Origin of the sequence: Clostridium sp. Marseille-P7770, assembly GCF_902143525.1 — a bacterium.
Taxonomy (GTDB): Bacteria; Bacillota; Clostridia; order Lachnospirales; family Lachnospiraceae; genus Pilosibacter.
In genome coordinates, this window is the sequence record NZ_CABFVC010000005.1 from 228916 (window position 1) to 286586 (window position 57671).

The window sequence follows — 57671 nt, forward strand, 5'->3', positions numbered from 1 at the left end:
TTCGCCTCAGCGTCATCGATCATCGCCTTCGCGATCCTGTCCTTTACCGATCCGGCCGGATTGAAATATTCCAGCTTCGCAAGGATCTTCGCGTTAAGTCCCTCGGATTTTTCAATCTGTGTAAGCTCTAAGAGCGGAGTCTTTCCGATCAGCTGATCTGCGGATGTATATATGTTTGCCATAAATTATTACCTATCTTTCATATATGTTATATAGGATTATATTGTAAATATACGGGTTTGTCAATACTAAAAAGACTCCGCGCGTCATAAGTTTTATGACTCACGAAGTCTTTCAATACTTAATGCACTGCCGGCATACCGTTCCATCGTCCATCAGAGGTCACTGTATAGCCATCCGGAGTCACTGTATTCTTCAAAAGTTTTCCCATATCCGGACCAAACTCTGTCTTAAAGTAATACCAGTTTTCTCCGATTTTCTGCCAGCCAGTTATCATCATGCCCTCTAAGGAATTTTGTTCTGTATTCAGATAAAATGTATTTCCTGACGCATCTGTCATCCAGCCTGTTGCCATTCTTCCATTTCCATCAAACCAGAACCATCCATACGGCATTGTCTGACCATTTGCAGATGCCGCAGACAGATATACAAGTCTCCAGCCTCCAACACACTGATTACCGAACTGATCCAATAAGTTCCAGTATGGTGTTCCTCTTTCTTTTCGCCACGTTCCTTCCATCACACCTGCAGGAAGAATGTATCCGTGTATCGTCTGCACTGCTCCGGTATATCCAGCTGGAACTGCCGATTTTGCACTTTGTCTGGAATAGCTGTTTCCTCTGCTGCTGGAATGTCTGCCGCCTCCAGTATTGCCTCCATTTCCGGTATCTGGCTTATCTGTGCTCGGATCATCTGTTCCTGGTTTATCTGTTCCCGGATCATCTGTTCCTGGTTTGTCTGACCCCGGTTTGTCTGTTCCTGGTTTGTCTGACCCCGGTTTGTCTGTTCCTGGTTTGTCTGTTTCTGGATCCAATGTCAGCCTTGTTCCATCGCTTCTCAAAACATCATATGTCTTTGTCGGCTGAATGCTTTCAACATCTGTCCTGAGTGTTACTTTTCCTCCCTCATTATCTGCAAAAGCACTCTCTTCTACTCCTGACACAAGTTCTGGAAGAGTAATTTCACTCAGACGATTTCCAGCAAAGCTGTATTCCGGAAGTTCAAATGTCTCTTCCGCTCCTGCTACTCTCGCCGCAAATTCCAGAGTTTCCAGCTGATTGTTCATAAATGCTTCTTTTCCGATCTCTTCTGTCTTGCCTGTCAGAATAAGATTCTTCAGCTGGTTGTTCTTGAATGCGCGGTCACCGATATGTCCAGTGTATTTTCCAAGTTCCAGAGTTTTGATCTGATTATTTTCAAACGCACCAGTTCTCACCGCATGCATTAATTCAGGGAACTTCACAGAAGAAAGTTCGTTATCTTTAAATGCATACTCCTCAATGATCCTTAAACCTGCCTTGTTGATATCATTTAAATTCCAACCAAATTCCTGAAGTCCTGTTCCCATAAATGCACCGGCACCAACAGTCTCAACCTGATCCGGCAGAGTTACTTTATTAATTTTTTTACCGAAAAAGGCAAAATCGCCAATCTTTGTGATTGCTCCGCTGTTTCCAATTGAGTTCGGGATCTCTACATTCTCATCCGCGCCGACATACCGAAGAAGAACATGATCTTTTACAACGAAGCGACCATTTCCGGCCTTCTCTGCGGCTGTACTTCCTGCTTCCTGTCCATTGACTGTGAAGGAGAGCGTATCGCCCTCTTTTATTGCCGGAAGTTCCAGATAAAAGTATCCTGCTTCATCTGCCACTGTTTTTCCGGTGTAGCCTCCTGCTGTTACCTGCACCTCAGCACCCGGAAGTACAAATCCAACAGTTTCCTTATCTCCTTCCAGAACCGGCATTCTGATCTGTGCTTCAAGAAGATAATAGTAAAAGTCAAGCGTATTTTTCTCTTTCAGAGTTAACGTCTGCGGTTTGTCTTTACTTACATATACTTTTCCGTTATCTCTGAACGAAGGTGCATTTACTGTGACCGTCTGCCCGATCCTGTAGAAATCAGATGCCTGATAATTTCTTGTCATTCCATACGGATTTTCTGCTCCATACTTTAATCCGATTTTAATGACATCCTCCTTATCCTTAGCATTGATCATATTCAGTTCCACGACTGCCGGATTGATCAGATACTGTCCATCTTTTGATTCAAGCACGGAGTTTTCTCCTGTATACACCTTTGCATATTCAAACTGTACACTGGAGGTATTTCCGAATGCTCCATCTTCAATCTCTTCCAGAACATCCGCCTGTACTTCCACTGACTTATTTCCTGCAAACGCTCCTGTCCTGATTGTTAGAACTCCGGGCATTTCTACTTTAAGCGGGCTTCCTGCACTTTCAAATACGGATTTCTCTACAATATGAATGTTCTCCGGCAGACGTACTGTCAAAGAATCGTCGTCCATACCTGTCTTCCACTGATATTTAAATGCCCCCTCTTCCAGAATATTCAGGCTATCCGGAAGATAGATTTTCTGAAGATTATTGTTTTTAAAGGCACCCTTACCGATTTCTTCGATTCCCTCAGAAATTCGAACAGTACGGAGCCGCTTATCAGCATCCTTTCCGTCTCCTTTAAATGCCTCATTTCCGATTCTCTTCACCGGAACACCCTTAATCTTGGCTGGTACAACAACGGAAGTTTTCTCCCCCTTGTACTCTGTGATCGTCTGGGTTTCCGGATCAAATACAAACTCTTCTTCATCCGTCGGTTTAACATTTCCTGTATCCCCACCAGAGTTTCCTCCATCTACACTGGATTCTGGATTCTTCTCCGCATTTTTCGGATAATACCAGGATGCTTTCATCGCATAAGCTCCCGGAACAGAAAGTGCCGTTGTCTTTGTGAACGCCCCATCATAGACAAACGATCTTTCTTTCGCCTTATCTGAAGCTTTCACGTCGTAAAATACACCCATGCAGGAAGCCAGTTCCTTTTCATACTGAACTGCAATATAAACCGGTTCATCCCTCTGGATCCAATATTCTGTCAGATCAATCTTATTCCATTCATTCGGAACAAGATTTTCATATTCTCTGAACGGTGCAAGTTCTCTTAAACGTCCCTGCTTATCATATCCAAGAACCCCAATCTCCACATGATCCCCACCATAATAATTATTATTAACGAGGAAAATATCAGCACTCTTTAGAATTCCTCCTTTATGCGGTGACTGGAACCATACAGCTGCGCCTTTCATTCCACTTGTAAAGTGTACAGTTTGATAGCTTCCTTCGGTTTCTTCCACTACAAAACCGTAATCCGCTTCTTCTTCGGCAAAGTCTCCGATTTCTTTTAAGCGTACTGGATCCACCTGATTTTCACCTTCAGTCAAGGTTACCTTCACTTCCTGCGGAATATAGCCTGTTTTAAACACACGAAGTGTACAGTTTCCGGCATATACACCATTTCCGGTATAGGATCCATTTTTATCCGTCTCAAAGAGCGGAATACTGTCATTTTCCAGGACGCGGACTTTTGCGTTTTCCAACGGATTTCCTGCTTCATCCTCAACAATACCATTAATGACTGCCTTTGGTGCTTCTTTGAGAACAAAGTCAATATTTGGATGCGGATCCTGATTCAGATCTACAGAGATCCTCTGAGTTTCAAACCCATATGCAGAAACTTCCAGTGTATATGGTTTCTCCACATTTACCGCATGATCCAGATGATAAGCTCCATCGATCTCACTGGCATATGTGTACTTTCCTGTCTCCAGTACTGTCACTTTTGCCTTCAGCGGAATTTCTGTCACTTCTCCCTGCACAGAGATATTTTCCTGTCCACCGAAAACAGCAGTTTTTTTTCTGACTGCATTTGATCTGGTTGCCGTATTATATTTTCTTACAGCATTTCCACCTGTTGCAATCAACTTTGACGCTTTGCTTCCTGAAAATTCTGAACGCGCTTTGCTCACAAAAATGTTGTCAATAAACCAGCCAAGATCGTAAGAAGAAACAAGATCTGTGCCTGTTGACACGCGGAATCTTACCTGTACAGTTTTGCCTGCATACTTTGACAGATTCTTTGAAAGTGTCTGCCATTCATGCTGCTGCTCTCTTTTCTGCACCTCTTCTCTTGTAAACAAAGTAAACCACTCATCCGTATCAGCTTCCCTGATTTCCACTGTCATGCGGTTGGAACCCACAATACTTTCCGTGGTAAGAGAATCAAAATAGAAATAATCCCCTTCAGAAACCTCAAATTCCGGCATAAGCAGGCAGGAATCCTGCTTTTTGGAAAGGAGTCCATTCGCTGTGGTTCCCCACATTCCAGAGCCGTTCTTTTCCAGGTTTTCCCATACCTGTTTGAGAATGAAATCCATGTATTCATCGTCCGGTCTTTCCGGATGGCTCCATTCCCAGTCATCTGCTTCCCCAGAAAGGATCTCGGAGGTAAATCCCCCGTCATTCTCATCAAACTCATATGATACAGATGTTTCATATGATGATACCTTCACTTTTATCTCATCTGACCATGGCCCTTCCTGCCCACCAAGGTCGACAGCCTGGACACGATACCAATATGTTTCTCCTGCCTCTGCGGTATCATCATACCAGAGGATCCGGTAGTGAGTTTTATCTACTCCGTTATTGATGAATTCTTCTTTTGCATCTTTGTCCAGCATTGCGACTTCTTCAAATTCGCTGTCTGCGCTTCTTCGCTCGATCCGGTAATTCTCTACATCCGGTTCTTCTACTTTTACAAAGCTTATGCAAAGTCCCTTCTGATCTACCACAGCTTTCAGTCCGGTAACTTTCTCCGGAATCTCACTTCCAGCGGTGTCAAGTTCCAGATTATCCAGATACCAGCCCACACCACTGTCCGCATCATGTCCAAAGAAATAAAATCTCAACAATAACGGTTTGGAATTTCCAGCATATTTAGAAAGAGAATATGTATTGTGCTCCCATTTCCGTTCCGTAATATCCGGTCGTTTTGTCAGATTATAGACAACTTCCCAGTCATCCTCATCTCCTGTATAAGATGCCTGGATCTCAGAAAGGCTGATTCCTGTAAATCCCACATACATATCTGCTGAGAGGAATACCGAATCCCCCTCGTTCATATCAGAAAGGTCAACCGGCGGAAGATATAAATAGCTGTCCACACGCTTTTCAAACGTACTCTGTCCGCCGTCAATTCCAATATATGTATTTCCATCATCCGGCATTTCCGGTTCAGCTGCTGACTCGCGATGGGATAACTTCCAGTTTCCTTCGATCAGAAATCCCTGCATATCTTCCTCAAAATCCTGTTTCCACGGAACTTTAATGCCGGGAAGAATCTGCATCGTCTTTTCGATTTTTGTGATATTATCCGCATAATCCGTAATCTCAGCTCTGAGATTCAATTCTCCTTCTTCCAGGATATCTGCGTCCAGAACTGCTCCATAGATTCCATCATTCTGTTCTCCGTCTGTCAGTTTCAGGGAAATTTCTATCTCATCACCATCTTGTCCAATCTGATAATACAGGGCTGCCTTCTTAATAGAAACATCCTCTTTTACCTTTACAGACACTTCGACATCTCTTCCCAGATATCCAGAATCATCGCCAATGAACTCTGCACTGCTGGCTCCTGTATCCGTACCCAGCTTCTTTACTGTTCCAGAAATAGAACCGATCGTCTTTCCCTTCAAACGTGCAACTGCATCATATGCATTGATCAGACCATATCCATACCCCATATTGGGTGTTTCCTGATATTTCCGATCTGTCAGCGGCTCTGCAGTCTCCGTGATCACATTTTTGATTTCCCGGACAGAAAGTCCCGGAGCAGCCTGTTTCAGAAGTGCAACTACACCAGTCACATGCGGTGTTGCCATACTTGTACCATTCCAGCTTACATAATTTCCTGTTGCATCCACACTTCTGACCTGTACGCCAGGTGCTACAATCTCCGGTTTAATAATTTTTCCTGTCTCATCAAACGCCGACGGTCCCACCAGGGAAAACTTTCCAAGATTCTTATTTCTGTCCACAGCACCTACAGAAAGTACCTCCAGAAGATTTCCCGGGTTTGCGATCGATCCGGGTGCCGGATCTCCAGAAGACTGGTTTCCGGCAGCAAAGACCGGAACGATTCCTTCTTCGATCCATGCTTCTGTGATCTCAGAAAACCAGTCATCGTCATCATTGTCTCCCCCCCAGGAGTTATTGATAACGTCCGGCTTTTGCTCCAGCATCCACTCTGCTGCTTCCAGAAGATTCGCGACTTCTCCGCCTTCATCATTCAGAGCCCTCGCACTGATATATTTTGCCCCGGGCGCTACACCGATCTGGTTCAGGTTGTCGCCTTCACGTCCGCAGATCGTTCCGGCTACATGCGTTCCATGATCGTTGACAGAAGATGCCTCCGGTTCCGGGAGATCGTCTATAAAATCCTTATAGTAGCGGTTATCGATCTTTCCCGTCGATTCATCATAACCTTTAAACGCCTTTTGAATTGCCGGAAGATTGTAATTAACACCGGTATCGATGATTCCTACGGTAACGCCTTCTCCATTGATATGGAAATCGTCCCACACTTTATCCGCGTGGACCATGGATACTCCCCATTCAATGTTCTTTTCATCCGGTTCAAAAATTGAATTCCGAACTGAATATGATGCCGTTTCAGGTTCCTCGTCATCTTCGACCGGCTCGACCAATTCAATTTTATTGTTCGGTGTGATCTTTTCCACATTCGGAAGTTCTGCGATCTGCTTTATCAATTCCTTCGATGTGATGACCGCATGAACCGCATTTACAATGTAATAGGATTGATACTCCGTCACAGACTGATCCTTTGTTTTCTGTTCCAGTAGTTCCAGTAGCTCCCTCTGTGCTTTGTTTGCCTTTTCCTTTCTGGAAAGCCCCGTACCATCATCGGAATATGTACACTTGATCAGTATATCGTACGGTGCACTACCCTTCAGCAGGCTTTCAATTTCTGACAATACATACTCTGTTTTCTCGGAATCAGCTGCAGCTTTTTCCCCATATGCACCGTAAGCACTTCCGGAGAATCCCGGAAGTACTGTAGATGCAAGCATAGAAAGTACAAGTGCTTTGCACGTCAGCTCTTTTATCTTTTTTATCATAATAGCCCTCTTTTTTGTTATTGTTCCCCTACTTACGGCATCAGTACAACATGCAGTTCTGTCTCTGTATACCCTGGAAGTTTCAGATAGATCGTTGTCACATACCGGTCATAATCTGTTCCCGGCTTGATCTGCCATTTTAACGTTCCCTCTGACTGATCTGTCGGGAGAAGGACTCTAAAACCATCTGCTGTTTTCTGTACACTCCAATATCCATACTTAGAAGAATCTGTCTCCTTGTCGATCGGTGACGGCACTGTAAAACGCTCTTCCCCTTCGCTCTGCATATCGATCTGAAGTTCTTTTTTAATCTTGTCAAGGGTCAGCTCACTGTCATTGATATTGATCTTTATGCTGCTGTACTCACCGTACGGATAAATCGGATAACCATACTTCGTGCCGTCTTCTGTTTCCGAAATTTCAGCATTTAATGTTTTTGCTTCTGTTTCGTGCCTGTAGGATAAAGTAAGTGTAAATGCCTTTGCTCCAGGAACCTTTCCTGTCAGGACAACAGAACCATTTTCTTCCAGATGGTCTTTGACAGCAGCATACGGAATATTGATATATGTGCACATTTCACCATCCACACGTTCTTCTGTTACTTCAATTCCTGTAAGTTTCTGATCACCTGCATACAGCTTCAGAGCATCATAATCTGCTTTTTCAAGACCGATCACTTCTGCTTTTACTGTTGCACCAGTCTCGATATCTTCATATTTAGTCGGATAAGCATATACGGATTTGCTCGCTTTATAACTTACTGTAATATACTTTGAATGATCTCCTGCATTTACTTTCAGATATACCCACTCAGCTGAAGATAAGCTTCCGCTGTCTCTCTTTAAGATCTGCTGTGTAAACAGAGTAATCGTTCCATTCTCCTTATCATAACGGTACTCCACTCCATCTGTATATTCTTTTTCAGAATAATCACTGAGATATGTCACTGTCACTTTTTCCGGGAAATTCATATTTTTTAAAGTAATGACCGGATTTTCGTCATAGTAGTAATCCTGCTGATCCAGTGCCATGTCCGGAGTTTTCTTTTCCTCTACAATGACCTCAGCCTTTACTTCCGGCTTATCTCCTGTAACATTTTCCGGAAGTTCGTACTGTGCTTCAGCGTAATATGTACCTGCTGCCCATGTATTCACTTTCGAGGTCATCCAATCCTCAACATTCACATCAATGCTTTCCTCGTTGCTCAGCAGCAATGTGATCGTATTTGGAAGCGCCTCTAAAATACCATTTTTGCTTTCTCCATATTTTACAGTTACAGCGTCGATTACTTCGTAACCAACTGCCGTGATGATCTCCGGCACCTCCGGCTTTTCTGCTACGATAATCGTGAGTGAAACTTCCGGTTTATCTCCCCTTACATCTTCCGGCAGGTCATATCTTCCATATATTTTTACTTCTCCCGGACGATATGTGTTCAGGTTTGACGGCCATGTTACATCCACGTCTCTCGTTTCCCCGTTACTTAATTTTAGCGTGATCTGCTGCGGAAGGCGTTCTAAGACCTGGTTCCAATCTTCACCATATTCCGCATTGACTTCCTTCAGATTTTCGTATCCCACTACTGTTATTTCTTCTGGGGTACCCGGCTGATCTGGGGTGTCTGGTTTGTCTGGAGTATCCGGTTTATCCGGGGTGTCTGGTTTGTCTGGGGTATCCGGTTTATCCGGGGTGTCTGGTTTATCCGGAGTATCTGGCTGCTCTGGAGTGTCTGGTTTGTCTGGGGTATCCGGCTTACTTGGAGTATCTGGCTGATCCGGGGTATCCGGTTTATTGGGAATCTCCGGCTTGTCCGGGGTCGCATTGCTTCCCGTTTGTACTGGCCTAGTATCTCTGTCATCACTGTCATCGTCATCGCTGTCAGACCATCCGCTGTTGGAACGTCCAGAACTGCCGCTATATCTCGTTTTCACGGTGCTTGTCTTTACTGACTCCTCTTTTGTCTTAAATCCTTTATTTACAGAAACATGAATCTCTCCATTCTTATCGATCCACTGGCCATCCGCATTGACCAGGTATCCATCCGGTGTCTTTCCGCCCGTATAAAGACTGCCCTGGCCGTTGGTGCCTGGTTCAAAATAGTAGCATCGTCCATCGATCCATTGCCAGCCAGTTACCATGCGGCCCTTAAACCCATCACTTAGATTATTCAAAAAATACCAATGTCCATCCGCCGTATGGAGCCATCCTGTTACCATCTCTCCAGTTGACGGATCAATATAATACCAGTCATTTCCGTTTTTGACCCATCCGGTCAGCAAGATCCCGGATGCATCATAATATTTCCACTTCTCATTCTCCTGTCGCCATCCGCCGACACCTGCTCCAGCACCCATTGCACTAAAGCTCGTTGTAAACAGGCTAGCTGCTGCAGCCACTGCACAAACAGATACTCGATTGATTTTCTTTTTCATATTGCCTCCTGATTATTTTAGTTAGTTATGGCTAAGTTAGTTATGACTAATCAAATTCTACACATATCTATGAAGTATGTCAATCTTTAAACTATTTATGGCACTTTTTCTCATTTTCTCTGCATATTGCACAACGGCGTTGGATTTATTCCCTTTATTTCCCTTAAACCTTGTATTATAATAGGAATAATGTTAAACTTACATTACGATCAAAAATATTCAGCAACATGGGAGGATACAGATTATGATGGTTTCAACAAAAGGCCGCTACGCTCTCCGCGTCCTGATCGATCTTGCGGAGCACCAGACCGACGGCTATATTCCATTAAAAGATACAGCGGCGAGACAGGAAATTTCTGAAAAATACCTCGAGGGCATCATCAAGGTCCTCGTAAAAGCAAAACTCTTAGAGGGGGTCCGCGGTAAAGGCGGTGGATATCGCCTCACAAAAGCACCGGAACAGTACACAGTCGGCAGCATTCTTCGCCTCACTGAAAACTCCATGGCTCCGGTAGCCTGCTTAGAGCCCGGCAGCACCGACTGCCCCAGAATGGGAAGCTGCAAAACTCTCCCTCTCTGGCAGGGTCTCGACAAAGTCGTCAACGAATACTTAGATGGCGTCACCATCGCCGACCTCGTGCAGAATGGCCAGCCGGGGGACGATTATGTAATTTAGCCATCCCCCAGCTGCCGGTCTGCCTCCAGGCTCAGACCGGCAGCGTACTCTCTCCAAAATCGTCGCTCCCATCCCAAAAACAAAGGACAGCCTTGCGGCTGCCCTTCATCCATTTCCATATCCAATTCCATTCCCGGAAATATCGTCCCTAATTCCAGAAGTCCACCTTCTCCTTCAGTCCAATATGCTCCGCCTTAAACACCGGATTCTTTCCGGCCTTTTTCTGCTCTGTATAATCCTCAAGACACCGCAGTACCGGCTTCAGGAGAATAACGATCACCGGCACATTGATCAGCGCCATGAAGCCCATCAGCACATCCGCTGTATCCCAGACAATACCAAGCTTCATCGTAGCGCCGACGCACACAACCACCGCAGCAACGATCCTCATGCACCACTTTGCCCCATTAGATGGAGTCATGCCGCAAAGATACGCAAGCCCTGTCTCCGCATAATAGAAGTTTCCAAGCAGAGTCGTAAATGCAAACAGGAACAGGGACACTGTAATAAACACAACACCAAACTTGCCGAGTGTGTTGTTCATAGCCGCCTGCACATAGGCCATTCCGGCCATATCCGCATCCGGCTCCACACCGGAGCAGAGCAGCAGCATCGCAGTTGCTGTACAGATCATACAGGTATCAAGGAATACAGAAAGCACCTGAACAAGTCCCTGCTTTACCGGATGGGAAACACCCGCGGAACCAGCCGCACACGCAGCTGCACCAACACCGGCTTCGTTAGAGAAAAGACCTCTCTTGATACCAAGCATGACCGCAGACCCCGTAAATCCGCCGAAAATTGCTTTCACATCAAACGCGTTGCGGAAGATCTCTGCGAACACTCCTGGAAGAAGTGTGATATGGGTCACGATCACGAACACGGCAACCGCAATGTAGAAGAATCCCATGAACGGAACGATCTTTTCCGTGATCCCTGCGATCTGTTTTCCACCACCGCTGATGCAGACGAAGAATAACACTGCAAGCACGCCGCCGATGATCCATTTTGCAAGGTTTTCATTCTGGGAGTATGCCGGAATGACACGGAATGCATCTGCGATATTGAAGGATGCAACCAGATTGAAGCCGACCATGTAGGTCAGGATCATGAACACTGCAAACAGGATTCCGAGCCAGTGTTTTCCGGTTGCCTGATCGATATAGTAGGACGGACCGCCGTAGCAGCCGCCGTCATCGGAACGGCGCTTGTAGATCTGAGCCAGAGTTCCCTCCACGAAAGCAGTAGACATTCCCAGAAGCGCTGTGAGCCACATCCAGAATAATGATCCGAGTCCGCCGAGACAGATCGCAGTAGATACGCCTGCGATATTTCCGGTTCCCACACGGGATGCCGTCGAAACCATGAGTGCCTGAAAGGACGAGATCGCCTTGTCATCCTCACTCGGTGCGAGAACGACCCGCAAAGATTCCTTTAAATAGCGGAACTGAACAAACTTTGTGCGGACCGTAAAGTAGATTCCGCCTGCAACAAGTAAGATGATCAGGATGTATGTGTAAAGATAATTACTGAGATTCCCGATCAGTGCCCCATACAAATCGTACATGTGTTGTTACCCCTCTTTTTTCTTTTTTTGTTACCCCAAAATTTTACTGTAAGTTACCCGTATTTACAATCATTTTGCCAGGAAATTTTGCCAGGACCACACATTTCATTATCCCCGAAGAAGAATGTACCTCGACACATTCTCGTGCCGGGCGCGGTCGCTTGCGGCAACCTGCATCTTTGCGTGATCATCAGCCCAAACTTCTGCCTGATTTTCTCTCTTAATACCTCCCCTTCCTAATTTTTTTCTAAAGAAGAAAGTTTCCGTCTGCCCTTTTTCCTCTGGGTTCCCGTACCACTTTCATACTTTCATCGTAACCTGATGAACTGTTACCCTTCATCAAAAAACTGCTCAGTCCTTCTTCGCAAAAATATGCAATTTCATCTGTGAGGAAAGGAACTGCAGGATCTTTCTCCCCGCAATGCTGTTTCCCTTTGCGTCCAGGGACGGACCATAGATTCCGATCCCCATCTTCCCGTCAACAACAGACAGCAGCCCGCCGCCGACACCGCTCTTAGAAGGAATTCCCACGCGGACCGCAAATTCCCCGGACCCGTCATACATGCCGCAGGTCAGCATGATCGTCTTCACGACTCTCACGGTATCGGAATTCAACAGCCGCTTTCCGGACGGATCCACTCCATCGTTTGCAAGCAGAAGTCCCAATCCCGCAAGGCTTTCCGCCGTGACGCTCAGCGAGCACATTTTCACATAGAAATCCAGTGCTTCCTCCACATTTCCCCTGATCACGCCCTTGCTCTCTAAAAGGTAGGCGATGGCGCGGTTTCTCGCCACCGTCGACATCTCCGAGCGGTAGACCTTCTCATCCAGAACGATCCCGTCATCCTGACAGAAACACCTCGCAAGCTCCAGCATCTCCCCAAACGATACCTTCGGCTCGATAAAGCTCGCCACTGCGATGGCGCCGGAATTGATCATCGGATTGTATGGATGACTGTTGGATCCCTCAAGCTTGATCAGGGAGTTGAACGCGTCCCCCGACGGCTCCATCCCCACATTCTCAAACACCATGTCAAACCCGCAGACCTCAAGTGCTACTGCAAGGCTGATAACCTTCGAAATACTCTGGATGCTGAACCGGTCCTTCGTATCCCCGCAAGAGAACCGGCTTCCATCCCGGCAGAAAATACTGATTCCAAGCTTATTCTTGTCCGCTCTTCCAAGCTCCGGAATGTACGTCGCAACCTCTCCCTCTTTGATGTATGGGCGTCCCGTTTCCAGTGCCTCATTGATCAGATCCTGAAACATAACTTTTGTTTACTCCTTTCCTCTATGACCTTCCACTCCTGCTGCCGCACTTTCCATACTTTGCAGGAAACTCTTATCAGCACATTTTCCGTGCATTTTCTCATATTTTAAACGTCCTGTCCCCTCTCAAGCCGCTCTCTTACTTCCTTCAAAAACTCTTCCCCAATCCCGGAGATCGGCACATCCGCAAGTGTCACATACCCGAATTCCAGCTTCACCTCGCACCCCGGAATCGGCACGGAAACTGCCCGGAAATCCGACAGCTGCTTGTCAAAGTCATGAATTCCGATGCTGTAAAAATCCGTCTGTGAGATCAGGTTCATGAGCGTCGCACGCCCTGTCACATAAATCTCCTTCTTCTTTCCCGTACTTCCCCCATCCTCATTTGGTCCGAGGATATTGGAGAGAATATCGTCATACAGCCCCATATAGCGGATAAATCCGTAATTCGCAAGATTCTCCCTCGTCATCGGCTTCTTCTCCCGGACGAGCGGATGATCCTTTGAGATCACGATCTGCGGTTCCACATAGGAGAGGAACCGATATGTAAGACCTTTTGCCGCCGCCATCACCTGGATCTCCTCATGTCTCTGGCTGTCGAAATGGAAAATTCCGATGTCGGCCCGCCCGGAGACCACATCCTCGATGACATCCTCCAACTGCCCCTCATACAGGCGGTGGGTGAATTCCGGCTGATCCTGGTAACGTCTCACGATAGTGATAAAGCTCTCCATTACATGGGAGAACTTTGTCATGGACACCGCCAGGGGCTCTGTCTTCTCCATCTCCTTTAAAGGCCGCAGGTGCATTCCTTCCATTTCCTTTAAGATCCGCACCGACCGCTCCAAAAACTCATTTCCTTCGGGAGTCAGCGTCACGCCCTGACGGCTCCTGTTTAAGAGCGGCGCTCCAACGGTCTCCTCCAGGTCATGAATGATCTTTCCAAGATGGGATTGGGAAACATAGAGCATCTGGGCTGCCTTGTTGATGGAACCAAGTCTCGCCACCTTGATGAAGTATTCCAGATGTTTCAGATTGATATCATAGCTCATGTTCTTCCCTCCCTCATTTTTCTATCTCTCTTCCCGCGCATCGCTGCTGAAAAGAGTTTCTGAAAGCCGCACATTCCTGCGGCTTTTCTTGTATATAATGTATCATTTTTTGCTATATCTTTCTACTTCTTTGTTATTCTTTATCAAACTAAGGTTATTTCTCGCAGAAAAAACCTTATACGTAATTATTCAGTACCTTCATAGTTACAAACAAAAACGGAGTGCCGTCACCTGGACAACACTCCGAAACCATACTTTCATATCTTAATTCCCACGGGATGACAGACCTCAGCTCCCGATCATAATGTTGATGATCTCATCATTCGTCTCCTTCATTCCCTCTTTTGCGAGACGTCCCACGTTACGGATCGTCGCCTCAATCCCGGCCGTCACGATTCCGTCGCCATCATCAAAGTTCTGACCACGCTTTGCCATATAGTAGCCGATGATCCCCGCGTCCACCGCCTCAGCGATCTTCGCCGCGCAGGACGCTTTCGCGCCGTCACAGACCATACCGGAAATAATAGCGACCGCATTGATCACGGTGTGGACCACCTCATCATAGGACGCTCCGGAGAGATACGCGATCCCTGCTCCGGAACCCGCGCCCGCGCTGACTGCACCACAGTAAGCGGATAGTCTTCCAATGGGCGTCTTCTGGTGGATCGTCGTGAGATCTGAGAGTGCCATCGCCCGGTACATGGTATCCTCATCGACTCCCAGCTCCGTTGCGTATACGATGACCGGAACAGAAGCCGTGATTCCCTGATTTCCACTGCCGGAGTTGATGATAACCGGAAGCTCACATCCGTTCATTCGTGCGTCGGATCCGGCTGCCGCCATGGCTCTCGCCCGTGTACGGACATCATTTCCATTCACATCAAGAAGAAGTGCACCGATGTTGGATCCATACTTCCCACGCATTCCCTCTCTGGCGATCGCCATATTGTAGGTTTTCTGGCGCTCCAGAACCTCTCTGATATCATTCACATCCACTGTGTGGATAAAGTCCCAGATATGCTCCATATCGAGCAGTGAGCGGTCCGTAAGACCTTCCTCCTCCTCACCATTCACCGGGATATCCCTGATAACTTCTCCGTTCTTTTCAATATGTACCACATTCGTGTGATAATTTGCGATGCGGACCATGCTGGTATCTGTTCCGCGTGTCAGTGTCACAATAATATCAAAGGTGATGCCGTTATCAATATGCTCCACTTCCACCGGGGTCGTCTGAAGGAATTCCTTCATCGCCGTGATCTGCTCTTTTGTAACAGACGCTATGACCTCAAGTTCCTTTTTCGGATCACCTGCAACGATTCCTGCCGCCGCCGCCGCCGGGATTCCCTTTAAATGATCCGTATTCGGGACGATCACGGATTTTACGTTCTTGATCATGCTGCCGCTGGCTCCTACCTTCACCTTCTCCGGGAGTCCGCCGAGCACTTCTCTCGCGACTGCCGCGCAGTAAGCGATGGCGATCGGCTCCGTACATCCCATCGCCGGCTTCAGCTCCTCTTCCAGAATACTCACATATGCCCGATATCTGATATCGCTTTTCTCCATTGTATCCGTCCTTTCTCCGTTCTTTTCTGCCGATCGGATCACTTTTTCCGCCCGCCATTCATGACTCCGAGTCTCACATCCTGAAAATTCGCATTCTATCCTGCTATTTTCTTGCAATTTCTATATTCTTAGCGTATCATAAGAAGTACTAAAAGTAAAATTGAACGTTTTAAACAGATCGTTTATAAATTTTTATAGAGAAGAAAGGAATCCGCCATGGAACTTCGAGAGATCCGCACGTTTCTACAGATCGCGCAAAAACAGAGTTTTTCAAAAGCCGCCGAGGCGTTAGGCTATTCCCAGGCCGCCGTCACGGTCCAGATCAAGCAGTTAGAGGAGGAACTCGGCATCCATCTCTTTGACCGCCTCGGAAAAAAGACGGTCCTGACTCATCACGGGGAAATCTTTTACCGCTATGCCGTGACGATCCTTGGCACCGTCGCCGACGCGAAAAAAGCTGTTTCCGCCTCCACAGAGCTCTCCGGTGACCTCACCATCGGAACCATTGAATCCATCTGTGAATCCATCTTTCCGGATCTTTTAAAGAAATTCCATCAGCTTTACCCGAACGTCTCCGTGAGCATCGTTCTGGACTCCCCGGATGTTCTTTTGGACCGCATGAACAAGAACTCTATCGATCTGGTCTATCTCCTCGACCAGCCCATTGACGACAAGCGTTTTATAAAAGTTCTGGAAGCGCCGGAAAATATCTCCTTTGTCTCTTCCTCCGTCCACACGCTGGCAAAAAACGATTCCACAGACCTTGCCTCGGTCATCAGCCACCCATTCCTCCTGACCGAAAAAAATGCCAGCTACCGGTTCGTTCTTGACCGGTATCTGGCATCTCTCGGAAAGGAGATCAAGCCTTTCCTGGAAATTGGAAACACAGAATTCATTATCAATATGTTAAAACAGAATGCCGGGATCTCATTTCTCCCGGAGTTTGCCGTAAGGCATGAAGTGGAATCCGGTATTCTCTCGATCCTGCCGGTAAAGGATTTCCATATGGAGCTCTACCGTCAGGTCCTCTATCACAAAGACAAATGGCACACCGGTGAGATGGACGCCTTTATCGAGCTTGCGAAGGAGACTTTCCGGACTTCGCCCGTTTCAGACGAACACCCTCAAGAATGATAAGGAAGGTCAACATAACAAGCATCGCTGCGCTCACTCCAATGGTCAGCCTGTAATCTCCCGTTATATCATAAAAGGTTCCAAACCACATGTTGAAGGGCGCTCCCAGAAGCGTTCCCACCATGGTGGAATAGGCATATGCTGTACTGTAGGTCTCGCCCTTCCAGAAGATTCTGCAGAACAGCGGCATCATGACGGATGATAAGGGAAGTGTCACACCAAAAAACAGGGCGCCCGCCATCACCGTCTCCGGAGAACCGACAAACAGCAGTACATGTCCAAGAAACGCCAGCGCAATCGAAGCTTCAAAGGTCCTGATGATCCCAAGGCTGTCGCTGATCTTTCCGAGGATCAGCTTGCTGGACATATTTCCGAGAAGGGAGATGCTCGTCATCATGGCCGCTGCCTGCAGCGTAAGGCCGGCTGCGATCCCACAGGGCGTCAGGAAGGAATTCAGGTACGCGCATGACACACTGGTCCAGTATGCACCCACGGCAATATAAAATTCCGGCTGACGCAGCAATTCTTTTAACGTAATCCCGTTTTCCCCGGATGCGGGCGCTGATGCGTCTGATACAGCCCTTTGCTCCACATCCTCTGCCCCGTAAGGCAGAAGTCCCATCTCTCCCGGCTTACAGCGGAGAACGAACGGGGAGATGGGGAGGACCAGCGCGATACTGACGATCCCACCCGCCACATAGCTCCCCCTCCATCCGAATGCCGGGATCGCCATTCCAAGAAAGCTGCTGCCGATCATGCCGACGAGACCGGAGAACGCCGCGGAGATTCCCACCGCCGTTCCGGTCTTTTTCTTAAACCAGTTTCCAAGAATGATCGGCGCCGGGATCATGCAGACGAAGGACGAGGCAATTCCCTGAATGATGCCTGTCAAATGCCACTGCCACAGTTCATGGAAGGTACCCATGAGGGCCGCGCAGCCTCCGTATATGACAGCTGCAATGCTGATCACGATCCGCACATCATGTTTCCGAAAGCTTGTCGCCACAAATGGCAGCGCCAAAGCAGAGCTGATGCAGTAGAGCATCCGGTACATCGTAAGTTTTCCCAGCTCAAATCCCAGCTCTTTGCAGATCGGGGAGTAAAAGACACCGGCACAGTTGTTGATGAGTCCCAGAGTCGCCCCCTGCAGGATGCAGCAGCCCGCAAGGATGAACCAGGCATAGTGCAGTCTGTTTTTCTTTTGTTCCATTGTTATTTCTGCCTTTCCCCAGCTTTTTTCTTTTCCGCATATCGCCGGTATCCGGCTGTCCGCCCCGAAAACTTCCGGCCACATATCCACCCGGTTCCATCTCCGTCACTCACTCTTATGGCAGGCGCCTGGCCTCTGCGGGCATGCTGAATAAATCTGCGGAATATTCTTTATTCCTTAAAGTTATATTGTAGCATTATTTCTCCCATTTTCCCATATTTTTTTCATCTTTTTGCCATAAAGAACTTGCAGGATAAATCTTAAATACTTATAATAGAAAACACGGTAACTGTACATTGCATCGAAACAGTACCGCAGTAAAAAGACATTACCGCCTGACCCCGGCGGCAAAAAATACAATGCCGGTCTGACGGCAGAATGGAGGAATTTCCAATGGCAAAGAAAGAGATCGACTGGTCCAATATCGGATTCGGTTACATCAAAACTGATTACAGATATGTATCCAACTTCAAAGATGGTTCCTGGGATGAGGGAACTCTTACAACTGATGATATGATCACCTTAAACGAGTGTGCATGTGTATTCCAGTATGCACAGACCTGCTTCGAGGGCTTAAAGGCATACACAACGGAGGACGGCCACATCGTAACCTTCCGCCCGGACTTAAACGCTGAGCGTATGATGAACTCCGCAGCAAGACTTGAGATGCCGCAGTTCCCGAAGGAGCGCTTCATTGACGCGATCACAAAGCTGGTTGCAGCAAACGCTGATTTCGTTCCGCCGTATGGTTCCGGCGCAACTCTTTATATCCGTCCGTATATGTTCGGTACAAACCCGGTTATCGGTGTGAAACCGGCAACCGAGTACCAGTTCCGCGCGTTCTGTACACCGGTCGGCCCGTACTTCAAGGGCGGCGCTAAGCCGATCACAATCCGTGTCACAGACTTCGACCGCGCAGCACCTCACGGAACAGGTCACGTAAAGGCCGGCTTAAACTACGCAATGAGCTTACATGCCATCGTTGATGCTCACAAACAGGGCTATGATGAGAACATGTATCTCGACGCTGCTACAAGAACATATGTTGAGGAGACAGGCGGAGCAAACTTCATCTTCGTTACAAAAGACGGCACAGTCGTAACACCGAAGTCCGACTCTATCCTTCCGTCCATCACACGCCGCTCCATCCTCTACGTTGCTGAGCATTACCTCGGTTTAAAGACAGAGGAGCGTCCGGTTCCGTTTACAGAAGTAAAAGATTTCGCTGAGTGCGGTCTCTGCGGTACCGCAGCTGTTATCTCCCCGGTCGGCAAGATCGTAGACCACGGCAACGAGATCTGCTTCCCGAGCGGAATGGAGAAGATGGGTCCGGTGATCCAGAAGCTCTACGACACATTAACAGGCATCCAGATGGGCCACATCGAGGCACCGGAAGGCTGGATCCATGTGATCAAATAATTAACCGAGTGAATTGTATCAGAGCAGGATTCCATTTTGGGAGTCCTGCTCTTTTTTCTTTAGCAATGATTCACATGGGAAGAGAATTCCATTTAAGCGATGATACTATTCTGGAACAAATATGTAAAAATTTTGATCTGGATCAGATCACTGCGAGAGAATACATTGATTCTTTTGGGAAATAATTATCCATATTCATCAAAAAGATCCGGGAGACCATCCATGCATGATGGAATCCCGGATCTCTTTAATTTTTCTTTATTTATGCCGCATGGAATCTCCCATCCCGCCTGCAGATCTCCTCAAACTCCTTAAGCTTCTGCTTTGCCTCCGGACTTAAGTCATCTGGAACCTGAATCCTTACGACGGCGTACTGGTCGCCGTGGAGTGACGGGTCTTTTAAGGAAACGATACCTTTGCCGCGGAGACGGATCTTTGTGCCGGAGTGGGTTCCGGCTTTGATCTTGCAGACCACATCCCCGTATAACGTGCGGACAAGAGTCTCGCCGCCGAAGACGGCCGTGGTGAACGGAACTTCCACATCGCTGTAGACATCCATGCCCTTTCTCGTCCAGCCAGGTCTTTCGCCGACTGTGATCTTGAGAAGCAGATCACCTGCAGCACCGCCGCCGGTTCCCGGCATTCCTTTACCTGCAAGACGGATGCTCTTTCCGGTCTCGATGCCTGCTGGGATCTTAACCTTCAACGTCTGCGGCCTGCTGCCCGGCTGGTTCGGATTCTGGATTGTGATGGTCTTTTCGCAGCCATGAACGGCTTCATCGAAGGTTATCTGGACCTCCGCGTTTAAGTCGTTGCCGCGGTCAGAAAATCCTGAACCGGAAAATCCATTTCCGCCGCCAAAGCCATGGAAGCCGGAACCGCCAAATCCAGCGCTGCCAGCTCTTCCTTTGCCGCCAAACATATTTCCAAACAGATCACCGAAGATATCATCCCCGTCGCCGCCCTCAAAATGGAACTCATGATACGTTCCATCCCCGGAACGGAAGGATCCGGACCGGTATGCTCCGCCGGCACCGTTTCCGAAACCGCCGAATCCACCAAAACCACCGGCACCTGCTCCGGCGCCCTGTCCGTAACCTGCGGTCTCATCAAAGGCAGCATGTCCGAACTGGTCGTAAAGCTTCTTCTTCTTCGGATCACTCAGGACGTCGTATGCCTCATTCACGTCCTTAAACATCTGCTCCGCAGTCTTGTCTCCCGGATTGGAATCCGGATGATACTTCTTTGCTAATTTTCTATACGCACGTTTTATTGCTGCGGCATCTGCATCTCTCGAGAGGCCCAGCACATCATAATAATCTCTCTTTGTTGCTGACATATTCACCACCTCACTGTTCTATTTGTAATGTAACATATCTAATTTTCAATGTCAAGGGAGGTATGTGAATTTTTTGTGATATTTAAAGATCCCACCGAAACCTTCCTCCGTACAGTATCTGTACGTTCTGGCTTCTGGCGGGATCTTTATTTTTCAATATTTTCTTTGCTGTTCTAATTATTCCTATTTTTCAAAAATCTGTCTAAATTCCTTCACCTGGGTCCGTCCGATGGGCAGTGCCTCAGCATCATAATACTTCATCTTCACACAATATCCATTATTGTAGCTCACCTGCATCTCCTTCACATAATCCAGATTGATCAGGTAGCTCTTGTGGATCCGGAAAAAACGGCTCTTTTTCAGGTGGAGCTCATAATTGTTCAGTGACTCATTCTGCAGATAGAAGGATCCGTCCTTCATATGGATCTTGCAGGAACGCTTTTCCGTCTCGATGAACACGATATCCGCCACATCAACGACCTGAAAGCTGGCGCCCACGTTCACCATGATCTTTCCGATCTCATATCCGGAACCGGCGGCCTTTTCCTTTATGTGTTCATGGACCCGCTCCATCGCCCGTTTGACGCGTTCATAGTCAAAGGGTTTTAAGAGATAATCCACCGCTCCGATCTCAAAGGCCTTTACCGCGTATTCCTGGAACGCAGTGGCAAAGATGATCAGCGTATCCGGCTGCTTTCTCTTTATCATGGATGCCAGCGTAGTGCCGTTCATTCCACCCAGATTGATATCCACAAAACACACATCAAAGGTCTCATTTTCCAGCATTGCAAGAAATTCTTCGCTCCCGTCGGCCTCCGCGATCTCCGCATCCGGCTCACACTGCTCCACCAGATATTTAAGTTCGCTTCTTGCCGGGCGCTCATCGTCAACTACTGCTATTCTCATACCTCATGCCTCCCATGTTCTGTCAAAAACTCCGCTGTTCCAAACAGCAGGCTGTTGTCATCTGCTCTTCCGGAAGATCGTCAGCCGATCATTTCCTCCTGCTGCGCGCTTCCAGCCGCGCTGTCAGGAATATTCATCCGCACGTCCGTCCCTTCTTCACTTGTCACGATCTGGAGTCCGTAGGACTTTCCGTATAAGGAGATCAGTCTCTGCTGCACGTTCATCATTCCGATTCCTGTGTGTTCCACTTTTTCCCCGCCGTACAGGCTCTGGACGATCCGGTAGTCCATTCCCGGTCCGTTGTCGATCACATCGATCCTCGTGGATCGTTCCTCCCGTTTCACGTTTACGATGACCTTTCCGACTCCTTTTTCCCTCTGCATTGCCCCGTGATGGACCGCATTCTCCACGATGGGCTGTAAGATCAGGTTCGGCACGCAGCTTCGCAGCGCCTCCGGATCCGCATTGATCTCGATCGAGAGACGTTTTTCAAACCGCGCCTCCTCAAGCATCGTATAGGCTTTTACATGCTCAAGTTCCGTGTCAAGAGTTACCATATAATCGGTATCCTCCAGCATGCTGCGGAAATAGGAGCTCAGTGCCAGTAAGAGCTCTCTCGCCTTCTCCGGCTTTTCCCGGCAGAAGTAGGAGATCGTATTTAATGAATTGAACAGGAAGTGCGGATTGATCTGGGACTGCAGGGTCCGAAGCTCCGCTTTTCTCAGCTCTTCCTTCTGTTTCTCCATCTCAGAGAGCTTGATCTGCATCGCGAAGTGATTCGCCAGTCCCGTGACAAATTCAATATCCGCACGGTAGGAATAGGCATTTTTCTTCACCAGCATCACAAGCGCCAGAACCTTTCCCTCATCCAGGAGAATCGGTGCAGAAATGATCACATTCTCCTTATAAAGAGGATAAAATCCATCCTCCGGTAAAGGCACGCGGCTGATCCTCGTCGTCTTGAAGGTCTTTGTCGCGGATAAAAGTCTCGGATAATTGTTCTCTGTGAGAACGATACTGGAAAATGCCCCGCTCCTTGCCAGAAATTTCATATCATCGATCAGTGCCGCGCCCTGACAGTGGTACTCTTCCATAATAATGTCGATGATCTTTCCCGCCGTCTTCCGGTCATTCTCCACAGAGCCCAGATACGGGGTACACCGCTCGGCGGTTCTCATGGCGAGGGAGACCTTGGATGCGACCTTTAAGTCTTCCGTGTTGAAGATCGATTTAAAAACATTAAAGAAGATCACCATGCCGACGGAATTGATGATCACCATCGGAACGATCACGATCTTTACGATCTCAACGGCCGCATCAAACGGCCGGGTGAGAAGCAGGATCAGAACAATATGGATCATCTCGGAAATGAACGTGACTCCGAGCAGAAACGTGTTCGAGTACTGGCGGTTTCCCTTCTTTTTCCAGCCGATAAAGGAACCGATGATCCCGTGGATGATCGCGGAGAGCACACAGGCCACCGTGGAGATCCTTTCCGGAAAGATCAGATACCGATGGGCCGCCGCGATCACTGTCGTGATAAAGCCCGAGACAGGCCCACCAAGAAATCCGGCGGACAGAACACCGATCACCCGGGCATTCGGCAGCGCTCCTGTCACCTGGATCCCGATGTAATCAGAGATGATGCAGAAGACGCCGAAGATCACGCCGAGAAGCACCTTTTCCCAGATCCTCTGCCAGACGCTCTCTCCTCTTCCTTCCTCACTTCCGCCCTCTTCATTTAAGAGAAGTCTCTGGACAAAGTCCATCTTCGTCATCATGAAGGCGAGCACTACCAATAGGCAGATGTTAAAGCAGATACTGTAAATAACATCAAGCAGCATGTTGTTTCCTCCTGTCTCTGACGATCCCTGTTTTTCTATATCTGTCCGCAGTAATTATTGCAATCTGTGTAAAACATCCATTTCGGAACATCTTCGCATAGCATGGATCACAACTGTCTGACGCCTGACCCGGCGTGTTCTAACGGACACATATAGAAAAACAGGGACCGCCGCAGTAAATTTTCTGCAGCAGTCCCTGTGTGTTCACCGGTTATCTATGAAGGTCTACGCTGCCGCCGGTGCACTCTTCTTTGCAGCTGCTTTCTGGAATACGAATACAACTGCACAGATCACGATACCTGCGATATCTGTCACAAGACCGCTGTCGATCAGGAGATAAGCGCCAATGAGGCTGGCAATTCTCAATACGATGTTGACCTTTGTGAACAGGAAACCTTCGACTGCTGTACTGATTAAGAATACACCAACTGCAGCAGTTACTGCAACCTGAATCGCTTTTGCAAGCGGAGTATCAAGCAGCAGAAGGTCTGTATTGTATACAAACATGTACGGAAGAATGAATCCTGCAAGCGCAAGCTTTACGGATGCCCATCCTGTCTTCATCGGACTTCCGCCTGCGATACCTGCTGCCGCAAAAGCTGCAAGGGCAACCGGCGGTGTCAGGTTTGCGAACATTGCGAAGTAGAAACAGAACATGTGGGCAACCAGGGCCGGGATACCAAGCTGTACCAGAGCCGGAGCTGCGATCGTGGAGGTAATGATATAGGACGGGATACTCGGAAGACCCATACCTAAGATCATGCAGGTGATCATTGTGAATACCAGTGTGAACATCAGGCTCTTTCCTCCGATGCTGATGATGGTATTTGCCATGTTCAGGGCGAAACCTGTGATTGAGCAGGAACCAACGATGATACCAACGCAGGCGCAGGCGATCGCTACGGATACGGTAGACTTCGCGCTCGCTACCATCGCATCAAGAATATCCTGGAAGGTCATCCTCGTATTCTTTCTGCACTGCGCCACGATGATCGTGAATACGATCGTATAGAACGCAGCCATGATAACCGTCTTTCCGGAGAAGAACAGCATGTAAACGAGGAAGATGATCGGGAGTGCCAGATGACCGTACTCCTTCATGACCTGGGACATCTTCGGAAGCTGATCCTTCGGGGTTCCCTGCATTCCCATCTTCTCAGCCCTCATCTGGATCTGGAACAGGATGCCCATGTAGTAGATGACTGCCGGGATGATCGCGGATAAAAGAAGTTCGTTGTACTTCATGCCAAGAGTATCTGCCATGATGAATGCGGCAGCACCCATAACTGGCGGCATCAGCTGTCCGCCGACAGAACCGGTCGCAACAACGGCACCTGCGAACTCGTCGTCATAGCCGGATTTTTTCATAAGCGGGATCGTGAAGGAACCGGTCGTAACAACGACGGCTACGGCTGCACCGTTGATCATTCCGAGAAGACCGGAAGCAACGACTGCTACCTTTGCCGGGCCGCCCTTTGTGCCGCCTGCGATGGCGTTTGCGAAGTCGTTGAAGAACTGACCCATGCCACACTTGTTCATGACTTCACCGAAGGCAATGAAGAGGAAGATGTAGGTGGACGCGACGTTGACCGACGATCCGTAAATACCTTCCGTGTTCGAGAAGAAGTGGCTCATTAACTTCTGCCATGTATATCCTCTGTGGAGGAAGATGCCCGGGACATCGATCGGGATGAGTCCCTGCTTCGTGCCCATTAAGCTGTAGATCATAAAGATAATGGAGATGATCGGGAGAGCCATGCCGCAGACACGTCTCGTTGCCTCCAGAACGACCAGGGTTAAGAGGGTACCGATCACGACATCCATCATGTCCGGCTTTCCGGCACGGTTGATGATGTTTACATAATCGACGCACATATAGATCGGAACTGCGGCTGACAATGCGATAAATACATAATCATACCACGCGATCACTTTGCGGCTCGCTTTTTTCGTAGCCGGATAAAGCATGAAGGCAAGAATCAGGATCATGCCGACATGGATGGAACGATGCTTTAATGTTTCCGGCATGTAAAGACCGGATGCGAAAACCAGATGATATAAGGTAACGATGATCGCGAATACCCGGTAAGCTTTCTTTAATACCGGGGACCCGAACTTTCTCGTCTTGCTCTCTTTATCAAACTGCTCGAGGAGTTTCTGTTTTTCTTCCTCGCTCATCTCTGCTTCCGCTGTACTGGGGACGATGTTTTTTTCTTTTTCGCTCATACAGGTTTCCCTTCCCTTCGTTGTCAGAGTTGTTGTCGATGTTTCTTCAGCAGTTTCCTTTTCTTATTTTTCAAAACCATTCCGGATCCTCAGCACCATTTTTACGTGATGCGGCATGTCAGAACCCTGAATCAGGAGCTCGCCATTCACCTTGATGTTCTTCAGGGCTGTCTGGGAATTGATCCAGTTGAACTGCGGAAAGACGCTTTCGATCTCATCCATGTAGACGAGTCCGTCTTCGTAGCGGTATTTGCAGTCCATCTCTGCCGGAATTCCGGCACCGAAGCCCGCGACCGCGATGGTGTGGAGAATGAAGCTTCCGTCTTTCTGTATCTCGTAATACTCGTACCATGGAATATGCTCAAAGGAATGTTCCCACTGGAAGGAAAGCTCGTCACCGGTCTTTACCGGAATCTCCCGGTAAACATTTCCGGTTTCAAGCTCTTCGATCACCAGAATTTTTTTCTGCTGCCGTGCGAACACGGCAGCAGAGATTGCTGTGATTACCAGAAGAACCGGAATCAGGATTTTTAATTTAGTTCTCAGGAGTCTCATAACCGTGATCCTGCCACCACTTCGCAGCACCGTCATGAAGCGGGATCTTTACATCGTCAACACCGAAGGAAACATCGATGTTCTTGTCTGCTGTGTTGTGGGATGCCTTGATGGTAGCGATTCCATCGTCGGAGAAGATACAGTCAAGCATATCGTAGACCATGTCATCGGATACGTCCTTATTTACAAGCATGATATTGTAAACGAATACGCTCTCCACGTCCTCTTTGTTGTTGTATGTATTGGCCGGGATCGTGCTTGCGGAGAAGAACGGATACTTCTCGATCAGGTTGTCTCTGCCTTCGCCGTCGATCGGAACGATCACCATATCGTAGCTGAATGCCAGCTCGCTGACGGTTGCGTTCGGAAGACCGGAGGTAACGAATGCCGCGTCGCACTGACCGTTTTTCATCTGGTCGATCGCTTCACCGTAGGATAAGTAGTCAACATCACTATCCTCATATGTCATGCCGTATGCTTCATAGATCATTCTCGCATTTAACTCAACGCCGGAGTTCGGAGCACCGATACCGACTCTCTTGCCCTTTAAGTCCTCAACGCTCTTGATGCCTGTGCTTGCCACGGTTACGAGCTGTACGTAGTTCGGCCAGAGTCTCATCATGGCTCTCAGATCCGGCTCTGCCTTCTCAAACGCACCAAAGCCCTCATAAGCCTGTACGACGGAGTCCTGCATTGCGATTGCAAGCTCTGCCTCACCGTTTAAGATCAGGTTGATGTTCTCGACGGAAGCGCCGGTTGCCTGTGCGGATGTCTTATATCCTGCATTTCCTAATGCGGTTGCAAATGCGCCGCCGATCGGGTAGTAGATACCACTCGTAGGACCGGTTGCGACTGTGACAAACTCTTTCGCCCTGTCAATGCTCACGGACGTGCTGCCTGCCTCTGCGCTGGAACCATCCGCCGCTTTCTCAGTTACGGCTGCCGCTGTTGTGTCAGCTGCTGCTGTTGTAGATGTACTGCCGGAGCTGCTGCCGCATCCTGCAAGAGCTGCTGTCATTGTGAGTGCCATAGCTGCTGCTGTGATTCTTTTCACTAATCTCATACTGTTTACCTCTCCTTCTTTTTGTTTACCCGTAACGATCCGGTCCCACCCGGATCATTACATACCCACTTTTCAAATGCTTCATATTCTTTATAAATATTTCACATTTCATGTCTAAATTTTAACGTAAACGTAGCTCTGATACAATGGGGTTCGTGCAAACTGCACAAAATCGTGTATGAATGGTAAAAATTGGCGTATAAAATGCAGGAATAAAACATGGTTTCCGGAAAAACGTCTGTTATTTATTTAACGGGTCTTTGCGCGATTTTCCGATCCATCGATGCTGTTTCTCAGTTTCCGTGAATTGATCGTTCCTATCAATACGTTGCTTTAAATTTCGAAACTTTAACGCGTGCAAGTGTTGACTTTTCTTTCTTCCATATATATACTAGGAACATAGCCGCAAAACGACAAAGAAGAACATTTAAAATAAACAAGGGGAGTTATCCATTATGGGAGCAATCGTAAAAGTAAGAAATGTAAAACTCGGTGACGGGATGCCGAAAATCTGTATCCCGGTGACTGATACAAATCTCAATGACCTGAAAAAATCTGTCAATCTGATCCGCAACACTCCGTTCGACCTGATCGAATGGCGCGCAGACTTCTACGACGGCGTGGAAGATCCGGAAATTCGGATCAAGGCAATGACCTTATTCCGCAATACTCTGGGAAATATCCCGGTCCTCTTCACGATCCGCACCAGCGTGGAAGGCGGAATGCTGGAGATCGATACCGAAACCTACACAAAGACGATCCTCGCCGTGATCGACAGCGGTCTCATCGATCTCGTTGACGTGGAACTCTCCCGCGGGGAAGACACGATGAAGACAATCGTCGCGGCCGCCCACCGGGTCGGAGTAAAAGTTGTCGCCTCCCGCCACGACTTCACGGCAACACCGGACAAAAACATCATCGTGAACAATCTCTGCCTGATGCAGTCTCTCGGCGCCGACATCGTAAAATTCGCAGTTATGCCGCAGTGTGACCGCGATGTCCTCACACTTCTCGACGCAACGATGACAATGAAGGAGGAACACAATGAGACGCCGGTGATCACGATGTCCATGAGTCCTACCGGAGTGATCAGCCGTATCTGCGGACAGCTTGTCGGCTCCTGCGTGACCTTCGGAACGGCCGGAAAGGCATCCGCACCCGGACAGATCCCTGCAAACCTGCTGAGCACCTTTTTAAAGACGCTTGCATAAAAAATGAAAAGCTCCCGTCCCCGGACATGGCACATCCGGCGGCGGGAGTTTTTCATAGGGCTTTCAAGTTTTAAATAGACATTCGGCGAAAGGTAACACTAATGTTCTTTTGCTTTACCGGCAAGTTCCGCGATCTCCTGACCGTTTTTTTCCATGACATACATTTCAGCATCCTGCTTTTCATATTGCGGAAAAAACGGGGACAACTGGATCTCCGGGAAAAAAAGAAGATCACAGTCCTCTGCCAGATCACAAAATTTCAGGCTTTTCTCCAGGTTTTCCTGTACATTTCCGGTCATACGCATCTGCGCAAGTGCGATTTTCATGCTTTTCCTCCTCATGTATCATTTTTTTCATTCTATCACCTTGAATATGCCATGGCAAGAACCCGGGCAACGGCAAAGCTGGCAAAGCTGCGATTTTTTACCGGAGTATTTTTCAGGAACAAATGTTCGATTTTTACTGGACAATCGAACAGATGTGTGCTATACTCGTTTTACGAAATCGAACAAATGTTTCTATTGATTTTTCATAGACTTACAGAAAGCGGGGAATCCGGATGCTGATTGGATTACATGTAAAGAATCTTGCCTTGATCGAACAGGCAGATGTAGAATTTGGAAACGGTTTAAATATTCTGACCGGTGAGACCGGAGCCGGAAAATCAATTATTATCGGCTCTGTCGCTCTCGCGCTGGGTGCAAAAGCATCAAAGGACATGATCCGCCGCGGTGAGGACTATGCCTATATCGAGCTTACCTTCTCCGTCGACGATGAGAAAAAACGTGAAGAATTAAAGTCGATGGATGTATATCCGGATGATGACGGACTTATCATTATCTCAAAAAAGATCACTCCGACGAGAAGTATCAGCCGGATCAATGATGAAACCGTAACGACAGCCCGCTTAAAGGCTGTAACCGGAAAACTTTTAGATATCCACGGCCAGCATGAGCACCAGTCTCTCCTTCACAGGCAGAAACATCTGGAGATCCTCGACGAATATTCCCGGAAAGAAACAGGGATGCTGAGAAGAGAAGTCGCGGAAAGCTACCGGAAATATCTGGAATTAAAAGGAAAACTTGACGGATTTTCTCTGGATGACGAGAGCCGGAAGCGGGAACTCGACTTTATCCGTTTCGAGATTACTGAAATCGAGAACGCCGCTTTAAGACCGGGGGAAGAAGAAGAACTGGCCGCAAAGTTCCGCAAATATGCCCACAGCCAGAAGATCATGGAAAGTCTTCAGGCCGCATACCAGGTTCTTGACAGCGATATGATCGGCCGGGCCTGCCACGAGGTAGAAAATGTCTCCTCCTACGATGAACGGCTGAGCGGGATCGCATCCGGTCTCTCCGATGCAGAAAGTATCCTGTCCGATCTCTGCCGTTCGATCTCCGGCTATCTGGATGAGATGGAATTTTCCGGGGAAGACTTTCAGCAGACGGAAGAGCGTCTCGATCTGATCCGCCAGATGACTGCGAAATATGGCTCAACCGAGGAGGCAGTCCTGCGAAGTCTTGATGCAAAGAAAAAGCGCCTGGAAGAACTTGAAAATTATGAAGAACTGGCCCGCGCCGCAAAGGCAGTCTTCGAAGAACAGAAACATGTCCTCGCTCTTCTCTGCGGGCGCCTGTCCGAAGAGCGGAAAAAAGCCGCAAAAGTTCTCGAAAACCGGATTTCCGAGGAACTCAGGGATCTGAATTTCCTCCATGTGGAATTTCAGGTCGATGTCCACCGCACAGACCACTACACGGCCTCCGGCTCCGACGAAGTGGAGTTTCTGATCTCCACAAACCCTGGAAGTATCCCGCCAAGACCGCTCGGCGAAGTCGCATCCGGCGGTGAGCTCTCAAGGATCATGCTGGCGATCAAGACCGTCCTCGCCGATACGGACGATATCCCTACCCTGATCTTCGATGAGATTGACACCGGCATCAGCGGAAGAACTGCCCAGAAAGTATCGGAACGCCTGTCTTACATCGGAAGAAAGCATCAGGTTCTCTGCATCACCCACCTTCCTCAGATCGCCGCGATGGCTGATACGCACTTTGAAATCAGGAAATCGGTGGAGAACGGAACGACTTCCACTAAGATCCAAAAGCTGAATGAGCAGGAACAGACCGGCGAGCTTGCGAGACTTCTCGGCGGCGCGGAGATCACGGAAAAAGTCCTTGAAAATGCGGAGGAAATGAAGCGGCTGGCAAAAGAGACAAAAACCCATCTCGATTCCCGGGATTGTTCTGTTGTCTCCAATGACGTTTCTATGCTTCCGGCAGCCGGATGAATCTGCAGACGCATCGTTACAGAACACGGGCACTCCATGCCCGCGTTCTGTAACAGGATTTTGCCGATGCTTCGCATTCCGAATCGGCAAAATCCGCGACCGCAACGGTATCATACGGAATTTTCAGTTCAGAAAATTCCTACCCGTGAAAAGTAACGACGCATCTTATATTTTTATAACCGGGATGAATCGACAGAATGAGAAAAAACTGACAGGGTGAATTTCAGAATGTATCACATACTAGGAGAGACAAAAAAGCTGTCTCTCCTTTTTCTCACCTTTTCCGATCTGGACCTTCCTGAATAATCCTTTTGAAAAACGGTGATACTAAAAAGGTACTGGCAGCCTCAATATATGCAGTGCATCAAATAGGCGGTTTCTCCGGTCTGATCTGTGTTTCGGATCGCAACCGGATGATCTCCGCGCCTGTACTGCTGACAGAAACAGACAAGGAGGAAGCTGCCATGATGAAAAAAGAATCGTTTCGCAGGATCCTGATCCGGGTATTCTGGTGTTCTCTGATCTTCACTCTGGGATTTTCCTGGATCTATATCCGGTATGCGGTGCCGGATAAGCTGAATCTGGTCGTCAACGAGGAGGAAGTCTTCCATTTTTCTCTTCCGCCCGGAATCACCTTTGAGAGTGACAGTGAGGAAGTCATCCTGAAAAACTCCTCCGATATTCCAGATGGGATGATCCGGATCGACCGCCCGGATTCCGTCTCCATGTGCGGAAAAAATGAGGGCAGTTACCTTGTCGGAATGAAATTTCTCGGTCTGATCCTCATGAAGGAGATCCAGGTTGACGTCGTCGACAGTTCCTGTGCGATCCCCTGCGGAACTCCTGTCGGGATCTACCTGAGTTCCAAAGGCGTCATGGTGATCGGTACCGGACAGGTGACAAATAAGACGGGAAATGTGGTAGAACCGGCATACGGGCTTTTGAAGTCCGGGGACTACATTCAGACCATCAACGGTGAGACTTTAGAAGATAAGGACGCTCTGGTCGATGCCGTGAACGCGTCCAGAGGAAAAGCCATGATTCTCGGGATCAGGCGGGATGGGCGGGAAATCGACGTGAACATGACGCCTGTCCTGGCAGATGACGGTCACTACAAGCTCGGCGCCTGGGTCCGGGATGATACCCAGGGGATCGGAACGATGACGTATGTTGACATGAACGGCTGCTTTGGCGCTCTGGGTCACGGGATCAGTGACAGCGATACCGGAGCACTCGTGGATATCGACGGCGGCGAGCTCTACGAGACCCAGATCCTGGGAATTGAAAAAGGCCAGACAGGAAAGCCCGGTGTGATGTCTGGCGTGATCTACTACGGAAAAGGGACAAAGTTGGGAGATGTGACCGAAAACACAACGGAAGGAATCTATGGAACTGTAAACCGACATTTTCTTGACTCGCTCCAGGCCGACGCGATCCCCATCGGATTTCGCCAGGACATCCAACGCGGGCGCGCGTACATCCGGAGCAAGGTATCCGGGGAGGTGAAAGACTATGAGATCGAAATTCAAAAAGTGGATTATGGAAGTGTGCAAAAAAATAAAGGGCTGGTTCTCAAAGTCGTAGACGAGGACCTCTTAAATCTCACCGGCGGGATCGTCCAGGGCATGTCCGGCAGCCCAATCATCCAGGACGGAAAGCTCATCGGAGCTGTCACCCACGTTTTCATCAACGATCCGACAAGAGGATATGGAATTTTTATGGAGAATATGCTGGGGCATTAACAACAAGCAAAAACACGCTTCGCGAGTTTCCCCTTGTTATCGCGACAGTCGCCAAGGTCTCGCAAGCGCGGACTTTTGCACGTTATTTGCGTAAATTAGATAATACAGTGGTGGTCGCAAAATTTCAGTTGGGCATTGCACTCTGTTTCCCGTTTCATTCGACAAAGCACCCATCATAAACAACAGACCGCCTGCCAAAAAGCAGACGGTCTGTCTCTATCATTCACTCCGTTTTCTTCAACAAACGGCTCTCTTCTATTTTCCTTCCACGATCTTCTTCAGCTTATCCATCAGGATGATCGTGTCATCCACCGTCCGCACGGCACACATGATCGTGTTGTCACCGGCCACGCAGCCGACGATCTCATGGAATCCGATCACATCGAGCGCCTCAGCGACCGCCATCGCCATACCGGAAACGGTCTTGATCACGAGAATATTCTGTGCCATATCCATGGAGACATAGCAGTCACGGAAGATGCGGATGTATTTTTCTCCGAAATCCTTCTGATGCTGCATGACTGCGTAGCACTGGCGTCCGTTTTTCCCCGGTGCTTTTGTGAGCTTTAATTCGCGGATATCTCTCGATACCGTCGCCTGCGTCACATGGTATCCGGCCTTTTTCAGGTATTCCGCCAGCTCCTCCTGCGTCTCGATCTGATATTTCCCAATGAGCTCAACGATCTTACTATGTCTGTCAACCTTCATGTCTTCCGCTGCCCCTTTCTGCGTACACTATCCCGCGCACTACGCATCATACATTTTCATTTTCAAAATATCCAGGAAGGACCGGTGATCCAGCTTCACTACCCTGGTCACGGTCTCTGCCTTTGTGATCTCAATATAATCCCCGTTTTCCAGGCGAACCAGCGTGTCACCGTCAAACGCCGCCACCTGGCTGCCGCGGTTCGTCGCCGGGATCTCGATCCGGATCCGGCTTCCGGCACCGAAAACGATCGTTCTCGATGTCAGCGTGTGCGGGCAGATCGGCGTCAGGATCATGAGCTGTCCGTCCGGCTGTGCGATCGGCCCACCCGCCGACAGATTGTAGGCTGTCGATCCCGTAGGTGTCGCAACGATCATGCCATCGGCGCTGAATTCGTTTAAAAACTGTCCGTCCACGTACAGCTTTAATTTCAGAACGCGCGGATCCCCGTCCCTTGTCAGGACGATATCATTTAACGCGATACTCTCCTTCACAGGTCTTCCGTCCCGGTAAACGCAGCCCTTTAACATCATGCGCTCCTGGATCTGGTAAGAATCCTCCAAAAGCGCATCCAGAAGCTCCTTCACATCGCCTTCCCGCCCGATCTGGGTGAGATACCCGAGACCGCCGAGGTTGATCCCGATCATCGGAAGATCACGCCCTGCGAGATCCCGCGCCGCCTGGATCAGGGTTCCGTCGCCGCCGAGTGTGATGACACATTCCGTATCTCCCGGAACATCCTCAGGATCCGTATAGGGATTTCCATGTCCGGAAGCACTTTTTCCGGCGGAGACTTTTGCGCCGCGGGTCGTCAGATACTCCTCGACCGCTGTCTGCATGTTCTTCGTATTTTCTTTGTCAGGATTCGCAACGATGTAAAATTTCTTCATATATTCTGTCCTATTTATCCAGTGTCTCGTGTGCCTTGTCGACGATCCCGGAAGCTCCGATCGCGTCGTTTGTGAAGGTGCTGCCATCAGTACAGTTTCTTAAATGAAGCAGGTACTCGATGTTTCCTTCCGGTCCTTTGATCGGTGAAAATTCCAGATGCAGCGCCTCAAAACCGATGCTTCCGGCAAATGATGCTACCATCTCGATGACCTCGAGATGGACTGATTTTTCACGGACAACCCCCTTCTTTCCAACCTTCTCACGTCCGGCCTCAAACTGCGGCTTGATCAGGCAGACAACCTCACCATCCGGCTCCATGAGCGCCTTCACAGGTCCCAGAACTTTCGTCAGGGAGATAAAGGATACATCAATGGATACAAACTGGATCCGGTCCGGGATCTCCTCCGGAGTCACATAGCGGATATTCGTCTTTTCCATGCAGACCACGCGCTCATCGTTCCGGAGTTTCCATGCGAGCTGTCCATGTCCAACATCGACGGAGTAAACCTTCACCGCTCCATTCTGGAGCATACAGTCCGTAAATCCGCCGGTGGACGCGCCGACATCCATACAGATCTTTCCGGCCAGTGTCACACCAAAGTGCGTCATCGCCTTCTCTAATTTCAGACCTCCGCGGCTCACATATTTTAAAGTCGTTCCGCGCACCTCCACGTTCGCAGTCTCATCGAACATGGAACCCGCCTTGTCTTCTTTCTGTCCATCTACATAGACGATGCCGGACATGATGACCGCCTTCGCCTTCTCCCTGGACTCCGCCAGGTTTCTCTTTACCAGAAGAACATCCAAACGTTCCTTCATGGGCTTTTTCTCCTTCCCGGGATCTTCGCCTCCCAGACTGTCTTTATTTCCAGGAATCCAGTTCCTTCTCGATCCGCTTCAGGACCGAATCGCTGTCGATCCCCAGCATTTCCCGAAGCACGGACACATTTCCGTGTTCCACATATGCATCCGGAAGTGCGATCTGGATCACCCGGATCTCCGGATAAAATTCATGAATATACTTTGTGACATACATGCCCATGCCGCCGCGGAGCACATTTTCCTCCATCGTGACGATGAGCTTATGATCTTTGCACAGATGATCGATCATATCGGTGTCGAGTGGCTTCACAAACCGCGCATTTACCAGGGTACATGCATGTCCTTTTGCCTTCAGTTTTTCCCGGACATGCTCTCCGGTGCTCACCATGCTTCCGAGAGCAAAAAGAGCAATGTCAGACTCCTCATAGAGCATCTCCGCCTTTCCGTACTCGATCGGCGCCCGGAACTCCTCCAGTCCGCGGTACGCCTGACCTCTCGGATAGCGGATCGCGAGCGGTGCGTTGAACTTCACGCCGAACTCCAACATGTCCTGAAGCTCCCAGAGATTCTTCGGCGCCATGATGTTCATCCCCGGAACAAGACTCAGAAACGAGATATCAAAGATTCCCTGGTGGGTCTCCCCGTCGCTTCCCACAAGACCGGCCCGGTCGATCGCGAATAAGACCGGAAGGTTCTGGATACAGACGTCATGGAGCACCTGATCATAACCGCGCTGTAAAAACGAGGAATACACAGCGACAACCGGTTTCAGCCCGGCCGACGCCATACCAGCCGCGGACGTCACCTCATGTGCCTCCGCGATCCCCACGTCAAAGAACCGCTTCGGGAATTTCTTCGAAAACTTCGTGAGTCCCGTTCCGTCCGGCATTGCCGCCGTCAGCGCAACGAGCTTCTCGTTCTTCTTCGCAAGTTCACAGATCTTCTCAGAAAAGATATCGGTATAACTCGGGAATTCTTTTTTCTTAAGCGGCTTTCCGGTCTTGATATCGAACGGCTCCACACCGTGGAATCTCGCCGGATTTTCCTCCGCCGGCTTGTAACCTTTTCCCTTTTTCGTGATCACATGGACCAGGACTGCATGCTGGACCCGCTTTGCTTCCTTAAACACGCGGATCATCGCTTTCACATCATGTCCGTCAACAGGTCCAAGGTAGGTGATCCCCATATCCTCAAACAGCATTCCCGGGACGAGAAACTGCTTGATCCCGTTCTTTAACTGGTAAAGCCCATATGCCATCGGCTTTCCGATCACCGGGATCGAGGAAAGTCCTCGTTCCACCTTGAGTTTCAGCTCCGCATAACCTTCCTTCGTGCGGACACTGCTCAGATACCGTGACATACCGCCGACGTTCTTAGAGATCGACATCGCGTTGTCGTTCAGCACGATGATAAAGTTCTTTTTGATCTGGGCAGCATTATTTAATGCCTCATAGGCCATTCCGCCGGTCAGCGCGCCGTCTCCGATCACAGAGATCACCGAATATTCTTCACCCGTGATCTCCCGTGCCTGGGCGATCCCAAGCCCTGCGGAAATCGAAGTGGAACTGTGTCCCGTGTCGAACGCATCGTACGGGCTCTCTTTTCGCTTCGGGAACCCGCTCATCCCGCCGAACTGGCGCAGATCGTCGAATCCGGCCTTTCTTCCGCTTAAAAGCTTGTGCGTGTAAGCCTGATGTCCCACATCCCAGACGATCTTGTCCTTCGGCAGATCGAACGCCAGATGCAGCGCCATCGTAAGCTCCACAACGCCAAGGTTTGAGGCAAGATGACCTCCGGTCTTACTTATCTTTTCGATCAGGAACTGGCGGATCTCCCTCGCGAGCTCCGGATACTGGTCTTCTTTCAGTTTTTTGATGTCCGAAGACTGTTTTATATGATCAAGCAGCATGTTTCCAGACTACTCCCTTACATATTTTTCTTCCTTAGTTTTTCCTGTTTACGAGCATTTCAATAATGTCATACAGAAATTCATTTTTTCCCGGCAGACCGGCAAGTCTTCCCGCTGCCCGGTCGGAAATCTCTTTGACATCCTGTTTTGCCTTCTCAAGACCTTCCAGCGTCACATATGTGGTCTTCTGATTCTTCTCATCGCTTAAAACAGGCTTTCCAAGCTCTTCCTGGGTGCTCGTCACATCGAGGATGTCATCCTGGATCTGGAATGCAAGTCCAACCTCGGACGCCATTGTCTCGACTTCCCGGATCTCCTCATCGGATGCACCGGCAAGGACTGCGCCGATCATCATGGACGCCTCTAAAAGTGCTCCTGTCTTTAAGCGGTAGATAAAGTCAAGTTTCTCCCTCGGGATCGCCTTTCCGGTCAGCTCCACATCGACGGTCTGTCCACCGATCATACCGTAGATCCCGGTCTTCTCCGCAAGGATCCCGATCGCACGTCCGACCTTCGCAGGGTCCGCTCCCATCGTGAATGCCTTTGAAGCCACCTCAAACGCGTAGATCATCAGTGCATCGCCCGCGAGGACCGCCATATCATATCCGTACGCTTTCCAGGTCGTCAGCTTTCCGCGGCGGTACTCGTCATTGTCCATACACGGAAGATCATCGTGGATCAGTGAGGACGTGTGGATCATCTCCATCGCCGCCATGAACGGCCCGATCTCCGGTCCGTTCCCGCCGAATAAACGGTATACTTCCCGCATCAGCAGCGGTCTCAAACGCTTTCCGCCCGCCTTCACGCTGTAATTCATCGCCTCAAAGATCGTCTTCTGGTGCCCGGTCTCCTCCGGAAGATAAGAATATACGACTGCCTCGGTCTCTGCGACCGCCTGTCTGAACTTTTCCTTAAAACTGTCCGTCATCTTTCGTTCCCTCCGCCTGATCTCCGCTCAAAACAAGGATCCTCTTCTCGATCATTTCGATCTTTTCATTGCAGCTCTTTACGAGCTTCATACCTTCTTCATAGTCCGCAAAAGCTTCTTCCAGGGATCCGTCTCCCTTTTCCAGCCTTCCGATGATCTTATCGATCGCCGCAAACGTCTCCTCTACATTCATCTTTTTTCTTGTCTCGTCATCCATAGTCTTTCCTCACTGCGACAGTTTTTCCTGCCCTGATGTCCTGATGTCATAGTTTTCCACGTTGTTCACGGTCGCTCCGATCCGTCCGTCCTTCACACGGACTGTGATCCGGCTTCCAGGTACTGCCTGTTCCACGGTCTCCAGACGCTTTCCGTCTCCGTCCGTGATAAATCCAAAACCATCGCTGATCTTCTTTAACGGGGAAAGTCCCCAGAGTCTGGCACTCTTCACCGCAAGATTTCTCTTGTCCGCGGCAAGTCGGTCCTTCATCTCTCTCTGAAGCAGCGTCTCAGCATTCTGAAGATCTCTTCTTGCCTCCTGCTGCCTCTGCGCGATCAGCCGGAGCAATGTATACTCCGCATCTGCCAACCGCTTTTTCTTCTCATTTAACTGGCTCTTCGGATCATAAAACCGAAGCGTCAGCATATCCTGCCTCAGCCTGCTCTTCGTCCGGTCCAGACATGTCGCCATCTCCTTCATCAGACGCTGCTTTCTCGCGTTCAGATCCATCTGGAACTGGAAATAGTCAAACACCGCAAGCTCAGCCGCCGCCGATGGTGTCGGCGCCCGAAGATCCGCCGCATAGTCCGCGATCGTCACATCCGTCTCGTGACCGACCGCCGAGATCACAGGCGTATTGCACGCAAAGATCGCTCTCGCGACCTCCTCCTCGTTAAACGCCCACAGATCCTCGATCGAACCGCCGCCGCGCCCGACGATCAGGACGTCCAGTCCCATCGCATCGAGCGTCCGGATCCCCTTCACGATACTGTCCTTCGCCCCGTCTCCCTGAACCAGAGCCGGGTATAAGATCAGCTGGACATACGGATTTCTCCGGTGCGCGATGTTCATGATATCACGGATCGCCGCCCCCGTCGGAGCCGTCACGATCCCGACCGTCTTCGCAAACCGTGGGATCGGCCGCTTATACTGCGGGTCGAACATTCCCATCTCTTCCAGCTCTTTTAAGAGTTTTTCAAATCTCAGATACAGGTCCCCGCGCCCGGAAAGTTCGATTTCTGACGCGTAGAGCTGGTATTTTCCGTCGCGCTCGTAGACATCCACGGTTCCTTTTACGACAACCTGTTGTCCCTCGGCTAACTTGAAGTTGAGACCGCGTCGCTGGCTTGCGAACATGACAGCCTGAAGTGTTCCGCCTCCGTCTTTCAGCGTGAAATAGATATGTCCGGAACTGTGATACTTACAGTTGGAAACTTCCCCCTTCACCGACAGGCGGCGAAGAAGGAAGTCCTGTGCAAACATATTTTTGATGTATGAATTTACCTGTGTAACAGAGTAAACACCTGCCATCGTTTAATTGCCTTTCTGGATCAGTTTTGCAAGGATACCGTTTACAAACGCCGGAGCTTCATCTCCGCCGAATTTCTTTGCGAGTTCAACTGCTTCGTTGATGGCAACCTTCTCCGGGATCTCCTCGTCATATTTCATCTCAAACACAGCAAGACGTAAGATCGTAAGCTCGACTTTACCCATACGTCTTGTTCTCCATCCCTCCGCGATCTCGTTGATCTTCTCATCGATCTCCGGGATCAGCTCCATGATCTTCTCGACGCGTTTTTCGAGGTATGCGCGATCCTCTTCTTTCTCAAACGGATCATGAAGGATCTCATCTTTTCCGTCCTCGCCGGTCACATCCTCCTTCGGCGCTTCAAAATATCTCTCTAACTGCTCTTCCTTCTCCTCTGCCGGGTAAAAATCCTGGCAGAACAGCATTTTAAAACAATGTTCTCTGGCTTCCCTTCTGGTCACTTTTCTACCTCCGTTTATCTGAACGGACCGACGGTCTTTTCCGACAGTCCGTGCTGCTCTGATTGTCACTCTCTCTGAACTGCTCTTTTGTGCCGCCATGTATCCCGAAAAACTGCCTTTTGCAGCTTCTGCAGATGTGAGCGCAGAACAGAGTACTCCTAATTTAGGATTATACATGAAAATGTATACTTTCACAAGTCCTTATGTGAGAGATGTTTTTTTTATCCTTATAATATGGTATACTCTTTCTGATCCCTTCAGAATTCCAAATTCCCCTCAGAAAGGAAAATAATACAATGGACAAAGTAAAATGTATGCCGTTCATCATCCTGTGCATGCTATTAACCGGATGCGGCAATAAAAATAATATTTCGGAGGAAGTCTCCACAGAAACAGCCGTACATACTTCCGAAATCGAATTAAAAGGAGAGACGGAATCCAGTTCTAAAAATGCTACAGAAACAACGGCAGAAAGCAGCTCTGAATCTGAGACAAAATACATTACCATCGACCTGTCCACAGTCAGGGAGACACATCCCACCAGTGATGCCGCCGCTCCTTTTGATTTAAAGATCGTATCCGAAGAAGAAAACGGTATCGATTTTGCAAACGAATGGTACGACAGTAAAGGATTATCCCTCCCCATGATCGGCACCGACTGGAACAACTTTTATGATGACAACTACCAGTACCTCTGGTCCGGCGAAGAACTTTATATTTTTGAGAACGGTACCGGAAACTGCCTGTATGTCTTAACCTATCCCACCGACAAATGGTACATCAACGGAAATAACGCCTGTCTAAGGGACGGAATCTTCTATGGAGCCAGCGTGACAAACGGCTATGCCCAGCCGGATACCTGTTTCATGTTCGCCTATGATCTGGAAGATAATAAACTCCTCTGGCGAAGCGCTGACCAGACTTATAACTCCATGAACTTTATCTTAAAAGACAATGTCATCCTCTGCGGATACGGCTTCACCTCCGAGGACGACTACCTCTATCAGCTTGATCTTCACACCGGCGAAATTCTCTCCCGCCTGAAACTAAAAAAACAGCCTGACCTACTCGTGTATCAAGATCATATGCTTTACGTCCATACCTACAGCTATAACTACACCATCGAAATAGAATAAGTTTGCCAAAAAGGGCAGGATCCCCAGTCTTCTGGGGATTCTGCCCTCACGCAGTCATAATCTTTACTTCTCCTCCATGCTGACCCCGGCAATCTTAATATTCACATCAAGCACCGTAAGCCCCGTCATGTTCTCGATCGCACTTTTAACCTTCTCCTGCACCTTCTCGCAGACATCCGGAATACTATATCCATACTTCAGGTTCAGCGCCATATTCACACTCACATGTTCCTCTGTCACTTCCACCTTCACGCCCTTGGAAAGATTCTTCATTCCAAGCTTTCCAACCAGCTCATTTGTGATATTTCCAGCCATGGAATCCACGCCCTCGACCTCAGTTGCTGCCAGGCCGGCAATAATTGCCACGACTTCATCCGCAATCCGGACTTCTCCGATTTTGTCCTTCTCATAAACCTTATGACTGCTTCTCTCTGTTTCCGCTGCCACAATAATTACCTCCTGTATATCAAAGATACTGTTATTATACCATTTTCTCCCCCTGTTGCATAGCTCTTTTTCTCATCCTCTGCCATGTTCCCATCACTCCTCCGCATCCAGCAGCGTGATCACGATCCCGTCCGCCCCGATCTCCGTCTTTCTCTTCACGATATCCTCGATCTGCGCCCGCTCCTGGTCCGTGAGCGATGCCGCGTTCACAACAACGTCCGCCTTCCCGTCCGTAATGCTGACCACCGGGTCCACAAAGCCCTTCGCCTTGAGAAGCGTCTCCGCCGCATTCTCCTTCTCCGAAACCTCCGTCAGACCGATCAGGTTCTGGATCGCCGTCTGCTTCTCCTCCTCCGAGATCTGGTCACTGTTGATGATCTGCATCAACGTCTCCTTGTTCTTCGCCCGGATCTGCTCCCTTCCAAGCTGAACCCCCGCTATGTACTCAGAGATCCCCGTTCCGCCTGTGAGCACCGCCTCGCCCGGATTCTCGATCCCCGCTGCCGCGGTCTCCTCCCCTGCAGCCTCAGATCCAGAAACCTCCGCACTCTCCGGCACCGCAGCCACCTCATTTCCATCCGGAAGCTTCTCTTCGCCGTCTCCGTCCAGACTTGCGATCTCCGTGAGACTTCCATCATCCACTCCGCTCTTCGCCTGATTCCCCGCCAGAATGTCCGAATCGGAAATGTCCATCACCCCCGCCTCGTACACCTCTGCCCCCGCCACTTCCTTCTTCGACGAGTAATTCAGGTATCCCGCCGCCGCGATCATGACTGCCAGTGTCGTGATAATGATCTGATTCCTTCTGAAGATCCGTTTCATCGCAAAACTCCTTCTTTCCCATACTTTCATACTTCCATTCTATGATTCCACGCCTAAAATATGCAGTCCCGGCAGAATACCGATCTATTTTCCCGGCACCATGCACTCATTCCGGACATCCGAAAGTTCCACAGCCGGATCCCGCCCCGGAGAATTTCTTCTCAGGATTCCCCTGCCGCCCGCTTCATCACCTTGATCTTGTTTGCCGGAAGCCCGAGGAGCGCCTCCATGGCCTCCGTGATCTCTGCCCGGATCACCGCGCTTCCTCCCCCGTCCGCGCTGATGATGATCCCTGAGAGTTCCGGCTTCACCTCCTTTTCCATCACCGGCGACTGGCTCTTCCCGTCAAGCACCGTGCTCTCCGACTGATCTTCCTCCCGTATGATCCTGGAACTCCCGGAATCCGCCCCGCTCTCCTCCGTCACCGAGGAGGTGCTGCTCTTATCCACATGCCAGACTCTCTCCTCCGAGGATTTTAAGACTACCATCACATCCGCCTCCCCGACGCCGTCCACACTCCTTAAAAGTTCCCGGATCCGCCGCTCCAGCTCAGCCTCGTAGGAAACACTCTCCGCCTTTTCTGCCGTCTCCGAACCGGCACTGGGATCCGCCGCACTCTCATCCCCCACATCGGCCAGGACCTCCGCCGCACAATTATTCCACCCGGGATCCGTCTTTCCGCTGTCCGGAAGTGAGATCACAAACAAAAGCAGTCCGGAACAGAATAAAAAGAGCACCTTCTCCTTATTTCCTTTTAACATCGACCTCAATGTCCTGTTCTTCCACTCCATAATACGCTCCTATCTTTCTTCTCACCGAGGCGATCCCCGCCCCGGTCTGATCCTGCCTGCCCCTGACCCCCAGCTTCACATAGCTGATATTCCCGGCTTCCGCCACATCGACCGAAACGCTCTCACATTCCAGCCCGTCATGCTCCGCCATCGACCGGATATCCGCCTCCGCCGCGGCCCGGTATCGCCCATAAAATTCCCTGATCCGGCGCTCATCTGCCGCCCCCAGCTCTTCCTTCAGCGTCCGGACATCATTCTCAAATGTGATCTTTTCAAAGATTCCCGCCATCGCCGTCTCCATCCCCGTGATCCGTAATACCGGTCCAAACGCCAGAAGAATCATGACCGCGCCAGCAAACAGCCGCAGATATTTCTCATATTTCGGATCCGGCAGAAGGTTCATGACCATCGTCACAAAGATCATGTAAAATACGATGTCACGCACCCAGTTTTCCACTGCTTTCATGCCGTTCACCTCACTTTTCCACCGCTGCTCACACCACTTCCAAAACATCCGTCTGATTTTTCAGACTTCCATACCCGCTCCGCATCTTCAAAACTGCACATTCTCATTTTGTTCATCCCGCATAATACACCGCGTTCGTCGAATAGCTGATCACCGCGATCGTCACGACGAACAGTGCCAGCGAGTACCCCACGATCTTCAGCAGCATCCCATGTCCGGCAGCATTCTGCGTTATACATGCCGTCAGCCGTTTGTCGCACACGGGCTGCATCACGGCTGCCGCCAGATAGTAAAGCACCATAAGGACTGTAAGCTTCACCATCGGAACTGCTGCCAGAAAAAGCAGGACTGCCACTGCCGCTGCTCCAGCTGTATTCTTGATCAGGACCGCCGATCCCAGAAGAAGATCAGAAACCACTCCGGCCCCTGCGCCGACCCCGGGGACTGCCTCGACCGCCCGCATGACCGCCGCGTTTTTCATGGCATCCGCCTGTGGAAGTACCAGCCCCTGGATCAGATGAAATCCCACAACGATCCCGAACATGGTCTTCACCGTCCACCCCACAACCTTTCCCAGAAGCTCCGTCATCACCGAGAACATCTCCTCCCGGAACAGATTTCCGACCAGGGAAATCACCATGTAAAGTTTCATGACCGGCAGAAGGAATCCGGAGACTACCGTCTGGATCACTCCGATGGCTCCGATCGTAAACCCGCAGACCGAGGCGGATGTCACCGCCCCGCCCGCCATCGTCACTGCAAGAAAGTAGGCCGGGAGCAGCACTTTCATGAATCCCAGGATCTCCCCCGTCGCCTCCTCCGCGATCCGGATGCTGGAAAAAAAGCCAGCCGCCAGAAAGGTCTGCACACAGATGCAGATCACATAAAATCCCGTCTCCGACAGCTGGCCGGAGCCAAAGATCCCAAAGAAACCGGAGCAGGCCGCCCCGCACAGGGACAGGATCAGGATCTCCGCGAGAAATGATGCGTTTGTCCTGATTTCCGAAAATAACGCGGAGGCGATCCTGTCTCTTCCATACAAAAAGATTTTCTCCATGTCCCCTGCCTGGATCATGTTCATCAGTTCCCCAAATGTCATTCCCGCCGTTTTCTGTTCCCCGATCCGGTCCAGATAATTCTCGATCTCTGAAAGATCAAGAGCCGTACTCCCCGCATCCTGTGTCCATACTTCCTTCCCGGGATCCCCCGGCTCCGCCGCAAATGCGGGAATTGTCCTAAAAAAGTTCCCCGCAAAAAGCCCCATGATCATGAGCATGAACCGGATCAGCACCGCAGATCCCCTACGTTTTCCCGATCTTTTCATTCCATAAACACCTTCAATGACTCCACAAGTGACAGAACGACCGGTGCGCTCACCGCCAGGATCGCGAGTTTTCCCACCATCTCCACCTGTGTCCCCACCGCCGAATATCCCGCATCCTTACAGATCCCAGACGTGAACTCCGCGATGTAAGCGATCCCCGCCATCCGGAGAAGTGTTGTCAAATACACATGCCGGATCCGGATCCCGTTTCCGATCTCCCGCAAAGTCTCGAGAAGGACTCCGAGCTTTGCAAGTCCCAGAAATCCGATCCCGATGGATGCCGCCAGAACGAGATAGACCGCGTACTCCGGCTTCAACGGCTTCAGCTGAGCCGCAAACAGGATCGCCGTAAGCCCCAAAAGCGCCGCCTGTACCACAGACATAGTCATTCCCCCTCACAGTGAAAACAGGTTTTTGATCGTCTCAAACAATTCATAGATATACGGTACGATCCAGAACAGGACCAGAATCAGACCCGCGAGACTCGTGAGAAATGCCTGGTCCTCCCGCCCGCTGTGCTTTAAAACCTGGCACATCACCGAAACCAGGATCCCCACCGCCGCGATCTTAAAGATCAGATTTACCCCCATGTTTCCCCTCCTTTACGCAAAGAGCACCAGAATGAAAAGTCCCGCTGCCATTCCAAGCGACCGGTAAAGCTTCGTCCGGCTCTCCGTCTCCTTTTTCAGGAAAGCAAGCGAGTCATCCGCCTGTTCCAGATAGAAAAGGATCGTCCGCTCCTGGGTCGTTTTGTCCGCATATCCGAGATTTTCCCCCAGCGACCGGAGTGCCTGAAGATCCTCGTTTCTCATCGGCAGATCCTCCGGAAGTCTGTCCAGCTCCTCTTTCCATATCTCAGAAAATGATTTTCCGCGTTCTTCCTCCATCCGTTTTTCCACTCTCAGGAAAAAAAGCCCTGCTTCCGCTTCCATCCCGCTTTTCTCGTCCGCAAATCGTGTTCCGACTTCCTTCAGAGCCTCCGGAAGCGTCTCATTCGAGTAGAGGATCCGGCTCTTCAGATAGACCATCATCTGACGGAAGAGCAACAAGATCTTCACCCGCGCTTCCCACTCCCCCGCCATCAGAAAACCGCCCGCCACCACCGCTGCCGCCATGCATAAAAGTCCCACATATTTCATATCTTTTCATTCTCCCATTTTCCGGTCATCCTCAGCTGAGATCGGTAACTGAATGCTGCCGCTGCATACCTGTCTTCACAGGCGCTTTTCTCTCTGCATTGACATACAGATTCATCATAGATCTCCGCCACAGTTCCAGGTATCGGTACCCCAGTGAGGACCACATATCGGGAAAATATCTTTTCGCCCACGATGTCTCTCCACGCCGGACGTTTCATGATGTCCTCCATGTCCGCTCCATGGACCGTGGCGAGGATCCGGCACCCGCATTTCATCGCGTATTTCATCGCCCGGATCTCCTCCTCCCCACCCGCTTCGTCGACCGCCAGTACCTGCGGTGCCATGGAGCGCAGCATCATGAGCATGCCCACGGCTTTCGGACAGCCGTCCATCACATCCGTCCGGGGACCGAGGTCACACTGCGGGACCCCGCCAAAACAGGCCGCGATCTCCGAACGCTCGTCCACCACGGACACGTTTTTCCCGGATCCCCATGATCCCCCGCTGGAAAGTTCCCGGATCAGATCACGCAAAAGGGTAGTCTTTCCGGCTCCCGGCGGGGAGATCACCAGCGTATCAAGAAACTCTTCCCCTGACAGAAGATGCGGCAGCACGGATTTCGCGCATCCTTTTATCTCGTGGGCGATGCGGATGTTTAAGGATGAGATATCCCGGACTGTTTTTACATGTCCGGACTCCACCACTGCTTTTCCCGTGATCCCGATCCGATGTCCGCCGCGGATCGTGAGAAATCCCTGGCTGATCTCCCGCTCGTAGGCATAGAGGGAATGTCTGGAACAGATTTCCAGGATCCCGCGGATCAGTTCCTGGTCCGCAGAGACCATGCTTTGTTTTCTGTTTTTTTTTAACAATTCCCGCTCTTCAGACAATTTCTGTTCTTCTTCCCCGCAATTTTCCATCTGTCCACAGCTTCCATCCGAAAAAAGGACGTTTTCCCCGGTTTCTGTCCATATCATCACCGGTTTTCCCGCCCGGATCCGGATCTCCCGGATCGCTTTCCCGTCCGGAACTGCCTGTTTCAGCAACCGTTCAAACGTCTCCGCATTCATCCTGCTCCCCTTTCTGCCTGTCCGTTTTCCCCGGAATTGATACAATATATGAGTGTACCGCCGTTTTATTCCCGGCTTCTCATTTTCCGGGGAAAATCATCTCCACCAGTAACTCCCGCGCAAGCGCGGACTTTGGCTCGTTGTTCGCGTAAATAAAAAAAACATACTTACCGGTCAGACTCAACTGACCAGGCAAGTATGCTTTTTGTTGATGTATTAATCCCCGTAAACCCTAATGATCCCGGAAACCTCCCGCAATACAGACATTCCTTTCACGATCATCAGCGCATCGTTGAAATGTCTCTCCAGCACGGAATCCGTGATCACAACGAGCTCCGCAACTCCGTCTCTCGCACGTTTCTGTACGACCTGGGCGATGCTTACATCGTTGTTTCCGAGAACTCCCGCGATATTCGCCAGAGCGCCCGGCTTGTTCGCAACCTGAAGGCGGAGGAAATATCTCGATCTCGTCTCCTCGATCGGTTTTACCGGATAATTCTTATATGCAACGCCGCCGTTCCATCCACAGTTGTCATGGACGATATTTCTCATGACAATGATGATATCACCCATGACAGCGCTGGCCGTCGGCATCTTTCCTGCACCGCGTCCCATGAACATCGCGTCATCGCAGGCCTCACCATGGACAAACACTGCGTTGAACGAATCGCGGACTGTCGCGAGCGGATGCTGCTCCGGGATCAGCATCGGGTGAACCTTGACCTCGATCTCATTGTTCACCAGCTTTGTGACACCGAGAAGTTTGATCACATAGCCGAATTCCTTTGCATAGCGGATGTCATCGGAGGTAATCTTTGTGATCCCTTCCATGTAGACATCTTTGAATGTCACCTTGGAGTTGAATGCCAGGGAGGACATGATCGCGATCTTTCGGCCCGCATCGTAACCTTCCACATCAGCCGTCGGATCCGCCTCCGCGTAGCCAAGTTCCGTCGCCTTCGCGAGCGCTTCCTGATAATCCATTCCCTCTTCCGACATTTTCGTCAGAATGTAGTTCGTGGTCCCGTTGACGATTCCCATGATCTCCGTCAGCATACTTCCTGCAAGACTCTGCTTTAACGGCCGGATGATCGGGATCGCACCGGCAACGGCAGCCTCAAACTGGATATCGCATCCATTATTTTCCGCAAGTGTCAGGATCTCCTGTCCGTACTCCGCGAGCACATCCTTGTTTGCCGTGACAACCTGCTTTCCTGTCTCAAGCGCCTCCACGATATAAGTTCTCGCCGGCTCCACGCCGCCCATCAGTTCGATGACCAGCTGGATTTCATCATCTTCCAGGATTTCCTTCCAGTTGTCCGTCAGGACCTCCTTCGGGATTCCCGGGCGCTCTTTTTTTGTGTTCCTCACCAGGACCTTCTTGATCTCCAGATTAGCTCCCGTTTTCTGAAACATCTCATCCTTTAACATCTCAGAGAGCGCATACACTCCGCTTCCAACCGTTCCGGCACCGAGGAGCGCCGCTTTGATCACCTTTTTCTCTCCCATGGTATTTTTCTCCTTTATCCCGGTCTTCCTTTCCCTGACCAGCGATCAGAAAAGTCTTCGGTTTTCTTTCCACATCTTTCTCCGGTCCGGATACAGGATCCGGTATCGACAGCGTTTCTGTTTCGCTTCCGCTTCATGACCGCGCAGCGTGGACATTTGTCTTTATCGCAGTGCCGTAATTATACTACAACGTGCTAAAAAAAGCAAGAAAAAAAGCGCATCACAGTTTCCTGCAATGCACTCGTTTCATTACTGTTCACGCCCACAGTTCGCTCTCTTTATCATGTATCCACCGGCACATGATCCCAGTCCGCCTTTTCCCCGACCCCCACGAGCCAGTTCAAAGCTTTATGGCGCTCAAAGACCACGCCGCCGTCCATCCCTGCCGGCGTCGGAAGATCCCGCATCCGCGTATCGGTGCAGGCCCAGTCCAGACAGAAGATCATGTCACAGGCATCGAGAAGCTCCTTCGGAGATCTCGGTTTTGCCGCATCCAGGATCTCCCGCATTGAATGGAACGATGTCAGGATCCGCGCAGCTTCCGCCACGTCACAGAAATGATCCGGGAAATCAAGCGGTCCCTCGATCAGCCCCAGCGCCCACTCCATCACATGCAGATTTTCGTACTGCCAGGAGTAAGAGATCTTCTCCGATTCCTTCGGCTCCTCATCATGCAGATATTTCCATTCTTTCGGCGAGAAAAAGTCCTCCGCACCGAACTCACGGATCCTTTTTCCGATAAATTCAAGCGCCTCTTTCTGGTCCATCTTCGCAGCAAGCATCGCTTCGGAGAATGCCGCCACGAGAAGAAGTGCTACCGCACGGGCCGCGATCTCATAAGGTGTCCGGCAGTCCGCCTCCGCCTCTGTTTCCAGAAGTGGATAAAATACCGGAACATACACTCCATGAGCCTCAAATTCCCTGCGGTTTCCCTCTCTCCTGTTCAACTGCTCTGCCTCGATATCATTTCCCGGGACATATCCAACCGACTTGTAGGGCAGAAACCGTTCCATCTCACTGTTTCCGTTTCCATCCAGGATCAGCTTCTCCATCCCGGATGCGTCCAGACAGTAAAATCCTCTCTTTTCACCCCGGAACGCCATGACAGCCCGAAGAGTAGAAAGAACGCTGAACAGCGTCTGCTCCATATTTCTCTTTGCAGACTCCTCTTCCTCTGTCAGGAATTCGGACTCCTCCCCCTCAAATGTATAATCCACCGAAACGATTCTCTCGGTTCCCTCCAACTGATAAAGAAGATTCGTCTTCACATCCACCGCGGCAGTCTCAACTCTGGAAAAATGCCCACGCGACCGGTCTGACCAGCCACGGACAAGCTCCTGTTCTTCGCCGCCCGCACTCTCACAATACACCCGGATCGTCACGTCCAGATCCCCGTTATGAAGTTTCAGGTCCGCATCATGAACACTGCCCGGAACGTCAAATGCGTCCCGCAGGCATTTCATGATCCGCTCCGGTGAAGGTTCCTTACAGAAAAGAAGGATCTTCCCTGCGTTCTGTTCCTCTGTCACTCGTTTTTGCCTCCTTGTTTCAATCCGCAATCACTGCTGTCTCATGCGGAATTTTCGGTTCGGAATATCCTCCCCGTGAAAAGTAACAAATACACGCTATTTATGGTAAGGTTCTCCCTGAATGATCCGGTAACTCCGGTAGATCTGCTCCAGAAGAATGACCCGCATGAGCTGGTGCGGGAATGTCATCTTTGAAAAGCTCAGCTTGTAATCGGCCCGTACCAGGACTTGGTTCGAAAGACCCAACGATCCGCCGATGATAAACACGATCTGGCTGATCCCGGACACACCCCATTTTTCTATTTTTGCCGCAAGCTCCTCAGAATCCAGCATATTTCCATTGATCGCGAGAGCAACGACAAAACTTCCGTCCTTGATATTGGAAAGGATCCGTTCGCCTTCTTTTTCTTTGATCTGCGTCTCCACTGCCTCGCTGGCACCGTCCGGCGTCTTCTCATCCGCAACCTGGATGATCTCCAGCTTGCAGTACCGGCTCAAGCGTTTGGAATATTCCGCAATCGCATCCTGGAAGAATTTTTCCTTGATCTTTCCGACCGTGATCAGTGTGATCTTCATGATTCCTGCGCTCCGAATTCCAGGATCATGTCATACCAGACTGCCCCGCCGTGGACAGACTCGGACACGCCCATATTTTTATATCCGAATTTCGCGTAATAGTGAATCAGGCGGTCCTTGCATGTGAGGATCAGACCTTTTCTTCCCTTATTTTTCGCATCCCCGATCATGTGGTTCATGAGATCTGCCGCGATCCCCTGACGCTGGTAATCCGGGAGCACGTCCAGACCGAAGATGGACTGGTATGCTCCATCCGTCTTGTGGCAGGCGGAATTTTCGTACATCTCGTCACAGATCGTTTTAGAATCCGTGGCACAGCCGTTGATGAAGCCGATGATCTTTCCCTCTGATTCCGCAACGAAAAAGCATTCCGGGAATGCCGCAATACGGGCTTTAAAAGATTCTCCAGTCGCTGCCTCCGCGGCAGGAAAGCAAATCGCCTCCACCTCGGTGACTGCCGCAAGGTCCGACGGACGGACCGGGCGAATTGTGTATGTCATAGATGTTTTTCTCCTTTTTGATACAACTTGGTTTTGCTGGTTACTCCGCGGTGGGAGCCCTATAGGTCCAGCTCACACAATTTTTGCTTTTGTGCAAGCACAACGCTTTCTTGCTGCTTACTCCGCAGTGGGAGCCCTGAATCGGGGCAAGCCCCGACTTAGGGCTCGCGGGCATTCGCCCTATAGGTCCAGCTCGTATAATTTTTGCTTTTGTGCAAGCACAACGCTTTCTTGCTGCTTACTCCGCAGTGGGAGCCCTGAATCGGGGCAAGCCCCGACTTAGGGCTCGCGGGCATTCGCCCTATAGGTCCAGCTCGTATAATTTTTGCTTTTGTGCAAGCACAACGCTTTCTTGCTGCTTACTCCGCAGTGGGAGCCCTGAATCGGGGCAAGCCCCGACTTAGGGCTCGCGGGCATTCGCCCTATAGGTCCAGCTCGCATAATTTTTGCTTTTGTGCAAGCACAACGCAAAAATTATGCGAGCTGTCCCTGCACTGCTCATTGCTATGCACGGACATCGCTATGCGCGAAAGAAGTACCCCACGCCCCACTTGGTGTGGACGTATTTGGGGTCGCTCGGGCTTGGTTCGATCTTTTCGCGGAGTCTTCTCACATGTACGTCCACGGTGCGGACATCTCCGTTTACCATGGCCTTATTGCCCCATACGTACTCTAACAGCGTCTCACGGCTGTAGACCTTGTTCGGATTCGTGACAAGAAGTTCCAGAAGATCGAATTCCTTCGCAGTCAGGTTGATCTCCTTGTCCTTGATGAAGACTCTGCGGCTCTCTCTGTCGAGCTTTAAGTCGCCTTCTGTCACCACACTCGATTCCTGACGTTTCGCGCCGCCGTTCTTCTTATTATTTCTCCGGATGATCGCCTTGATCCGCGCTTTTACCTCAAGAATATTGAACGGTTTCGTGATATAATCGTCCGCTCCGTACTCCAGACCCAGGATCTTATCCATATCGTCTCCCTTTGCCGTCAGCATGATGATCGGCATCTCTGAAAATTCCCGGATCGTCTGGCAGACCTCAAATCCATCGTGTCCCGGAAGCATGACGTCCAGAAGTACTACATCGTACTCCCGCTCTTTTGCCCTCTCGATCGCCTCATCGCCGTCGTAGGCGCAGTCCACCTCATATCCATCCTGTTCCAGACTGAAGCGGATTCCCTTCACGATCAGTTTTTCATCATCAACTACCAGAACTCTTGCCATCTTACTCCTCCATGTTATGCTGTGATCGATAACAGCTCCCATCAATCCCTGTAACCGGATCTGCCATTTTTCCTTTCCCAATGCAGGATCCGCAAACCTGTTTTTCTGATCTGCTGTCTCTCTTTATGATGTTTTTTCAGTTATACTATACTGTAATACTGTCTTTGATCTTCTGGAATCCGGCTTCCTTGATCCCGGAGATCTTCATGATATCTTCGATCTTCTTAAATCCCCCGCTCTTTTCGCGGTAGCGGATGATATCCTCCGCCTTCGACTCCCCGATGCCCTTTAAGGTCATCAGTTCCTCTTTCGTCGCTGTATTCAGGTTGACAAGTGAAGAAGATCCCGACATCTGATCCTGCCCGGAATTTTTACCTGCTGACGTACCGCCTGCCGGAAGCGATGCAGCTTCTTCCTTATTATAGATCGTGATCTGCATCCCGTCACTGACCTTCGACGCGAGGTTGATGCTCTCACGCGCCGCATTCTCCGTAAATCCGCCTGCGGCATCCACCGCCTCGTAGATCCGGCTGTCCTCGGAAAGCTCATACACGCCGGGATTTGCAACCTCTCCGCAGATATACACATAGATCCCTGCTGCCTTCGAGTTATCCACTTCCACCTGCGTTTCTGAAGGACTTTTCCCCGTCCCGGTTTCATTTCCGGCTTCCCGGGATTCCCAGACGCCGCTCTCACTTTCAGTCTGCGGATTTTTTTCTCCGTCAGAGCCTGATGGATCCGGGAGCAGCCCAACATTTTTTTCAGAACCACGCTTCTCTTTTGATCCCATGAACTCCTTCTGCGACCCGCTCATGACGACCGCCCCGGAATCATCCAGCTCTCTGCTCCCGTTCTCTTTCTTTGTCATCCCAAACAAAAGTCCGGCTGCGATCAGAAAAGCCGCAGCCGCCAGAATTTTCTTCTTATTATCTTTCATATGTTTCCCTCCTGAATCTTCAGGGGGATCGTTCTGCCTGATTCTATTTTACCGAATCATAAAGGCAAAAGCAAGAGGCTTTTCTTCTGTCATTTTCCTTCATTGCATTTCCCACCATTTTATGCTATATTTGGCGAAAGATCTACAATATTTACTTTCTAAGGGGAATTACTGCTATGGAATTACATCTGATCCACTTTCTGATCATCTGCCCGCTCGTATTTCTCGCCGGATTTGTCGACGCGGTAGCCGGAGGCGGCGGTCTGATCTCGCTTCCTGCCTATCTGATCGCGGGCTTTCCGGTCCACTTCGCGATTGGAACGAATAAGCTGAGCTCCGGCATGGGAACTCTGATCGCAACCGCAAAATATGCCAAAAACGGCTACATTGCCTGGAAGAACGCAGTTCTCTGTATCATCACTGCTCTGATCGGCTCTTCTATCGGCGCAAAACTTGCCCTTCGGTTAGATGACTACTACTTTAAACGCCTGATCCTTGTGATCCTGCCGTGTACCGCTCTCTACCTCATGTTCGGAAAACCGTTCATCGGAGAAAAAGAGGCATTCCCGCTCCGCAAAATGATCCTCTTCAGCGCATTTATCGCCTTTGTCATCGGCATCTATGACGGCTTTTACGGTCCTGGAACAGGAACCTTCCTCCTTCTTCTCCTCACCGGCGTTGCCCACATGGGCCTCAAGGAGGCGAACGGGATCACAAAAGCGATCAACCTGACAACAAATCTGACTGCGCTGGCGGTCTACCTGATGAATGGCAAGGTGATTTTTCTTCTCGGTCTTACTGCCGGCCTCTTCAGTATCGCAGGAAACTATCTCGGTGCAAAGTGTTTCGATAAAGGCGGTGCAAAATTCGTAAAACCGCTGATGCTGGTGGTCCTCGTGATCTTCTTTGTGAAAACACTGAGTGAGATCATGGCAGGGTAAAGGAGCATTGTCCATGAATTTGATCCAGGATCAGGAGATTCTGATCTCCGTAAACGGAATTGTGAAACAATTTTTCTTTTCACCTGCACTCCCGGATGATGCATCCGCAATCCTTTCCCTCTACCGGTCCCACATCGGCAGAGAGTTCTGCGCCTGGACGGATGACTATCCGTCTGCTGATACGATCCGTTTCGATCTCGCCAGAAATTCCCTGTTCTGCTTAAAGACAACGACCGGGCATGATCTCGCCGGAGTGATCTCCTTCGACGCCGATCCGGAGACCGATATCCTGGACTGCTGGTCGAAAGAACTCGTTCCGTCCGTTGAATTTGCCCGGGTCGCTGTTTCCCTGAATTATCAGGGCTGCGGAATTGCCGGAAGGCTTTTTACCTGCGCTATGGAGGAAGCCAAAAGGCGTGGTTTTCGTTCCGCCCATTATCTCGTCGCAAAGACGAACGAAAAGGCGCTCCGCGCGTACCGAAAGCTGCAGTTTTCCATGGTCGGTGAATGTGTATATCATGGTGTGGATTACTGGTGCTGTGAAAAAGAACTTTCCTTGATAGCTCAAAAGGCTGCCCGCACATAATGCAGGGCAGCCTTTTCTAATCTGTACTTTCTACTTTTGGACAACGTATGATTCCAATCTCCTGATCCCGGTATTATTTCATATACTCCGGTGTCACATTTCTTCCAAGATCCTCTAACATCTTCTTGTCACTGCGGATCGTCGCACATGCAACCGTTGTCAGCATATTTCCTGTGATCGTCGCGGATGCTCCGGACTTGAATGCGGTCTCGCCGTCGTTTGTGAGAAGTGCGCGGCCTGCTCCAAGACGGATGTTTGCCTCCGGGTTGATGTAGCGGAAGAACGCAACCGTGCGGAGAATATCATCCTCGGAGATGCGCTCCAAATGCTCAAGCGGAGTTCCCGAGATCGGCATCAGTGCATTTAACGGGATGGAATCGATTCCAAGCTCTGCAAGGCTTACCGCCATGTCGAGACGGTCCTCCCAGGTCTCTCCCATTCCGATGATACCGCCGGAACATGCACACATTCCTTCCGCCTTGATCATCTTTAAAGTATCGATCTTCATATCATAAGTATGCGTCGTGCAGATGTTCGGGAAATTTCTTCTGGATGTCTCAATATTGTGATGATAGCTTGTAACACCAGCCTCGTGAAGTCTGTGGAGCTGCTCCGCACTCACAAATCCCATGGATGCGCAGAGGCCGATCTTACATTCCTTCTTCATCGTCTCATAAGCATGGATCGCTTTCTCAAACTCTTCTCCGGTCAGTGCCTTTCCGGATGTCACGATAGAGAAACGGTCAACACCTTCCGCCTCATTGACACGGCACATCTTCACGATCTCTTCCTCCGGAAGGAAATCATAAACGTCGCAGTTTGTATGATGATGAGCAGACTGTGCGCAGTACTTGCAATCCTCTGGACATCGTCCGCTCCGTCCGTTGATAATAGAACAAAGGTCTACCTTATCTCCCACACATGCCTTGCGGATCCGGTCTGCTCCCTCACAGAGCTCCTTCAGATCGCATGTCAGAAAGAAATTCAGGTCATCCTCTCTTGTGATTCTTCTTCCGTCGATAATCTCCTGTGCCAGTGTCAGTGCGTCCATAATGTTCTCCTTTTCCTGATCTTATCCTGCCTGCCGCAAACCTCTTTTACAGTCAGCAGATGTATTATTTCGTTGTAATTCCAGAGCAGATTTTCCCACTTTTTTCGTAGGATTTTTCTCATTTCTCTCACATCTGCCCAAGTTTGATTGTAAACTCTTTTGTCACGTTATAGTTTACAATTATATGGTAGATTCTGCCCGATGTCAACCATTTTCACGTTAAAGTTTACTATTCGTCCCGCCAATCCCTAGCGGTGAGGAGCCGAACAGGAGTGCCTTGATTCGAGAATCTGGTTCCTCTAAAAAACAGCAAAAATCCCCACCCAAATTCCACCTACATTTTGTCGCATATGCCTGTATACAATTTTTCCTCTCTATGATAAGATAATTCACGTTCGTTTTATCAAAAAATATCCTATTTCGAAAGAAGGTAATCTCTACATGGCAACTTCCATGATCAAGGGCAATCCTCTAAAGTCCATGCTGCAGTTCGCACTGCCCCTCTTAGTCGGCAACCTCCTGCAGCAGACATACAACATCATCGACGCCGCGATCGTCGGACAGGTACTCGGCGCACAGGCACTCGCGAGTGTCGGGGCCAGCACCAGCGTCCAGTTCCTCGTCCTCGGCTTCTGTATGGGAAGCTGTACCGGTTTCGGCATTCCGGTCGCAAAATATTTCGGCGCCGGCGACCACAAACGCATGAAAGATTTTATCTTCAACGGAGCAATCCTCACCGCAGTGATCGCAGTCATCGTGACCACGCTCTGCGCTGTTCTGTGTCCGTGGATCCTGCACATGCTTTCTGTCCAGAGCGATATCTACGCAAACGCATATATCTATCTGATGATCATTTTCCTCGGGATCCCGTTCACCCTGCTCTACAATTACTTATCGAGTATCCTGCGCGCAGTCGGTGACAGCCGTACACCGTTCATCTTCCTGGCATTCTCCGCGGTGCTCAATATCTTTCTGGATCTCTTTTTCATCGTTGTCGCAAAGTGGGGATGTGCCGGAGCTGCCTTCGCAACGATCGCATCCCAGGCGATCAGCGGAATTCTCTGCCTGTTTGTCATTATCCGGCGCATGAAGATCTTATGGCTCTCGAAAGAAAACCGTGTGATCAAAAAAGACGCGATCACAGAACTTCTCCAGATGGGACTCCCGACCGGGCTCCAGTTTTCCATCACGGCGATCGGCAGCATGGTCATGCAGTCCGCAAACAACGGACTCGGCGGTGACTATGTCTCCGGCTTTACCGCAGGTGTAAAGCTAAAACAGTTCACCCAGTGTCCGTTCGACGCGATCGGAACCGCTGTTTCCGTCTTCTGCAGCCAGAACCTCGGCGCCGGTCAGTCAGCCCGCATCAAAAAAGGTCTGAAAGAGGGAATCGCCCTCGGGATCGGCTACGGAGTCTTCGCAGGACTGATCCTGATCTTCTTCGGACGTCCGCTCTCCATGATCTTTGTGAGCAAAGATGCCGCAGGTGTTCTCGACGCCTCCGCCCAGTATCTGCGCTGCATGGGATTCTTTTACTGGACACTTGGGATCTTAAACGTCACCAGAATGGTGACGCAGGGACTCGGATATTCCGGAAGAGCATTTTTCTCCGGCGTGACAGAGATGTTTGCCCGCACGATCGTCAGCCTCTGCTTTGTCGGTCAATTCGGCTATAACGCGATCTGCTTTGCCGACCAGACCGCCTGGGTTGCTGCC

49 protein-coding genes (2 of these 49 only partly in view) are annotated in these 57671 nt (G+C 49.9%); 10 read left to right on the forward strand and 39 right to left on the reverse strand.

Annotation, left to right across the window (positions count from 1 at the left end; genetic code table 11):
- The 3 genes from cysK to FN001_RS13825 all read right to left on the reverse strand — a co-directional run.
- Positions 1–182 carry the 5' portion of a cysteine synthase A gene (gene cysK, locus FN001_RS13815; protein ID WP_142412242.1) on the reverse strand. 751 nt of this gene lie to the left of the window's left edge, so 182 of the gene's 933 nt are visible here — the first part of the coding sequence; its start codon is at positions 180–182; its stop codon lies beyond the left edge, outside the window.
- Between the two features lie 119 nt (positions 183–301).
- Positions 302–7171, reverse strand: a complete 6870-nt coding sequence (locus tag FN001_RS13820; RefSeq protein WP_142412243.1) for a S8 family serine peptidase — start codon at positions 7169–7171, stop codon at positions 302–304.
- A gap of 32 nt (positions 7172–7203) precedes the next feature.
- On the reverse strand, positions 7204–9603 hold the full coding sequence (locus FN001_RS13825) for an N-acetylmuramoyl-L-alanine amidase family protein (RefSeq protein WP_142412244.1): 2400 nt from the start codon (positions 9601–9603) through the stop codon (positions 7204–7206).
- A 244-nt stretch (positions 9604–9847) separates the two neighbouring features.
- Between FN001_RS13825 and FN001_RS13830 the strand changes: the two genes are divergently transcribed.
- Positions 9848–10279, forward strand: coding sequence for an RrF2 family transcriptional regulator (locus FN001_RS13830; protein WP_118530538.1), 432 nt, complete (start codon positions 9848–9850; stop codon positions 10277–10279).
- A 148-nt stretch (positions 10280–10427) separates the two neighbouring features.
- Here the strand turns inward: FN001_RS13830 and FN001_RS13835 are convergent, their stop codons facing one another.
- The 4 genes from FN001_RS13835 to FN001_RS13850 form a co-directional block, all read right to left on the reverse strand.
- On the reverse strand, positions 10428–11846 hold the full coding sequence (locus FN001_RS13835) for an alanine/glycine:cation symporter family protein (protein WP_117470339.1): 1419 nt from the start codon (positions 11844–11846) through the stop codon (positions 10428–10430).
- A 351-nt stretch (positions 11847–12197) separates the two neighbouring features.
- Entirely contained in the window at positions 12198–13115 is a 918-nt protein-coding gene (gene glsA, locus FN001_RS13840) for a glutaminase A (protein ID WP_142412245.1), read from the reverse strand.
- Between the two features lie 107 nt (positions 13116–13222).
- Positions 13223–14167: a LysR family transcriptional regulator gene (locus FN001_RS13845; RefSeq protein ID WP_142412246.1), complete on the reverse strand. Its 945-nt coding sequence runs from the start codon at positions 14165–14167 to the stop codon at positions 13223–13225.
- 288 nt (positions 14168–14455) lie between these two features.
- Complete coding sequence (locus tag FN001_RS13850) at positions 14456–15733, reverse strand: L-cysteine desulfidase family protein (RefSeq protein ID WP_142412247.1); 1278 nt, start codon at positions 15731–15733, stop codon at positions 14456–14458.
- 216 nt (positions 15734–15949) lie between these two features.
- Between FN001_RS13850 and FN001_RS13855 the strand changes: the two genes are divergently transcribed.
- Positions 15950–16867, forward strand: coding sequence for a LysR family transcriptional regulator (locus tag FN001_RS13855; protein ID WP_142412248.1), 918 nt, complete (start codon positions 15950–15952; stop codon positions 16865–16867).
- Here the strand turns inward: FN001_RS13855 and FN001_RS13860 are convergent.
- Positions 16803–18077: an MFS transporter gene (locus FN001_RS13860; protein WP_185911948.1), complete on the reverse strand. Its 1275-nt coding sequence runs from the start codon at positions 18075–18077 to the stop codon at positions 16803–16805. The two genes, FN001_RS13855 and FN001_RS13860, sit on opposite strands and share 65 nt — an antisense overlap.
- A gap of 393 nt (positions 18078–18470) precedes the next feature.
- On the opposite strand from FN001_RS13860, the gene FN001_RS13865 reads away from it, so the two are divergent.
- Complete coding sequence (locus FN001_RS13865) at positions 18471–19496, forward strand: branched-chain amino acid aminotransferase (RefSeq protein ID WP_142412250.1); 1026 nt, start codon at positions 18471–18473, stop codon at positions 19494–19496.
- A 262-nt stretch (positions 19497–19758) separates the two neighbouring features.
- Here FN001_RS13865 and FN001_RS13870 read toward each other — a convergent pair whose 3' ends face one another.
- The 6 genes from FN001_RS13870 to FN001_RS13895 form a co-directional block, all read right to left on the reverse strand.
- On the reverse strand, positions 19759–20835 hold the full coding sequence (locus tag FN001_RS13870) for a DnaJ C-terminal domain-containing protein (protein WP_142412251.1): 1077 nt from the start codon (positions 20833–20835) through the stop codon (positions 19759–19761).
- 183 nt (positions 20836–21018) lie between these two features.
- Entirely contained in the window at positions 21019–21741 is a 723-nt protein-coding gene (locus tag FN001_RS13875) for a LytR/AlgR family response regulator transcription factor (protein WP_142412252.1), read from the reverse strand.
- An 80-nt stretch (positions 21742–21821) separates the two neighbouring features.
- Positions 21822–23585, reverse strand: a complete 1764-nt coding sequence (locus FN001_RS13880; RefSeq protein WP_142412253.1) for a LytS/YhcK type 5TM receptor domain-containing protein — start codon at positions 23583–23585, stop codon at positions 21822–21824.
- A gap of 225 nt (positions 23586–23810) precedes the next feature.
- Positions 23811–25811, reverse strand: a complete 2001-nt coding sequence (locus FN001_RS13885) for a TRAP transporter permease (protein ID WP_117513078.1) — start codon at positions 25809–25811, stop codon at positions 23811–23813.
- A gap of 63 nt (positions 25812–25874) precedes the next feature.
- On the reverse strand, positions 25875–26366 hold the full coding sequence (locus FN001_RS13890; protein ID WP_117567550.1) for a DUF1850 domain-containing protein: 492 nt from the start codon (positions 26364–26366) through the stop codon (positions 25875–25877).
- Complete coding sequence (locus FN001_RS13895) at positions 26347–27429, reverse strand: TAXI family TRAP transporter solute-binding subunit (protein WP_243016000.1); 1083 nt, start codon at positions 27427–27429, stop codon at positions 26347–26349. The genes FN001_RS13890 and FN001_RS13895 overlap by 20 nt, the downstream gene beginning before the upstream one ends.
- Positions 27430–27884: 455 nt before the next feature.
- On the opposite strand from FN001_RS13895, the gene aroD reads away from it, so the two are divergent.
- Positions 27885–28640 carry a type I 3-dehydroquinate dehydratase gene (gene aroD / locus FN001_RS13900; protein ID WP_142412254.1) on the forward strand — a complete coding sequence of 252 codons (756 nt, stop codon included), beginning with the start codon at positions 27885–27887 and terminating at the stop codon, positions 28638–28640.
- Between the two features lie 98 nt (positions 28641–28738).
- Here the strand turns inward: aroD and FN001_RS13905 are convergent, their stop codons facing one another.
- The gene (locus FN001_RS13905) at positions 28739–28966 is read right to left on the reverse strand and encodes a carbon-nitrogen hydrolase family protein (protein WP_185911949.1); all 228 of its coding nucleotides are present in this window, start codon (positions 28964–28966) and stop codon (positions 28739–28741) included.
- A 233-nt stretch (positions 28967–29199) separates the two neighbouring features.
- On the opposite strand from FN001_RS13905, the gene recN reads away from it, so the two are divergent.
- Both recN and spoIVB read left to right on the forward strand, forming a co-directional pair.
- The gene (gene recN / locus FN001_RS13910) at positions 29200–30927 is read left to right on the forward strand and encodes a DNA repair protein RecN (RefSeq protein ID WP_142412256.1); all 1728 of its coding nucleotides are present in this window, start codon (positions 29200–29202) and stop codon (positions 30925–30927) included.
- A gap of 464 nt (positions 30928–31391) precedes the next feature.
- The gene (gene spoIVB / locus FN001_RS13915; protein WP_142412257.1) at positions 31392–32669 is read left to right on the forward strand and encodes a SpoIVB peptidase; all 1278 of its coding nucleotides are present in this window, start codon (positions 31392–31394) and stop codon (positions 32667–32669) included.
- A 255-nt stretch (positions 32670–32924) separates the two neighbouring features.
- Here spoIVB and argR read toward each other — a convergent pair whose 3' ends face one another.
- Genes argR through nusB form a run of 8 tightly spaced genes read right to left on the reverse strand, consistent with a single transcriptional unit; the run spans position 32925 to position 39912 of the window.
- Complete coding sequence (gene argR / locus FN001_RS13920; RefSeq protein WP_117470231.1) at positions 32925–33377, reverse strand: arginine repressor; 453 nt, start codon at positions 33375–33377, stop codon at positions 32925–32927.
- Positions 33378–33416: 39 nt separating this feature from the next.
- Positions 33417–34265 (reverse strand): NAD(+)/NADH kinase, encoded by an 849-nt coding sequence (locus FN001_RS13925; RefSeq protein ID WP_118298724.1) that lies wholly within the window; start codon positions 34263–34265, stop codon positions 33417–33419.
- A 10-nt stretch (positions 34266–34275) separates the two neighbouring features.
- Complete coding sequence (locus FN001_RS13930; protein WP_118530514.1) at positions 34276–35085, reverse strand: TlyA family RNA methyltransferase; 810 nt, start codon at positions 35083–35085, stop codon at positions 34276–34278.
- Positions 35086–35128: 43 nt separating this feature from the next.
- On the reverse strand, positions 35129–36997 hold the full coding sequence (gene dxs, locus FN001_RS13935; RefSeq protein WP_142412258.1) for a 1-deoxy-D-xylulose-5-phosphate synthase: 1869 nt from the start codon (positions 36995–36997) through the stop codon (positions 35129–35131).
- Positions 36998–37031: 34 nt separating this feature from the next.
- On the reverse strand, positions 37032–37925 hold the full coding sequence (locus FN001_RS13940; RefSeq protein ID WP_142412259.1) for a polyprenyl synthetase family protein: 894 nt from the start codon (positions 37923–37925) through the stop codon (positions 37032–37034).
- Positions 37909–38142: an exodeoxyribonuclease VII small subunit gene (xseB, locus tag FN001_RS13945; protein WP_118298728.1), complete on the reverse strand. Its 234-nt coding sequence runs from the start codon at positions 38140–38142 to the stop codon at positions 37909–37911. The genes FN001_RS13940 and xseB overlap by 17 nt, the downstream gene beginning before the upstream one ends.
- Before the next feature lie 9 nt (positions 38143–38151).
- Positions 38152–39453, reverse strand: a complete 1302-nt coding sequence (xseA, locus tag FN001_RS13950) for an exodeoxyribonuclease VII large subunit (protein ID WP_142412260.1) — start codon at positions 39451–39453, stop codon at positions 38152–38154.
- Between the two features lie 3 nt (positions 39454–39456).
- A complete protein-coding gene (gene nusB, locus FN001_RS13955; protein ID WP_021905440.1) occupies positions 39457–39912 on the reverse strand; it encodes a transcription antitermination factor NusB in 456 nt (151 codons plus the stop codon).
- A 296-nt stretch (positions 39913–40208) separates the two neighbouring features.
- On the opposite strand from nusB, the gene FN001_RS13960 reads away from it, so the two are divergent.
- Complete coding sequence (locus tag FN001_RS13960; RefSeq protein ID WP_142412261.1) at positions 40209–41048, forward strand: hypothetical protein; 840 nt, start codon at positions 40209–40211, stop codon at positions 41046–41048.
- Between the two features lie 63 nt (positions 41049–41111).
- Here the strand turns inward: FN001_RS13960 and FN001_RS13965 are convergent, their stop codons facing one another.
- From FN001_RS13965 to FN001_RS14035, 15 genes are all read right to left on the reverse strand, one after another.
- Positions 41112–41495 (reverse strand): Asp23/Gls24 family envelope stress response protein, encoded by a 384-nt coding sequence (locus FN001_RS13965; RefSeq protein WP_142412262.1) that lies wholly within the window; start codon positions 41493–41495, stop codon positions 41112–41114.
- A gap of 93 nt (positions 41496–41588) precedes the next feature.
- Positions 41589–42317: a SpoIIIAH-like family protein gene (locus FN001_RS13970; protein ID WP_142412263.1), complete on the reverse strand. Its 729-nt coding sequence runs from the start codon at positions 42315–42317 to the stop codon at positions 41589–41591.
- A 161-nt stretch (positions 42318–42478) separates the two neighbouring features.
- Entirely contained in the window at positions 42479–43108 is a 630-nt protein-coding gene (locus FN001_RS13975) for a stage III sporulation protein AG (RefSeq protein WP_142412264.1), read from the reverse strand.
- Positions 43062–43574: a stage III sporulation protein AF gene (locus FN001_RS13980; protein WP_185911950.1), complete on the reverse strand. Its 513-nt coding sequence runs from the start codon at positions 43572–43574 to the stop codon at positions 43062–43064. Before FN001_RS13980 ends, FN001_RS13975 begins: the two co-directional genes overlap by 47 nt.
- Positions 43575–43686: 112 nt before the next feature.
- Positions 43687–44898, reverse strand: a complete 1212-nt coding sequence (locus FN001_RS13985) for a stage III sporulation protein AE (protein ID WP_142412266.1) — start codon at positions 44896–44898, stop codon at positions 43687–43689.
- Complete coding sequence (locus FN001_RS13990) at positions 44895–45281, reverse strand: SpoIIIAC/SpoIIIAD family protein (RefSeq protein ID WP_142412267.1); 387 nt, start codon at positions 45279–45281, stop codon at positions 44895–44897. The genes FN001_RS13985 and FN001_RS13990 overlap by 4 nt, the downstream gene beginning before the upstream one ends.
- Before the next feature lie 12 nt (positions 45282–45293).
- Positions 45294–45488, reverse strand: a complete 195-nt coding sequence (gene spoIIIAC / locus FN001_RS13995; protein WP_118298737.1) for a stage III sporulation protein AC — start codon at positions 45486–45488, stop codon at positions 45294–45296.
- Positions 45489–45500: 12 nt separating this feature from the next.
- Positions 45501–46037, reverse strand: coding sequence for a stage III sporulation protein AB (locus FN001_RS14000; RefSeq protein ID WP_142412268.1), 537 nt, complete (start codon positions 46035–46037; stop codon positions 45501–45503).
- Positions 46034–47107: a stage III sporulation protein AA gene (spoIIIAA, locus tag FN001_RS14005; protein WP_142412269.1), complete on the reverse strand. Its 1074-nt coding sequence runs from the start codon at positions 47105–47107 to the stop codon at positions 46034–46036. Before spoIIIAA ends, FN001_RS14000 begins: the two co-directional genes overlap by 4 nt.
- 216 nt (positions 47108–47323) lie before the next feature.
- Positions 47324–48616: a homoserine dehydrogenase gene (locus FN001_RS14010; RefSeq protein ID WP_118298739.1), complete on the reverse strand. Its 1293-nt coding sequence runs from the start codon at positions 48614–48616 to the stop codon at positions 47324–47326.
- Between the two features lie 281 nt (positions 48617–48897).
- Positions 48898–50145 carry a DUF4272 domain-containing protein gene (locus tag FN001_RS14015; RefSeq protein WP_142412270.1) on the reverse strand — a complete coding sequence of 416 codons (1248 nt, stop codon included), beginning with the start codon at positions 50143–50145 and terminating at the stop codon, positions 48898–48900.
- 96 nt (positions 50146–50241) lie between these two features.
- Positions 50242–50721: a 23S rRNA (pseudouridine(1915)-N(3))-methyltransferase RlmH gene (gene rlmH / locus FN001_RS14020; RefSeq protein WP_118298741.1), complete on the reverse strand. Its 480-nt coding sequence runs from the start codon at positions 50719–50721 to the stop codon at positions 50242–50244.
- Positions 50718–51221, reverse strand: coding sequence for a GNAT family N-acetyltransferase (locus tag FN001_RS14025; RefSeq protein WP_118298742.1), 504 nt, complete (start codon positions 51219–51221; stop codon positions 50718–50720). Before FN001_RS14025 ends, rlmH begins: the two co-directional genes overlap by 4 nt.
- Before the next feature lie 520 nt (positions 51222–51741).
- Positions 51742–52440, reverse strand: coding sequence for a response regulator transcription factor (locus tag FN001_RS14030; RefSeq protein ID WP_118298743.1), 699 nt, complete (start codon positions 52438–52440; stop codon positions 51742–51744).
- Between the two features lie 145 nt (positions 52441–52585).
- Positions 52586–53377: a helix-hairpin-helix domain-containing protein gene (locus tag FN001_RS14035; RefSeq protein WP_243122029.1), complete on the reverse strand. Its 792-nt coding sequence runs from the start codon at positions 53375–53377 to the stop codon at positions 52586–52588.
- Between the two features lie 176 nt (positions 53378–53553).
- On the opposite strand from FN001_RS14035, the gene FN001_RS14040 reads away from it, so the two are divergent.
- Positions 53554–54318: a sulfite exporter TauE/SafE family protein gene (locus FN001_RS14040; protein WP_185911951.1), complete on the forward strand. Its 765-nt coding sequence runs from the start codon at positions 53554–53556 to the stop codon at positions 54316–54318.
- A gap of 13 nt (positions 54319–54331) precedes the next feature.
- Entirely contained in the window at positions 54332–54904 is a 573-nt protein-coding gene (locus FN001_RS14045) for a GNAT family N-acetyltransferase (protein WP_142412271.1), read from the forward strand.
- Positions 54905–54977: 73 nt separating this feature from the next.
- Here FN001_RS14045 and bioB read toward each other — a convergent pair whose 3' ends face one another.
- Positions 54978–55955 (reverse strand): biotin synthase BioB, encoded by a 978-nt coding sequence (bioB, locus tag FN001_RS14050; RefSeq protein WP_142412272.1) that lies wholly within the window; start codon positions 55953–55955, stop codon positions 54978–54980.
- Positions 55956–56396: 441 nt separating this feature from the next.
- Between bioB and FN001_RS14055 the strand changes: the two genes are divergently transcribed.
- Positions 56397–57671, forward strand: partial view of an MATE family efflux transporter gene (locus tag FN001_RS14055; RefSeq protein ID WP_142412273.1) — the 5' portion only. Its footprint extends 78 nt past the window's final position; only the first 1275 of its 1353 coding nucleotides appear in the window; the start codon lies at positions 56397–56399; its stop codon lies beyond the right edge, outside the window.

Bases quoted from the DNA above. Each gene is read 5' to 3' on its own strand.
- FN001_RS13825 (WP_142412244.1), bottom strand. From the start codon at position 9,603: ATGAAAAAGAAAATCAATCGAGTATCTGTTTGTGCAGTGGCTGCAGCA.
- FN001_RS13865 (WP_142412250.1), top strand. From the start codon at position 18,471: ATGGCAAAGAAAGAGATCGACTGGTCCAATATCGGATTCGGTTACATC.
- FN001_RS13880 (WP_142412253.1), bottom strand. From the start codon at position 23,585: ATGCTGCTTGATGTTATTTACAGTATCTGCTTTAACATCTGCCTATTG.
- FN001_RS13975 (WP_142412264.1), bottom strand. From the start codon at position 43,108: ATGGAGTGGAAGAACAGGACATTGAGGTCGATGTTAAAAGGAAATAAG.
- FN001_RS13870 (WP_142412251.1), bottom strand. From the start codon at position 20,835: ATGTCAGCAACAAAGAGAGATTATTATGATGTGCTGGGCCTCTCGAGA.
- FN001_RS13850 (WP_142412247.1), bottom strand. From the start codon at position 15,733: ATGGAGAAAAGCGATATCAGATATCGGGCATATGTGAGTATTCTGGAA.
- FN001_RS13895 (WP_243016000.1), bottom strand. From the start codon at position 27,429: ATGAGATTAGTGAAAAGAATCACAGCAGCAGCTATGGCACTCACAATG.
- FN001_RS14010 (WP_118298739.1), bottom strand. From the start codon at position 48,616: ATGGGAGAGAAAAAGGTGATCAAAGCGGCGCTCCTCGGTGCCGGAACG.
- FN001_RS13875 (WP_142412252.1), bottom strand. From the start codon at position 21,741: ATGAGAATAGCAGTAGTTGACGATGAGCGCCCGGCAAGAAGCGAACTT.
- glsA (WP_142412245.1), bottom strand. From the start codon at position 13,115: ATGTTTCAGGATCTGATCAATGAGGCACTGGAAACGGGACGCCCATAC.
- FN001_RS13930 (WP_118530514.1), bottom strand. From the start codon at position 35,085: ATGAAGGAACGTTTGGATGTTCTTCTGGTAAAGAGAAACCTGGCGGAG.
- FN001_RS13855 (WP_142412248.1), top strand. From the start codon at position 15,950: ATGGAACTTCGAGAGATCCGCACGTTTCTACAGATCGCGCAAAAACAG.
- rlmH (WP_118298741.1), bottom strand. From the start codon at position 50,721: ATGAAGATCACACTGATCACGGTCGGAAAGATCAAGGAAAAATTCTTC.
- FN001_RS13890 (WP_117567550.1), bottom strand. From the start codon at position 26,366: ATGAGACTCCTGAGAACTAAATTAAAAATCCTGATTCCGGTTCTTCTG.
- FN001_RS14000 (WP_142412268.1), bottom strand. From the start codon at position 46,037: ATGAAATATGTGGGACTTTTATGCATGGCGGCAGCGGTGGTGGCGGGC.
- aroD (WP_142412254.1), top strand. From the start codon at position 27,885: ATGGGAGCAATCGTAAAAGTAAGAAATGTAAAACTCGGTGACGGGATG.
- FN001_RS13860 (WP_185911948.1), bottom strand. From the start codon at position 18,077: ATGGAACAAAAGAAAAACAGACTGCACTATGCCTGGTTCATCCTTGCG.
- FN001_RS14030 (WP_118298743.1), bottom strand. From the start codon at position 52,440: ATGGCAAGAGTTCTGGTAGTTGATGATGAAAAACTGATCGTGAAGGGA.
- FN001_RS14040 (WP_185911951.1), top strand. From the start codon at position 53,554: ATGGAATTACATCTGATCCACTTTCTGATCATCTGCCCGCTCGTATTT.
- FN001_RS13990 (WP_142412267.1), bottom strand. From the start codon at position 45,281: ATGTCTGTGGTACAGGCGGCGCTTTTGGGGCTTACGGCGATCCTGTTT.
- FN001_RS13970 (WP_142412263.1), bottom strand. From the start codon at position 42,317: ATGAAACGGATCTTCAGAAGGAATCAGATCATTATCACGACACTGGCA.
- FN001_RS14045 (WP_142412271.1), top strand. From the start codon at position 54,332: ATGAATTTGATCCAGGATCAGGAGATTCTGATCTCCGTAAACGGAATT.
- FN001_RS13835 (WP_117470339.1), bottom strand. From the start codon at position 11,846: ATGTACGATTTGTATGGGGCACTGATCGGGAATCTCAGTAATTATCTT.
- xseA (WP_142412260.1), bottom strand. From the start codon at position 39,453: ATGGCAGGTGTTTACTCTGTTACACAGGTAAATTCATACATCAAAAAT.
- FN001_RS13925 (WP_118298724.1), bottom strand. From the start codon at position 34,265: ATGAAGAAATTTTACATCGTTGCGAATCCTGACAAAGAAAATACGAAG.
- FN001_RS13885 (WP_117513078.1), bottom strand. From the start codon at position 25,811: ATGAGCGAAAAAGAAAAAAACATCGTCCCCAGTACAGCGGAAGCAGAG.
- FN001_RS13940 (WP_142412259.1), bottom strand. From the start codon at position 37,925: ATGACGGACAGTTTTAAGGAAAAGTTCAGACAGGCGGTCGCAGAGACC.
- spoIIIAA (WP_142412269.1), bottom strand. From the start codon at position 47,107: ATGAATGCGGAGACGTTTGAACGGTTGCTGAAACAGGCAGTTCCGGAC.
- FN001_RS13980 (WP_185911950.1), bottom strand. From the start codon at position 43,574: ATGAAAGCAGTGGAAAACTGGGTGCGTGACATCGTATTTTACATGATC.
- recN (WP_142412256.1), top strand. From the start codon at position 29,200: ATGCTGATTGGATTACATGTAAAGAATCTTGCCTTGATCGAACAGGCA.
- FN001_RS13905 (WP_185911949.1), bottom strand. From the start codon at position 28,966: ATGAAAATCGCACTTGCGCAGATGCGTATGACCGGAAATGTACAGGAA.
- FN001_RS13830 (WP_118530538.1), top strand. From the start codon at position 9,848: ATGATGGTTTCAACAAAAGGCCGCTACGCTCTCCGCGTCCTGATCGAT.
- FN001_RS14035 (WP_243122029.1), bottom strand. From the start codon at position 53,377: ATGAAAGATAATAAGAAGAAAATTCTGGCGGCTGCGGCTTTTCTGATC.
- spoIIIAC (WP_118298737.1), bottom strand. From the start codon at position 45,488: ATGGGGGTAAATCTGATCTTTAAGATCGCGGCGGTGGGGATCCTGGTT.
- FN001_RS13960 (WP_142412261.1), top strand. From the start codon at position 40,209: ATGGACAAAGTAAAATGTATGCCGTTCATCATCCTGTGCATGCTATTA.
- FN001_RS13820 (WP_142412243.1), bottom strand. From the start codon at position 7,171: ATGATAAAAAAGATAAAAGAGCTGACGTGCAAAGCACTTGTACTTTCT.
- FN001_RS13985 (WP_142412266.1), bottom strand. From the start codon at position 44,898: ATGAAAAGATCGGGAAAACGTAGGGGATCTGCGGTGCTGATCCGGTTC.
- xseB (WP_118298728.1), bottom strand. From the start codon at position 38,142: ATGGATGACGAGACAAGAAAAAAGATGAATGTAGAGGAGACGTTTGCG.
- FN001_RS13845 (WP_142412246.1), bottom strand. From the start codon at position 14,167: ATGAGCTATGATATCAATCTGAAACATCTGGAATACTTCATCAAGGTG.
- spoIVB (WP_142412257.1), top strand. From the start codon at position 31,392: ATGATGAAAAAAGAATCGTTTCGCAGGATCCTGATCCGGGTATTCTGG.
- argR (WP_117470231.1), bottom strand. From the start codon at position 33,377: ATGAAGGTTGACAGACATAGTAAGATCGTTGAGCTCATTGGGAAATAT.
- FN001_RS14025 (WP_118298742.1), bottom strand. From the start codon at position 51,221: ATGACATACACAATTCGCCCGGTCCGTCCGTCGGACCTTGCGGCAGTC.
- dxs (WP_142412258.1), bottom strand. From the start codon at position 36,997: ATGCTGCTTGATCATATAAAACAGTCTTCGGACATCAAAAAACTGAAA.
- bioB (WP_142412272.1), bottom strand. From the start codon at position 55,955: ATGGACGCACTGACACTGGCACAGGAGATTATCGACGGAAGAAGAATC.